The following is a 56,915-nucleotide window of genomic DNA, read 5'->3' as shown; positions in this document are numbered from 1 at the left end:
CCGAGGACACCCGCCGCAGCGGCCAGTTGCTGGCGCACTTCGGCATCGCCACGCCGATGCTGGCCCTGCACGAGCACAACGAGGACGCGCTGGCCCAGCGCATCGTCGCGCGCCTGCAGGCCGGCGAGTCGCTGGCGCTGGTCAGCGACGCCGGCACGCCGCTGGTCAGCGACCCGGGCTTCCGGCTGGTGCGCGCCGCGCGCGCGGCCGGGATCAGGGTCAGCCCGGTGCCGGGATCGAGCGCGGTGATCGCGGCGCTGAGCGTGGCCGGCCTGCCCAGCGATCGCTTCGCCTTCGAGGGCTTCCTGCCGGCCAGGCCGGCGGCGCGGCGCGAGGCGCTGGCCAGGCTGTCCGGCGAGACGCGCACGCTGGTGTTCTACGAATCCTCGCACCGCATCGCCGAATCGCTGGCCGACCTGCGCGCGGCCTTCGGCGACGATCGCCCGGCGGTGCTGGCGCGCGAGCTGACCAAGCTGTTCGAGACCGTGCTCGACGGCACGCTGGCCGAGCTGCATGCGCGGGTGGAAGCCGACGCCGATCAGCGCAAGGGCGAGTTCGTGCTGATGGTGCAGGGCGCCGGCGACGATGCCGCCGCGCAGCTGGCCGAGGGCCGCCGCGTCTACGCCCTGCTCAGCGCGCACCTGCCGCCCTCGACCGCGGCCAGGCTGGCGGCCGAGATCACCGGCGCGCCGCGCAAGGCGCTGTACGGGCAATGAGGGGAAGTGGCGGAGCCGGCCGATAAGCCGGGTTCTGTCGTGGACAGTCATTCCTCTAGGCGCAGCGTCGCCGCTGCGCTCGAGCAACCTACCCGGAGGCACTGCGGGCCGCAGCATCGCCTCCCTATTTGGTCTTGCTCCCGGTGGGGTTTGCCGTGCCGGTCCGTTGCCGGACTCGCGGTGCGCTCTTACCGCACCATTTCACCCTTGCCGTCCCGCTTGCGCGGTCTTGGGCGGTATCTTTCTGTTGCACTTTCCGTCGGCTCGCGCCGCCCAGGCGTTACCTGGCACCGTGCCCTGTGGAGCCCGGACTTTCCTCGGCATCCGCAAGGGATGACGCGACTGTCTGGCCGGCTCCGCCACGCGCATTGTCGCACGTCCGCCTCCCGCGCCGGCGCAGGCGGGCACCGCCCGTTCAGTGCGGGGCGGTCGCCAGCGTGGTCTCGCCCAGGAATGCGCCGCCGGGGCCGAAGCGGCGCTCGCGGATCCAGCCGCGTCCTCCATGATCGATGGCGATCAGGGTGCTGGCGCGGGTGCCGTAGCTTGCATCGCGGATGAAGACCGGCGAGAGCAGGCGTTCGCGCGCCAGGCCGATGCCGGTGGCGGGCAGGGCCGCATCCTCGGCGCGACGCTCGTCGGACAAGGCCGGCCACAGCGCATCGGGATCCTCGCCGCCACCGGCGATCCAGCCCTGCATCGCCCGCACCAGCCGCGCGGTCTTGGGCCAGGGCGCATGCAGGTCGTTGCCGTTGGACAGGCCGTGGATCCCGGGCGGCAGTGCCTGGTGGCGGGGATGCGGGTGGTTGCCGACGAACACGCAGTCGGCCGCATCGGCCAGCAGCAGGTTGAACGGCGCGTAGCCGGCCGCCTCGTCCAGCAGTTCCGCGGCCATCGCGGCGGCGGGAAGCCGGCGGCGCAGGAATCCGCTGACCAGCGTGCCGCGCGAGGACGCCCTTGTCCCGGCCTGCGCCGGGTCGCGCACGTTGGTGACCACCGCCATCCGGCCAAGGTCGTCGATCCCGACCCAGGTGCCGCCGGCCTGGAGGTCGCGACCGGCGAGCAGGCCCGGCGCCTCGGGCCAGCGCGCCAGCGGCGCGGTCGGCCGGGCGTGGAATTCGTCGCGGTTGCCGGCCAGCACCAGCCGCCAGCGGGGATGGGCCTGCCAGGCCAGGGCGAGTACGCACATGCCGGCATTGTCGCGCGAGGGCGCATCGAAAGGCGCCCACTCCTCTCCACCGGGGGGCAGCGATGTTAAGGCGCGGTCACGACCGTGAACCCAGCCCCAATCTCAAAATTTGAGACTAAACAGCAACTTGTGGATAAGGCTTGAACAAGTCTCTGAAGTTCGCCGCAACCCATTGATGGGACAAGTGATTTTTTCCTTTGTTGCCTGTTGACAACCCGACGGCCGGTGCTAATGTGGGCATTCGTGGGAAAACCGGGTTTTACGTGGTTTTTCGTGTTTCAATAATCCTTCACAAGCGGATTGCGGGGCAGCGGCGACGTGTTTCAGGGTGAGACCGCCATCACAGTGGACGACAAGGGCCGGCTGGCGGTGCCCACCGCCTACCGCGACCTCGTCGCGCGCGAGTGCGGCAACCGCCTGGTGCTGACCTACAACCCGTTCGAGTCCGGCTGCCTGTGGCTGTACGCGGAAAAGGAATGGCAGCGGGTCCGCGACGACGTGATGGCCCGGCCCAACACCCTGAAGGTGGTGCGCAGCCTGCAACTGAAGCTGGTCGGCGCGGCCACGCCGCTGGAACTGGACGGCAACGGCCGCATCGGCATCCCGGCCAGCCACCGCAACGCGGTCGGCATCGAGAAGAAGGCCGTGCTGCTGGGCATGGGCGACAAGTTCGAACTTTGGAGCGAGCAGGCGCATCGCGCGCAGATCCAGCAGACCATCGGCGATGCGGATCTGAGCGACCCCATGCTCGAGTTGCGGTTGTGAACCAGGGTGAGGGCGCGCGGCCCGCCGCGTCGGCCGCTCACCTCCCCCCGCTGCATTTGCCGGTGTTGTACGCGCAGGTCATGGACGGGCTGCAGGTGAGGGAGGACGGAACCTATCTCGATGGCACGTTCGGGCGTGGAGGGCACGCGCGCGGCGTGCTCAGCCAACTCGGCCCGGGAGGCCGCCTGCTGCTGATGGACAAGGATCCCGAAGCCATTGCGGTCGCCGAACGCGAGTTCGGCCCGGATGCGCGCGTGTCGATCTTCCGCGGCAGCTTCGCCAGCCTGGCCGACTGGGACGCCACCGCCGCCGGGCTGGACGGCGTGCTGCTGGACCTGGGCGTGTCCTCGCCGCAGCTGGACGTGGCCGAGCGCGGCTTCTCGTTCGGCAAGGACGGCCCGCTGGACATGCGCATGGATCCGGACGCCGGCCAGAGCGCCGCGCAGTGGCTGGCGCAGGCCGACGAGCGCGAGATCGCCGACGTGCTGTGGACCTACGGCGAGGAGAAGCAGAGCCGCCGCATCGCCCGCGCGATCGTCGCCCGCCGCGCGCAGGCGCCGCTGACCCGCACCGCGCAGCTGGCCGAGCTGATCGCCTCGGTGATGCCGCGCGGCAAGTCCGACATCCATCCGGCCACGCGCAGCTTCCAGGCCATCCGCATCCACATCAACCGCGAGCTGGCCGACCTGGAAACCGGCCTGGACGCGGCGCTGTCGCGGCTGAAGCCCGGCGGCCGGCTGGCGGTGATCAGCTTCCACTCGCTGGAAGACCGCATCGTCAAGCGCTTCATCAACCTGCACGCCAAGGCCCCGCCGGGCAACCGCCGGCTGCCCGTGCAGCAGGACTTCGTGCCGACCCTGCGCGCCATCGGCGATGCGCAGAAGGGCACGGCCGGGGAAATCGCCGCCAATCCGCGCGCGCGCAGCGCGGTGCTTCGGGTGGCGGAGAAGCTGGGAATGGGGAATAGGGAATCGGGAATGGGCCAGGGCTCTTCGCTATTCCCTATTCCCGATTCCCCATTCTCGGCACCTCCACACGGAGGCGCCCCATGACTCGCATCCTGCTGGCGGTGCTGGTCGTCTGCACGGTGGCCTCGGCGATCGCGGTGATCCATGCGCGCCATCGCCACCGACTGCTGTTCGTCGAGCTGTCGCGGCTGGAGCGCGCGCGCGACGAGCTGAACGTCGAGTTCGGCCGCCTGCAGCTGGAGCAGGCCACCGTGGCCGAGGCCAACCGCATCGATCACATCGCGCGCACCCGGCTGGGGATGAAGTTCCCCGCCACCGACGACATCGTGGTGGTGCGGCCATGAAGTGGTTCCGGCGCGACGACGCCCCGGCCCTGCCGCGCAACCGCAACCGCGCGCGCTTCAACCTGCGCAGCCGGCTGGCGCTGGTCACCGGCACGCTGGCGCTGTGCTCGTTCAGCCTGGTCGGGCGCGCGGCCTACGTGCAGCTGGTCAACAACGACTTCTACCAGCGCCAGGGCGACGCGCGCTTCCTGCGCGAGATCCCGATCCCGACCTCGCGCGGCATGATCACCGACCGCAACGGCGAGCCGGTGGCGGTGTCCTCGCCGGTGGAGTCGATCTGGGGCAACCCGCAGGAACTGCTCAAGGCCCCCGATCACCTGCCGGACCTGGCCGCCGCGCTCGGCGTGCCGCTGGACCACCTGACCAACCGGCTGTCGCAGCGCGCCGACAAGGAATTCGTCTACCTCAAGCGCCGGATCAACCCGGACGAGGCGCAGCGCATCCTCGCCCGCAGGATCCCGGGCGTGTTCTCGCAGCGCGAGTTCCGCCGCTTCTACCCGCAGGGCGAGGCGATGGCGCACGTGCTGGGCTTCACCAACGTCGACGACCACGGCCAGGAAGGGCTGGAGCTGGCCTTCGACGAATGGCTGCGCGGCACGCCCGGCGCGAAGAAGGTGATCCGCGACAACCGCGGCCGCATCGTCGAGAACGTGGACCTGGTGCGCTCGGCGCAGCCCGGCAAGAACCTGACCCTCAGCATCGATCGCCGCATCCAGTTCCTGGCCTATCGCGAACTGCGCAACGCGCTGATCGAGCACCGCGCCAGCAGCGGATCGATGGTGATCCTGGACGTGGCCACCGGCGAGGTGCTGGCGATGGTCAACCTGCCGACCTACAACCCCAACGCGGTCGACGGCGGCAAGCCCGACGCGCGCCGCAACCGCGCGGTGACCGACGTGATCGAGCCGGGCTCGACGATGAAGCCGCTGACCGTGTCGGCGGCGCTGAAGGCCGGCACGGTCAAGCCGACCACGCTGGTCGACACCTCGCCCGGCTACATGGCGCTGGGCCGCTACACGATCCGCGACGTGCCGCGCAACAACGGCGTGCTCAGCGTGACCGGCATCATCACCAAGAGCTCGAACATCGGCTCGGTCAAGCTGGCCGAGAAGCTGTCCAACGACTACTTCCACTCGGTCGTGCGCAGCTTCGGCTACGGCAGCGCGCCGGGCAGCGGCTTCCCCGGCGAGGCGGCCGGCATCCTGGCGCCGCCGGCGCGCTGGAACGGCCTGCAGAAGGCCACCATGTCCTATGGCTACGGCCTGTCGGTGACGCCGCTGCAGATCGCGCGCGCCTACGCCACGCTCGGCAACGGCGGCCTGCGGGTGACGCCGACCTTCGTCAAGGGCGAACGCCACGAGGCGCCGCAGGTGCTGGAGCCGGCGATCGCGCGCGAAGTGGTCGGCATGATGGAGACCGTGGTCAGCCAGGGCGGCGCCAGGCGCGCCGGCGTGCTCGGCTACCGCGTGGCCGGCAAGACCGGCACGGCGCGGCTGGCCTCCGGCGGCGGCTACGCGCGCGGGCGCTATGCCTCGCTGTTCGCCGGGCTGGTGCCGGCGAGCAACCCGCGCTTCGCCGCGGTGGTGGTGATCAGCGATTCGCAGGAGGGCGGCTACTACGGCGGCCTGGTCGCCGCGCCGGTGTTCCATAACGTGATGGACGGCGCGCTGCGGCTGATGGACGTGCCGCCGGACGACATCGAGACCTGGCTGGCGGTGCAGGCCAGGGGCGAGGCCAGGGCCGCCGGCCAGCGCCCGGCGCCCGCGGCGCACGACGAATCCGCGGTGGACACCACCGCCTTCCACGACATCGCGCCGCCCCCGGCCTTGCCCGCGGAAGGAGCGCCGCGATGAGGCGGATGATGACGCTGGCCGAACTGCTGCCCGACGTGGACGTGCCGCGCGGGATCGTGGTGCGCGGGCTGGTGCAGGACAGCCGCGCGATCGAGCCGGGCGACGCCTTCGTCGCCATCGCCGGCTTCGGCGCGCACGGATTGGGCTTCGTGGATCAGGCGCGCGCGCGCGGCGCCAGCGCGATCCTGTACGAACCGCCGGCGCCGGACGATCTGCCGGTGCCGCTCGACGCCATCGCCGTGCCCGGCCTGCGCGCGCGCATGGGCGCGCTGGCCGATCGCTTCCACGCCTATCCCTCGCGCGACATCGCGATGGTCGGCGTCACCGGCACCAACGGCAAGACCTCGACCGTGCAGCTGCTGGCGCAGGCCTGGCACATCCGCGGCGTGCGCTGCGGCAGCATCGGCACGCTCGGCGCCGGCATGTACGGCCAGGTCAAGCCGACCGGCTTCACCACCCCGCTGGTGCTGCAGATGCATGCGCTGCTGGCGCAGCTGCGCGACGCCGGCGCGCAGGCGGTGGCGATGGAGGTCAGCTCGCACGCGCTGGACCAGGGCCGGGTGGACGAGGTGCATTTCGACGTCGGCGTTTTCACCAACCTCACCCGCGACCACCTCGACTACCACGGCGACATGCGCGCCTACGGCGAGGCCAAGGCGCGCCTGCTGCGCTGGCCGGGGCTGAAGGCGGCGGTGATCAACCTCGACGACGACTACGGCCGCGAGCTGCACGCCACGCTGCCGGAAGGGCTGCGCCGCATCGGCCTGAGTTCGCGCGGCCACGCCGACGCCACGCTGCGCGCCGACGATCTGCGTCTGGACGCCGCCGGCATCGCCTTCGAGCTGCGCGCCGGCGAAGAATCGCATCCGGTGCAGTCGCGACTGCTCGGCCGCTTCAACGTCGACAACCTGCTGGCGGTGGCCGGCGCGCTGCATGCGCTGGGCGAGGCGCCGGCGGAGATCGCGCGCACGCTCTCGCGCCTGCAACCGATCCACGGCCGCATGAACCGCCTCGGCGGCGACGGCGGCCGCCCGCTGGTGGTGATCGACTACGCGCACACGCCGGACGCGCTGGCGCAGGCGCTGGACAGCCTGCGCGGCCACGTGCAGGGCCGGCTGATCTGCGTGTTCGGCTGCGGCGGCGAGCGCGACGCCGGCAAGCGCCCGCAGATGGGCGCCATCGCCCAGGCCGGCGCCGACGTGGTCATCGTCACCGACGACAACCCGCGCGGCGAGGACGGCGACCGCATCGTCGCCGACGTCCTCGCCGGCTTCACCGACCCCGACTCGGTCACCGTGCTGCGCGACCGCGCCGCCGCCATCGGCCATGCGATCGCGCAGGCCGGCGCCGACGACATCGTGCTGATCGCCGGCAAGGGACACGAGCCCTACCAGGAAATCAAAGGCGTGCGACATCCTTTCGACGACACCCAGGCGGCCCGCCAGGTCCTGGAGGCGCGCGCATGAAGCGGCTACCGCTCTCGCTGCTCGCGCACTGGGCCGGCGGCGAACTGCACGGCGACGACGTGGTCATCGGCACGATGACCCACGACACCCGCGCGCTGCTGCCCGGCAGCCTGTACGTGGCGCTGCGCGGCGAGCGCTTCGACGGCCACGACTTCGCCTACGACGCGGCCATGCGCGGCGCCAGCGCGGTGCTGGTCGAGCACCCGGTGAAGGTCGACGTGCCGCAGATCGTCGTGGCCGACAGCCAGCTGGCGCTGGCGCGCATCGCCGCCGGCATCCAGCGCGAGCACCGGCAGAAGGTGATCGCGCTGACCGGCAGCAACGGCAAGACCAGCGTCAAGGCGCTGGTCGTCTCCATCCTCGAGCGCGCCGGCGAGACCTACGCCAACCCCGGCAACCGCAACAACGAGATCGGCCTGCCGCTGGCGATCATCGACGCGCCCGAGGAAGCCGAGTACGCGGTCTACGAGATGGGCGCCGGCAAGCCCGGCGACATCGCCTACCTGACCGACATCGTCGCGCCGGACGTGGCGCTGGTGAACAACATCGCGCCGGCGCACCTGGAGCGGCTGGGCACGCTGCTGGGCGTGGCGCAGACCAAGGGCGCTATCTACGAGGCGCTGCCGGCCGACGGCGTGGCGGTGATCAACGCCGACGACGCCTTCGCCGGGTATTTCGCCGAACGCGCCGGCGCGCGCCGGATCATCCGCTTCGGCATCGACGCCAGCGCCGACGTCCAGGCGCGCGACATCCGCCTGCACATGGCCGGCTCGGCGTTCACCCTGATCACGCCGCAGGGCGAGGCCCGCGTGACGCTGGCGCTGGCGGGCCGCCACAACGTGCTCAACGCACTGGCCGCCGCCTCGCTGGCGCTGGCCTGCGAGGTGCCGCTGCCGCTGATCGCGCAGGGACTGGCCGCGGCGCGGCCGGTGGCCGGGCGCCAGGTCAGCCACCGGCTGCGCAGCGGCGCCGAGCTGATCGACGACAGCTACAACGCCAATCCCGGTTCGCTGGGCGCGGCCATCGACACGCTGGCCGCCGGCGGCGGCGAGACCTGGCTGGTGCTGGGCGACATGGGCGAACTCGGTCCCGGCGGCGAAGCGCTGCACGCCGACGCCGGCCGCCGCGCCAGGCAGGCCGGCATCGCCCGGCTGTTCACGCTGGGGCCGCTGAGCGCGGCGGCGGCGGCCGCCTTCGGCGATGGCGCGAGCCACCACCACACCCACGAGGCGCTGGTCGAGGCGCTGCACGGCCAGCTGCACGAAGGCGTGCGCGTGCTGGTCAAGGGATCGCGCGGCAGCGCGATGGATCGCGTCGTCGCCGCCTTGTTGTCCGCAGGGGAGGACACCACGCATGTTGCTTGAACTGAGCCGCTGGCTGCAGCAACTGGAGAGCCTGTTCGGGCTGTTCGGCTACCTGACCTTCCGCGGCATCCTGGCCGCGCTGACCGCGCTGTTCCTGTCGCTGTGGCTGGGACCGGCGGTGATCCGCCGGCTCGGCCAGCTCAAGGGCGGCCAGCCGATCCGCAAGGACGGCCCGCAGTCGCACTTCTCCAAGGCCGGCACGCCGACGATGGGCGGGGCGCTGATCCTCATCACCGTGCTGCTGTCGGTGCTGCTGTGGGGCGACCTGCGCAACAAGTACGTGTGGACGGTGCTGCTGGTGATGCTGGCGTTCGGCGCGATCGGCTGGTACGACGACTGGATCAAGATCGTCCGCCGCGATCCCAACGGGCTGAAGTCGCGCTGGAAGTACCTGCTGCAATCCATCTGCGGCCTGGCCGCCGGCCTGTACCTGTACCTGTACGCCGACGTGCCGGCGGCGACCACCTTCTACGTGCCGTTCTTCAAGTCGATCGCGCTGCCGCTGGCCGGCATCTCGTTCGTGGCCATCGCCTACTTCTGGATCGTCGGCTTCTCCAACGCGGTCAACCTGACCGACGGCCTGGACGGGCTGGCGATCATGCCCACCGTGCTGGTGGCCTGCGCGCTGGCGGTGTTCGCCTACGCCTCCGGCCACGCCGAATTCTCGCGCTACCTGCAGATCCCGGCGGTGCCCGGCGCCGGCGAGCTGGCGATCATCTGCGCGGCGATCGCCGGCGCGGGGCTGGGCTTCCTGTGGTTCAACACCTACCCGGCGATGGTGTTCATGGGCGACATCGGCGCGCTGGCGCTGGGCGCGGTGCTGGGCACCATCGCGGTGATCGTGCGCCAGGAACTGGTGCTGGTGATCATGGGCGGCATCTTCGTCATCGAGACGCTGTCGGTGATGATCCAGGTCGCCTCGTTCAAGCTGACCGGCAAGCGCGTGTTCCGGATGGCGCCGATCCACCACCACTTCGAGCTGAAGGGCTGGCCGGAGCCGCGCGTGATCGTCCGCTTCTGGATCATCTCGGTGATCCTGGTCCTCATCGGCCTGGCCACGCTGAAGGTGCGCTGATGGGCGAACCGCTGCGCCAGGCGACACGATACGAAGCCATCGAAGGCCGCTTCGACCCGTGGCTGGTCGGGGTGATGCTGGCGCTGGCGGCGCTGGGCGTGGTGATGGTGGCGTCCAGCTCGATCTCCCAGCACAGCAACCCGTTCCACTACCTGGTCCGCCACGTCATGTTCCTGGCCGCCGGCATCGGCCTGGCGCTGGCGGTGATGCGCTGCGAGCTCAAGACGGTGGAGAAGTACAACCAGCTGCTGCTGCTGGCCTGCGTCGGCCTGCTGCTGCTGGTGTTCGTGCCGGGCCTGGGCGTGAGCGTCAAGGGCGCGCACCGCTGGATCAACCTGGGCGTGTCCAACTTCCAGGTGGTGGAAGTGGTCAAGGTGTTCTTCATCGTCTGGCTGGCCAGCTACCTGGTGCGCTTCCGCGACGAGGTGCACGCGACCTGGCCGGCGATGCTCAAGCCGTTCGGCGTGGCGCTGACGCTGGTGGCGCTGCTGCTGCTGCAGCCGGACTTCGGCTCCTCGCTGCTGCTGCTGGCGATCACCGCCGGCATGCTGGTGCTGGGCGGGGTGAGCATCGTGCGCATCGTCATCCCCGGCATCGCGCTGGTGGCGATGCTGGCGATGCTGGCGGTGGCCGCGCCCTACCGCATGCGCCGCATCACCTCGTTCACCGATCCGTGGGAAGACCCGTTCGGCAGCGGCTACCAGCTCACCAACGCGCTGATGGCGATCGGGCGCGGCGAGTGGACCGGCATCGGCCTGGGCGGATCGGTGCTCAAGCTCAACTACCTGCCCGAGGTCCACACCGACTTCATCTTCTCGGTGATCGGCGAGGAACTGGGCTTTGCCGGCATCTGCCTGGTCATCGCGCTGTACGTGCTGCTGGTCGGGCGCGCGTTCTGGGTCGGCTACCGCTGCGTGGAGATGCGCCGCCATTTCGCCGGCTACGTCGCCTTCGGCGTGGCGCTGTGGATCGGCCTGCAGAGCTTCGTGTCGATGGGCGTGAACCTGGGCCTGCTGCCGACCAAGGGCCTGACCCTGCCGTTGATCTCGTCCGGCGGTTCCAGCGTGCTGATGACCTGCGTGGCGATGGGCCTGCTGCTGCGCGTGTCCTACGAACTGGAGCGCACCCAGCGCCAGGTCGCCCTGCGCGGCGATTTGATGCAGCAGGGCGCGACCGGCAGCGCGGAGGAAACTGCGCCCGTCCCGCCCGGGCCGGCGGCCCCGTCGCCGGTCCCCAGCCGGCTGCGCCCGCGCGTCGAGCCGACCTTCGGGAGGATCGCATGAGCGGCGCGCATGCCGGTTCCGCGCACGATGCGCCGGTCATGATCCTGGCCGGCGGCACCGGCGGGCACATCTTCCCGGCGCTGGCGGTGGCGCACGCGCTGCGCGCGCGCGGCGTGCCGGTGGTGTGGATGGGCGCCGAGGGCGCGATGGAGGCGCGGCTGGTGCCGCCGCACGACATCGAGCTGGACACGCTGGCGATCAGCGGCCTGCGCGGCAAGGGCGCGCTGGCGCTGCTGGGCGCGCCGGTGAAGATCCTGCGCGCTGTCCGCGCGGCCGGCCTGGTGCTGCGCCGCCGCCGGCCGCGCGCGGTGATCAGCTTCGGCGGTTTCGCGGCCGGCCCCGGCGGCGTCGCCGCGCGGCTGATGGGCTTGCCGCTGCTGGTGCACGAGCAGAACCGCGCGCCCGGCTTCACCAACCGCGTGCTGGCGCGGCTGGCGCGGCGCGTGCTGACCGGCTTCCCGGGCGCGTTCCCGCGACGCGAGGAACCGGTCGGCAACCCGGTGCGCGCGCAGATCGCCGCGCTGCCGCCGCCGCGCGAGCGGCTGGCCGGCCGCGAGGGACCGCTGCGGCTGCTGGTGCTCGGCGGCAGCCAGGGCGCGCGCGCGCTCAACGACGCGCTGCCCAGAGCGCTGGCGGCGCTGCGCCAGGCCGGCGTCGCCTTCGAGGTGATCCACCAGTGCGGCGAGAAGCTGCGCGACGAGGCGCAACGCGCCTATCGCGACGCGCAGATCGACGCGCGTGTGGAAGCCTTCATCGACGACATGCCGGCCGCCTACGCGGGCGCCGACCTGATCGTCTGCCGCGCCGGCGCCTCGACGCTGGCCGAGATCTGCGCGGTCGGCCTTGGCAGCGTGCTGGTGCCGTTCGCGCAGGCGGTCGACGACCACCAGACCCGCAACGCCGAGTACCTGGCCGAGCGCGACGCGGCGGTGCTGCTGAAGCAGGACGACAGCCTGGCCGCGCGGCTGCAGGAAACCCTGGCTGCGCTGGCCGCCGACCCGCAGCGCCGCCTGCGCATGGCCGAGGCCGCGCGCGCGCTGGCGCTGGCCGATGCGGCCGAGCGCATCGCGGACATCATTCTGGAAGAAGCACGATGAAGCTGGGAACAGGAAATGGGGAATGGGGAATGGAAGAAGCGATGCGCATTGCGTTAGGCGCGCGCGCGGGTAGGGGGGCGCTTGCGATTCCCCATTCCCGATTCCCCATTCCCGGCTCCGAAGGAGCGCGAGCATGATGGCCGCCGCCCGCGAGCGCCGCCTGCAGCACACCGGCAACCTGGCGCGCGAGTTCCGCCGGGTGCATTTCGTCGGCATCGGCGGCTCCGGCATGAGCGGCATCGCCGAGGTGCTGTGCACGCTGGGCTACGAGGTGTCCGGTTCTGACAACGCCGACAACGCGGCCACCCGCCGGCTGGCCTCGCTCGGCGCGCGCGTCATGCGCGGGCACAACGCGTCCAACGTGCTGGGCACCGACTGCGTGGTCGTCTCCAGCGCGATCCGGCACGACAACCCGGAACTGATGGAGGCGCGCAGCCAGCGCATCCCGATCGTGCCGCGCGCGGCGATGCTGGCCGAGCTGATGCGCTTCCGCCGCGGCATCGCGGTGGCCGGCACCCACGGCAAGACCACCACCACCAGCCTGACCGCGGCGGTGCTCAGCGAGGGCGGGCTGGATCCGACCTTCGTCATCGGCGGGCAACTGCTGGCCGCCGGCGCCAACGCCAAGCTCGGCGACGGCCAGTGGCTGGTCGCCGAGGCCGACGAGAGCGACGGCAGCTTCCTGCGCCTGAACCCGCTGATCTCCATCGTCACCAACATCGACGCCGATCACCTGGAGAACTACGGCAACGATTTCGAGCGGGTCAAGGCCGCCTTCGCCGAATTCCTGCAGCGCCTGCCGTTCTACGGGCTGGCGGTGCTGTGCATCGACGACGCCAACGTCGCCGCGCTGGCCGCCGACACCCCGCGCCACGTGATGACCTACGGCTTTGCCGACAACGCCGACGTGCGCGCCGAGGACGTGGTGCAGGAAGCCGGGCGCATGCGCTTCACCCTGCGCCTGCCCGAGGACGTCGGCGCGCCGGTGACGCTGGCGCTGCCCGGCCGCCACAACGTGCTCAACGCGCTGGCCGCCGCCGCGGTCGGCTGGCAGCTCGGCGTGTCGCCGGAGAACATCGCCCGCGCGCTGGAGAAGTTCGCCGGCATCGGCCGCCGCTTCAACGACCTGGGCCAGGTGCGCGTGCGCGACGATGCGTCCGTGCGCGTGGTCGACGACTATGGCCACCACCCGAAGGAACTGGCGGCGGTGTTCGCCGCCGCCCGCGGCGGCTGGCCGGACAAGCGGCTGGTGGTCGCCTTCCAGCCGCACCGCTACAGCCGCACGCGCGACCAGTTCGACGCGTTCGCGGCGGTGCTCTCGGAAGCCGATGCGCTGGTGCTCAGCGAGGTCTACCCGGCCGGCGAGGCGCCGATCGCCGGCGCCGACGCCAGGTCGCTGGCGCGCGCGATCCGCGCGCGCGGCCGCAACGAGCCGGTGGTGGTGAGCCAGGTCTCTGAACTGGCCTCGGTGCTGCCCGACGTCCTCCAGGATGGCGATCTGCTGCTGATGATGGGCGCCGGCGACATCGGCCACGTCGCCCAGCAGATCGCCGCGCACGGTTTCGAGGGAGGCGCGGGCGCATGAGCCGGTACGATCTGCCGCCGCTGCGCGTGAGCGACCCGGCCGGCTTCGGCCGCGTCGCCGTGCTGATGGGCGGCACCAGCGCCGAGCGCGAGGTCTCGCTGGATTCCGGCCGCAACGTGCTGGAGGCGTTGCGCGCGCGCGGCGTGGACGCGTTCGCCGTCGACGGCATCCCGGCGCTGATCGTGGCCATCGGCGACGGTCGCGTCGATCGCGTCTTCAACATCCTCCACGGCAACCGCGGCGGCGGCGAGGACGGCGTGCTGCAAGGCCTGCTGGAGGCGCTGGGCTTGCCGTACACCGGCCCCGGCGTGCTTGGCTCGGCGCTGACGATGGACAAGATCCGCACCAAGCAGGTGTGGATCGCCGCCGGCCTGCCGACGCCGCGCTTCGCGCGCATCGCGCCGGGCGCGGCCCCCGGGTCGAGCCCGGGGCAGGCGTTGCGCGAGGCGGCGCGGTCGCTGGGCCTGCCGGTGTTCGTCAAGCCATCCTGCGAGGGCTCCAGCGTCGGCGTGTTCCGCGTCCTGCAGGACGGCGATCTCGATGCGGCCATCGCCTTCGCATCCGGCTACGCCGGTGAACTGCTGATGGAGCAGATGGTCATCGGCGAGGAATACACCGTCGGCATCCTCGGCCGCGTCGCGCTGCCGTCGATCCGCATCGTGCCGGCGGGCGAGTGGTACGACTACCACGCCAAGTACGTCGCCGACGACACCCGGTACCTGTGCCCGGGACTGGAAGGAGAACAGGAGGAGGAAATCCGCGCGCTGGCGCTGGCCGCCTTCGATGCCGCCGGCTGCACCGGCTGGGGCCGCGTGGACGTGATGCGCGACCGCGAGCGCGGCCTGCAACTGATCGAGGTCAACACCGCCCCGGGCATGACCAGCCACTCGCTGGTCCCCAAGGCCGCCGCGCAGGTCGGCGTGGATTTCGGCGAGCTGTGCTGGCGGATCCTGGAGCAGACGCTGTGAAGCCGGGAATGGGGAATCGGGAATGGGGAATGGTCAACGGCGGCCGTGCGCGCGCTGTTGCCTTTGCCGTGCCCATTCTCCATTCCCGATTCCCCATTCTCGCCTCCGCAGGAGGCAACCCATGACCGCCATCCTCCGCATCCTCGCCTGGCTGCTGGCGCTGGCGCTGGTCGCGCTGCCGGTGGTGGCGGTGCTGAACGGCTGGATTGGCGCCGAGCGCTGGCCGCTGTCCAGGCTGCGCGTGCACGGGCAGTTCGAGCAGGTGGATCCGGCGCAGTTGCGCGCGGTGGTGCTGCCGCACGCGCAGCGCGGCTTCTTCGCCGTGCGCCTGCAGGACGTGCAGGACGCGATCGAGAAGATGGCCTGGGTCGAGCGCGCCGAGGTACGCAAGCGCTGGCCCGACGTGATGGAGATCGTCGTCGTCGAGCACCGGCCGTTCGCGCGCTGGGGCCAGGATCGCCTGCTGTCCGAACACGGCAAGCTGTTCCCGACACCGAAGGATCTCGACGTGCGCCGGCTGCCGCTGCTGGCGGGTCCGGACTCGCAGGTGCTGGAAGTGGTTGCGCTGTACAACGAATCGCGGCAGATGTTCGCGCCGGTCGGGCTGGAAGTGCGCAGCCTGGCGATGGATCGCCGCGGCAGCTGGTCGCTGGACCTGAGCAACGACGTGCAGGTGGTGGTCGGCCGCACCGACGCGCGCCCGCGGCTGGCCCGCTTCGTGCGCGTGCTGCCGCAGGTGCTGGCGCGCCAGCACGCGCCGCTGCTGCGCGCGGACCTGCGTTACACGAATGGCTTCGCCCTTGTCTGGGCGAAGCCGGGAATCGGGAGTCGGGAATCGGGAATGGGAGAAGCCACGGCCAGCGCCGGTGCCCTTCCCGCTTCGACGCACCCAACGGCCCGGGAACGTTCTTCCGCCTTTTCCATTCCCCATTCCCCATTCCCTATTCCCGGCTCCAACACATGAACCGCAAAGGCGACAAATCGCTGATCGTCGGCCTCGACATCGGCACTTCCAAGGTCACCGCCCTGGTCGGCGAGTATTCGCCGGGCAATCCGATCGAGGTGATCGGCATCGGCTCGCACGAGTCGCGCGGGCTCAAGCGCGGCGTGGTCGTCGACATCGAGTCGACCGTGCAGTCGATCCAGCGCGCGATCGAGGAGGCCGAGCTGATGGCCGGCTGCGAGATCCGTTCGGTCTACGCGTCGATCTCCGGCGCGCACGTGCAATGCAAGAACTCGCCCGGCATCGTGCCGATCCGCGACGGCGAGGTGACCTGGGCCGATCTCGACCGCGTGCTCGACGCGGCCAAGGCGGTGGCGATCCCCGCCGACCAGAAGATCCTGCACGCCATCCCGCGCGAGTACGTGCTCGACGATTCGCAGGAAGGCATCCGCAACCCGGTGGGCATGACCGGCGTGCGCCTGGAGGTGCACGCGCACCTGGTCGTGTGCGCGCAGTCGGCGGCGGCCAACATCAGCAAGTGCGTGCAGCGCTGCGGCCTGCAGATCGACGATCTTATTTTGTCCTCGCTGGCTTCCAGCGTCGCCGTGCTGACCAGCGACGAGCGCGAGCTGGGCGTGGTGCTGGTGGACATGGGCGCCGGCACCACCGACCTGGCGGTGTTCGTGCAGGGCGCGATCTGCCACACCGCCTCGCTGCCGATCGCCGGCGACCACGTCACCAGCGACATCGCGCACATGCTGCGCACGCCGACGCCGGAAGCCGAGCAGATCAAGGTGCGCTACGCCTGCGCGCTGGCGCAGCTGGCCACCGCCGAGGAAAGCATCCAGGTGCCCAGCGTCGGCGATCGCCCGCCGCGCCGGCTGCCGCGCCACTCGCTGGCGCAGGCGGTGCAGGGCCGCTACGAGGAGATCTTCGAGATGGTGCAGGCCGAACTGCGCCGCTCGGGCTTCGAGGAACTGGTGCGCGCCGGCATGGTGCTGACCGGCGGCGCCTCGAAGATGGAAGGCGTGGTCGAGCTGGCCGAGGAGATGCTGCAGATGCCGGTGCGCGTGGGCATCCCGCAGCACGTCACCGGCCTGGGCGAAGTGGTGGGCAACCCCGTGCACGCCACCGGCGTGGGCCTGCTGCTGATGGGCAGCCAGATCGAACACCCGCGCCGCCCCTCGCTGCCGACCGGACGCGCCGGCAGCTTCTTCAACAAGCTGAAGAACTGGTATCGGGGCGAGTTCTGAAGATCCGGGAATCGGGAATAGGGAATCGGGAATGGTTAACGGCAAGAGCGAAGGCAAAGGCAGAGAGCGGCAGGCAGGAAGAGGCGAGCGCTAGGTATCACGCAGTATCCACATAAAACACAACAACTCGGCCGGTTGAGGACGAGGGGAAGGATGAGGAAGACCTGCTCTTCCGATTCCCCATTCCCGACTCCCCATTCCCGGCACTCAAAGAGGACAAGGACATGGCACATTTCGAACTGGTTGAAAAAATGGCCCCGAACGCGGTGATCAAGGTCATCGGCGTGGGCGGCGGCGGCGGCAACGCGGTCGCGCACATGGTCAACGGCAGCGTCGACGGCGTGGAGTTCATCACCGCCAACACCGACGCGCAGGCGATCAAGAACTGCGGCGCCAAGCTGCAGCTGCAGCTCGGCGGCAACGTCACCAAGGGCCTGGGCGCCGGCGCCAACCCGGAGGTCGGCCGCCAGGCCGCGCTGGAGGATCGCGAGCGCATCATCGAGGCGCTGGACGGCGCCGACATGGTGTTCATCACCGCCGGCATGGGCGGCGGCACCGGCACCGGCGCCGCGCCGGTGGTCGCGCAGCTGGCCAAGGAGATGGGCATCCTGACCGTGGCGGTGGTGACCAAGCCGTTCCCGTTCGAGGGCCGCCGGCGCATGCAGGTCGCGCTGAAGGGCATCGAGGAACTGAGCCACCACTGCGACTCGCTGATCACCATCCCCAACGAGAAGCTGATCACCGTGCTGGGCCGCAACGCGACGATGATCCAGGCCTTCCGCGCCGCCAACGACGTGCTGCTCGGCGCCGTGCAGGGCATCGCCGATCTGATCGTGCGTCCCGGCCTCATCAACGTCGACTTCGCCGACGTGCGCACGGTGATGTCGGAAATGGGCCTGGCGATGATGGGCACCGGCAGCGCCCGCGGCGACGACCGCGCGCAGGCCGCCGCCGAGTCCGCCATCCAGAACCCGCTGCTGGACGACGTCAACCTGGCCGGCGCCAACGGCATCCTGGTCAACATCACCGCCGGCCCGGACTTCACGATGGCCGAGTTCGACGAAGTGGGCCGCACCATCGAGGGCTTCGCTTCCGAGGACGCCACCGTCGTGGTCGGCACCGTGCTGGATCCGGAGATGCAGGACGAGGTGCGCGTGACCGTGGTCGCCACCGGCCTGAACCGCAGCGTGGCGCGCCAGCCGGTGCGTACCGGCAACGACCTGGGCGGCAGCTTCCGCGAGCCGGTGCGCGCGCCGATCAAGCTGGTCCGCGACGCCACCACCGGCATGCCGATCCACGACGCCATCGGCAGCGCCGACCCGGTCGCCGATGCGGTCGGCTCGCTGGGGCTGCGCCGCAACGTCGGCGGCGCGGCGCCGTCGATGGGTGCCCCGGCGCCGGCGGCGGCCGAACTGCCCAACGACTACCTGGACATCCCGGCGTTCCTGCGCCGCCAGGCGGACTGAGGCGGAGATGCGACCCTCCCCCGCTTGCGGGGGAGGGCAGGGTGGGGGGCGAACGGAACCGGTCGGCTTCCCGGTAGCCCCAATCCCAACCCTCCCCCGTGAGCGGGGGAGGAAGCAGTACAACGCCATGTCCCTTGCTGCCGGGTCGCCTTCGGCCCGGCAGCCCTTTCCTCCCTCCAATGGGTCGGAAAGGCCCGCCACAGCATCGTTTCGGCGATGGGACAGTGCGGTTCTTCGGCCAAGATTCAGCGGCCTGCGTGGTATTCTCGCGGCCTTCACGAGCTTCCTGCTTCCGACTCCATCCCCGATGTCCCAGCAACGCACCCTCAAGAACGTGATCCGCGCCACCGGCGTGGGCCTGCACAGCGGCGAGAAGGTCTACATGACGCTGCGTCCGGCCCCGGTGGACACCGGCATCGTGTTCCGTCGCGTGGACCTGTCGCCGGTGGTGGAGATGCCGGCCAGCGCCGGGCTGGTCACCGAGACCACGCTGTGCACCGGCCTGAGCCGCGACGGCGCCAAGGTGCAGACGGTCGAGCACCTGATGTCCGCGCTGGCGGGCCTGGGCGTGGACAACCTCTATGTCGAACTGTCCTCGGCCGAGCTGCCGATCATGGACGGTTCGGCCGGGCCGTTCGTGTTCCTGCTGCAATCGGCGGGCATCGCCGAGCAGGACGCGCCCAAGCGCTTCATCCGCATCCTGCGCCCGGTCGAGGTCACCGACGGCGACAAGGTCGCGCGCTTCACCCCGTACGACGGCTTCCGCCTGGGCTTCACGGTCAAGTTCGATCACCCGATGATCCCGGCCTCGCAGTCGCGCGCGGAAGTGGAGTTCTCCACCGGCGCCTACATCAAGGAAGTCTCTCGCGCGCGCACCTTCGGCTTCATGCGCGACCTGGAATACATGCGCGAGCGCAACCTCGGCCTCGGCGGATCGATGGACAACGCCATCGTCCTGGACGAGTTCCGCGTGCTCAACGAGGACGGCCTGCGCTACGCCGACGAGTTCGTCCGCCACAAGATCCTCGACGCCATCGGCGACCTGTACCTGGCCGGCCGCCCCATCCTGGGCGCCTACGAGGGCTACAAGTCCGGTCATGCGCTCAACAACAAGCTGGTGCGCGCGCTGCTGGCCGAGACCTCGGCCTGGGAAGAGATCAGCTTCGGCAAGAGCGCGCCGTCGCCCATCGCCTACGGCCAGCCGTCCCTCGCGGCGGCCTGAACTTCACCCGCTCGTCGCGGCGGGGCCGGCAGACTGGCCCGCATGCCGGAAGTGTGACCGGAAGGTCTCACAATGGTTTCGTTTAACATAAAAATAACGAATGACTAACGAATAGAGCCGGTTCTGCCGGTACTATCCCCTGGCCGTCGCGCCGGGGCATCACCGTTTCCGCCCGCCGCGCCGGTCACCAGAAGCGCCTGCGGGATTCCTGGACACGGATTCCTCCAGCGTTGCCAAGGCCGCCGCCAGCGAACTGCGGGCGGTTTCGCTCAGCGGGCGCGTCGCGCCGGCGGCCGTGGCGGCAGGCGCGAACGGTGCGATCGCAGTCTTGATGGCCACTTCGGTGGCCGCCAGTCCGATGGAGCGGGCCACGTCGAGGATGTCCGGGGCAGCCAGCCGCAACCTGGCCCGCCAGATGGGCGAATCGACGATAAAAACGAGTCGTCCGCCTTCCGCCACATTCGCCAGACGGCAGTGGTCGGCCAGGGGAGGCGGCAGGCAGGGGCGAAGTTTCTGTTCCAGCGCGTCGAGCCACAGGGCGCGGCGCACCGGGTCGGTTGCGGCATCCGTCAGGGCCGCCTGCAAGGCAGGCAGCGGGGTTGCCGAACGGCGCGGGCTGGACTTCGGATCAGACATCGGAATCTATGAGCTTTCAGAACATCCTAAACAATCCGCGTGCCTGGCTGGCCTGGCAAGTGGCCTCCCACACCCGCAGGGCACGCGGAATCGTCGCCGCGCGCCCGCTCGCCAGCGCCGGCGTGCTGCTGGCGGCGGGGTTGCTGGCCGGCGTCGGCGCGCGCAGCGCCTACGGCACGGCCCAGGCCGCGATGTTGCAGGCCGGCGCCGAGCGCCACCAGGCCGAACTGGAACAGATGCGCCGCGGCGCCCAGCAGGAAGTCAACGCGATGGCCGCCCGCCTGGGCGAGTTGCAGGCGCAGGCCAACCGCCTCAACGCGCTGGGCGAGCGGCTGACCCGCGTCGGCCAGCTCGAGGACGGCGAGTTCGACTTCAACGAGCCGGTCGGCATCGGCGGCAGCGACGAGGCCACCTACGACATGAGCCCGGCCGAGCTGGAGGAGGGCGTGGACCGGCTGGGAAAGCAGTTCGCGGCGTCGGGCCAGCAGCTGTCGGTGCTGGAGGCGCTGCTGTTCAACCGTGAGCTGGACCGCAACGCCACCCCGGGCCGCATGCCGATCGCCAACAGCTACATCACCTCCGGCTTCGGCGGCCGCGCCGACCCGTTCGGCCGCGGCGCGCAGAACCACAAGGGCATCGACTTCAAGGCCAACGTCGGCGATCCGGTGCTGGCGGTGGCCGACGGCGTGGTCGCCTTCGCCGGCGTCAAGGGCGGCTACGGCAACGTCATCGACGTCGACCACGGCAACGGCTACATCACCCGCTACGCGCACAATTCGCGGCTGCTGGTGAAGGCCGGGGATCTGGTCCGCGTCGGTCAGGAAGTGGCCAAGGCCGGCTCCAGCGGGCGCTCGACCGGCGCGCACGTGCATTTCGAGGTGTGGCAGGACGGGCGCGTGCTCAACCCGCGCAAGTTCCTCGGCGAGGGCCCGACCCCGGTGGGGCGCGTCTCGCGCGGCTGACGCCGCGGCGCGGCGTCCGGCTTGCAAACGGCCGGACCCGCCCCAAGCTACAATGCGGTGTTGCCAGACAGGGCGCGGTGCGCCCTGTTTCGTTTCGGGCGTTGCGGCCGCGGCTTTCCGCGCCTGCCCGTGCTCCATTCCAACCCGGTCCCCTACATGATCAACAACCTGCTTACCCGTGTCTTCGGCAGCCGCAACGAACGCCTGCTGAAACAGCTCCAGCGTAGCGTCGGCAAAATCAATGCATTGGAACCGGAGCTGCAGAAGCTGTCGGACGAGCAGCTGAAGGCCAGGACCGAGGAGTTCAAGCAGCGGGTGGCCGGCGGCGAGCCGCTGGACAGGATCCTGCCGGAAGCCTTCGCGGTCTGCCGCGAGGCCTCGGTGCGCGTGCTGGGCCTGCGCCACTACGACGTGCAGCTGATCGGCGGCATGGTGCTGCACCTGGGCAAGATCGCCGAGATGCGCACCGGCGAGGGCAAGACCCTGGTCGCCACGCTGGCGGTGTATCTCAACGCGCTGGAAGGCAAGGGCGTGCACGTGGTCACCGTCAACGACTACCTGGCCCGCCGCGACGCCGCGCAGATGGGCAAGCTGTACAACTGGCTGGGCCTGTCGGTCGGCGTGGTCTACCCGGGCATGCCGCACGGCGACAAGCACGCCGCCTACGCCTGCGACATCACCTACGGCACCAACAACGAGTTCGGCTTCGACTACCTGCGCGACAACATGGCGATGTCGAAGGCCGACCGCTTCCAGCGCGGCCTGCACTACGCGATCGTCGACGAGGTCGACTCGATCCTGATCGACGAGGCGCGCACGCCGCTGATCATCTCCGGCCCGGCCGACGAGTCGCCGGAGCTGTACATCAAGGTCAACCGCATCGTGCCGTCGCTGACCCGCCAGGCCGACGAGACCGGCGAGGGCGATTTCTGGGTCGACGAGAAGGGCAAGCAGGTGCACCTGTCCGAGGCCGGCATGGAGCACGCCGAGGACCTGCTGCGCCAGGCCGGCATCCTCGGCGAGGACGACGTCCTCTACGGCGCCAACAACCTGTCGGTCGTGCACCACCTCAACGCCGCGCTGCGCGCGCACGCCATCTACCAGCGCGACGTGGACTACATCGTCCGCGACGGCGAGGTGGTGATCGTCGACGAGTTCACCGGCCGCACCCTGCCGGGCCGGCGCTGGTCCGACGGCCTGCACCAGGCGGTCGAGGCGAAGGAAGGCGTGCCGGTGCAGCGCGAGAACCAGACGCTGGCCAGCATCACCTTCCAGAACCTGTTCCGCATGTACGGCAAGCTGGCCGGCATGACCGGCACCGCCGACACCGAGGCCTACGAGTTCCAGAGCATCTACGGGCTGGAAGTCATCGTCATCCCGACCCACCGCCCGACCATCCGCAAGGACTCGCCGGACCAGGTGTTCCTCAACCGCGGCGGCAAGTTCAACGCGGTGCTGGCCGACATCAAGGACTGCCACTCGCGCGGCCAGCCGGTGCTGGTCGGCACCACCTCGATCGAGACCTCCGAGCTGCTGTCCGAGCACCTGCGCAAGGCCGGCGTGCATCACGAGGTGCTCAACGCCAAGCAGCACGAGCGCGAGGCGCAGATCGTCGCCCAGGCCGGCCGCCCAGGCGCGGTGACCATCGCCACCAACATGGCCGGCCGCGGCACCGACATCGTGCTGGGCGGTTCGCTGGACGCCGAGCTGGAGCAACTGCCCGAGGATGCCACCGACGCCGACCGCGCCCGTATCAAGGCCGAATGGCAGCAGCGCCACGATGCGGTCAAGGCCGCCGGCGGCCTGCACATCATCGGCACCGAGCGCCACGAATCGCGCCGCATCGACAACCAGCTGCGCGGCCGCTCCGGCCGCCAGGGCGACCCGGGTTCCTCGCGCTTCTACCTGTCGCTGGAAGACAACCTGATGCGCATCTTCGCCTCGGACTGGGTCCAGAAGGCGATGAAGCTGATCGGCATGAAGGAGGACGACGTCATCGAGGACCGGCTGGTCACCCGCCAGATCGAGAAGGCGCAGCGCAAGGTGGAGGCGCACAACTTCGACATCCGCAAGAACCTGCTCGACTTCGACGACGTCAACAACGACCAGCGCAAGGTCATCTACGCCCAGCGCGACGAACTGCTCGACGCCGAGAGCGTCAAGGAGAACATCGACGGCATCCGCGGCGACGTGGTCGCCGACATCGTCGCGCGCTACGTGCCGGCCGAGTCGGTGGACGAGCAGTGGGACCTGGCCGGCCTGGAGCGCGAACTGGCCGAGGAGGCCGCGCTGGACCTGGCGGTGACCCGCTGGCCGCAAGAGACCGAGGAACTGGACGCCGAGGCGATCGAGCAGCGCGTGCAGGAGGCGATGGCCGCGCATTTCGACACCAAGGAGCAGGCCATCGGCGCCGAGACGATGCGCGCGCTGGAAAAGCACATCATGCTCACCGTCGTCGACAAGAACTGGAAGGAGCACCTGGCGCGCATGGACTACCTGCGCCAGGGCATCCACCTGCGCGGCTACGCCCAGAAGCAGCCCAAGCAGGAGTACAAGAAGGAAGCCTTCGAACTGTTCTCCAGCATGCTGGAGAACGTCAAGCGCGAGGTGGTGACCCTGCTGGCGCGCGTGCGCATCCGCAGCGAGGAGGAAGTGGCCGCGCTGGAAGCGCAGGAACGCGCGCTGGCCGAGGCCAAGGCGCGCCAGCTGCAGTTCCAGCACGAGGACGCCGGCGGCTACGGCGCCGATGAAGAAGCCGACCAGGTCCGCGCCGCCGGTCTGCCGCAGGGCGGCTACGCCCAGTCGGGTCCGCAGACCGTCCACCGCGACGGCCCCAAGGTCGGCCGCAACGACCCGTGCCCGTGCGGCAGCGGCAAGAAGTACAAGCACTGCCACGGCCAACTGGGTTGAGCTGAAAACGCAAATGCTCACCTAACTCGTTCCCTTCCCCGCTTACGGGGGGTGAGGGCGGTTCGTCTGCGCGGCATGCTGCGCGAACCGACCGAACGCCCAGCGCGCTGCGCTGGGCCGGACAGGTGCCCGAAGGGCGGATGTGGGGGCAGGCCGCTTGCGGCTTGGCCGCAAGCGCGCAGGAAGGGCCGCTTGAATGGCCAGCTACCGCATCCTTCGTGTGGGAGCGACGTGAGTCGCGACTGCAGAATAAATATGAGCCCCGGCAGGCGAAGCGCCCAGCAGCCCCGTCGCGACTCACGTCGCTCCCACAGAAGAAAGCCTGCAGCGATGCCCCGCTCTCATTCCCTTTCCCCGCTCGCGGGGGAAGGTGCCCGAAGGGCGGATGGGGGCAGGGCCTCCTTGCGGCCAGACCGAAAGCGCACACGAAGGGCCGCATCGAGCGGCCAGCTGCTGCGCCCTTTGTGGGAGCGACGTGAGTCGCGACTGCAGAATAAATATGAGCCCCGGCAGGCGAAGCGCCCAGCCGCCCCGTCGCGACTCACGTCGCTCCCACAAAAGCAGCCTGCCTCACGTAAAGCGTATGCTCTCATGTGGCGCTGAGCGCCCTAGCGGCGGATGGGGCAACCGGAAGATCACCAGGCGAAGCAAGGCGAAAACGTTGCCTCCCTCGCCCAATGACGGCAAGCTGCCGCCATGTCCGCCGAAAAACCGCTCCGCTCCATCCATGTCGTCGCCGGGATCATCACCGACGCGCGCGGCCGCATCCTGCTGTCGCGTCGCACCGAAGGCAGGGATCTGGCCGGACGCTGGGAATTCCCGGGCGGCAAGCGCGAACCCGGCGAGACCCCGGAAGAAGCCCTGATCCGCGAGCTGCAGGAAGAACTCGGCATCACTCCCGAGGTCGGCGCGGCCTTCATCAACGTGCCGCAGCTGTACCCGGACAAGCGTTTGCGGCTGGACGTGCGCTTCGTCACCGGCTGGCAGGGCAACCCGCGCGGCCACGAGGGCCAGGCGCTGGCCTGGGTGGCGCCGGACAAGCTGCCGCGCTACGACATGCCCCCGGCCGACAAGCCGGTGGTGGCCGCGCTGCTGCAGCCGGACCGCTACCTGGTCACGCCCGAGCCCGGCCCCGACGCCGAGGGCTGGCTGGCCGCGCTGGAAACCGCGCTGGAGCAGGGCATCCGCCGCGTGCAGCTGCGCGCGCGCACGCTGGCCGGCCCGGCCTGGGAGGAACTGGCGCGCAAGGCGGTCGCCCGCTGCCGGCAGGTGGGCGTGGACGTGCTGATCAACGGCGACATCGCCTTGGCGCAGGCGCTGGAAACCGGCGTCCACCTGCGCGCGGCACAGTTGCCCGCACTGGCCGAGCGGCCCTTGCCTGCGGGCCTGCCGGTGGCCGCGTCCTGCCACGACGTGGACGAACTGCGCCAGGCGCAGGCGCTGGGCTGCGATTTCGCCCTGCTGGGCACGTTGAAGACCAGCGCCAGCCATCCCGGTCGCACGCCGCTGGGCTGGGAGGGCTTCGCCACGCTGCGCGAAGCCGTGTCCCTGCCCATCTATGCCATCGGCGGCCTGTCCCCGGACGACCTCGACCAAGCCCGCCAGCACGGCGCCCAGGGCGTTGCCGCAATCCGCGCGTTGTGGCCGGTGGAAGCGACGGTGACCTGAGCAGGCAAACCGCCGCCGCTCTCCGCACTCACGCGGTTCTTCCGGAAAAGCTGCTTATGGGCAATACCGCTCGTGGTGAGTTCCTCGCCAGGCTCGAGACAACATACCTGTCGAAGTCCGCTCGTGGTGAGCCTGTCGAACCACGCTCTTCTCCATGGCGCCCGTCATTCCCGCGCAGGCGGGAACCCAGCACCTTTGCTTTCGACCGCCTCAAATCACCGGATTCCCGCCTGCGCGGGAATGACGGAATCGAGGTTTTCCTGGCCTTTGGCCAACGCCAGCGCCCGGTAGCGCGCATCCAGCCCGGCCACCGCTTCGGCCAGGTGTTCCAGGTCACCATCGTTGACCAGGATGTCGTCGGCGATCGCCAGCCGCTGCACCCGCGTCGCCTGCGCGGCGATCATGCGCCCGGCCAGGGCCGCGTCGATGCCGTCGCGCCGCATCAGCCGCGCGTGCTGCGTGGCCTCGGGTACGTCGATGACCAGGATGCGGTCCAGCCACGGATAGGCCGCGCGGCCGCCTTCTCCGGCCTCGCTCCGCGCCTCGGCCAGCAGCGGCACCATCGCCACGGAATAGGGGCCGGGCGCGCTGCGGCAGGTGTCATGCAGGCGCCGGCGGATGACCGGGTGCAGCAGGCCCTCCAGCGCCCGCCGCTCGGCCTCGTCGGCAAACACCCGCGCACGCAGCGCGGCGCGGTCCAGCCGGCCGTCGGCCTGCAACACGCCGGGGCCGAAACGGGCGACCACCGCCTGCAACGCCGGCTGGCCCGGCTCGACCACCTCGCGCGCGATCAGGTCGGCATCGGCCACCACCACGCCCCGCGCCACGAAGGCCTTCTCGACCGCGCTCTTGCCCGAGGCGATGCCGCCTGTCAGTCCGATGATGTAGTGGGTCATGGATGAATCACGTTGCCTGCGGAAGGAATCCGTTGCTAGGTATCTGCCTGCCCGGCACGGCTGGCAAGCCATTCGGCGCGCACCAGCCGCTCGGTGCGCATGACATGCAGGATGTACACCTTGTGGCCGTCATGACGATAGAAGACACGGCAAGGCGGCTCGATGATCTGGCGGTAGCGCAAGTGCCCCAACTCCACCGGGATGCTGCCGCTTTCCGGATGTTCCGCCAATTGCCCGACGTGTCCGAAGATGCGCTCGACCAGCCCCGCGGCTGCGCCGGGATTCTCCAGGGCGATGTAATCGGCGATGGCGTCCAGGTCGTCCAGCGCCGGCTCGGTCCAGACTATTTCAGCCATCGCGCCAGGCGCGTCCGGGCCTGGGCGTGACTCATCACGCGTTCCTCGGCAAGCGCCTGCTCGCCGCGGGCAATGCCTTCAAGGACGGCCAGGCGCTGTTGCATGAGCCGGTAGGTCTCGACATCCACCAGATAGGCGCTGGGCAGGCCATGCTGGGTGATGAGGATGGGCTCCCTGTCCCGCTCGATGTCGGTGAGCAGTTCGGTCGCCTGGCGCTTGAGGGTGGTAACCCGTTCGGTACGCATGGAGTGACACTAAAGTATCACTCCTGGCCCTGCAAGCATCACGTCGATGTGCCGGTTACCCGCCCAACCCCGCATAGCGCAGGTAGGCATCGACCATCTGCTCACCCCAGAAGAACACGATCCAGCCGGCGATGGCCAGGTAGGGGCCGAACGGGATGGGCGTGGCCCGGTCGCGGCCCTTGGCCGCCAGCCAGATGGAGCCGATGATCGCCCCGACCAACGAGGAAATCAGGATGGTCGGCAGGATGCCCTTCAGCCCGACCCAGGCGCCGATGGCCGCCAGCAGCTTGAAGTCGCCGTGGCCCATGCCTTCCTTGCCGGTGATCTGCTTGAACAGCCACCACACCGACCACAGCGACAGGTAGCCGGCAATGGCGCCCAGCACGGCCGGCTTGACCGGCATGTAGAGGTTGTCGGTACTGGCGATCAGGCCCAGCCACAGCAGCGGCAGGGTCAACTGGTCTGGCAGCAGCCGCGTGCGCAGGTCGATGCCCGACAGCGCAATCAGGAAGCAGCTCAGCAGCGCCGCGCCGAAGCCCTGCCAACCGAAGCCGAAGTGCCAGACCGAGGCCAGCGCCGCCAGTGCGGTCAGCAGTTCCACCAGCGGGTACTGCGGCGAGATGGGCGCCTTGCAATCGCGGCACCTGCCGCGCAGCGCCAGCCAGCTGAACAGCGGAATGTTCTCGAACCAGGACAACTGGTGCTTGCAGTGCGGGCAGTGCGAGCGCTCCACCACGATGCCCGGCGGCGGCGGCTCGTAGATCTCGGGCAGCTCCAGGATCTCGCGCGCATCGCGCTTCCACTGCCACTCCAGCCGCCGCGGTAGCCGCAGGATCACCACATTGAGGAAACTGCCGACCAGCAGGCCGAGGGTGGCGACGAGCGGGTAGCCGAGGCCGGGGTTCTGATCCAGGAATGCCACGCAGTCTTACCCGACCACCATCGCCAGCTTGAAGATGGGCAGGTACATGCCGATGACCATGCCACCGACCAGCACACCGATGACGACCATGATCATCGGCTCGATCAGGCTTGCGAGCGCATCGACCGCGTTGTTGACCTCCTGCTCGTAGTACTCGGCCACCTTGAACAGCATCGCATCCAGTGCACCGGCTTCCTCGCCGATGGCGGTCATCTGCACGACCATGTGCGGAAACAACTGGGTCTGCTTCATTGCCATGTTGACTGGATAACCGACAGCCACATCATCACGGATGCGCAGCACCGCTTTTTCATAGACCGTGTTGCCGGTGGCACCAGCAATCGTGTCCAGTGCTTCGACCAGCGGCACACCCGCCTTGAAAGTTACTGCCAAAGTACGGGAAAAACGGGCGATGGCCGAGTTGTGCATGATCTGCCCGATCACCGGCACTTTGAGAATCATACGGTCAAGGAAATGCTGGAATTCCGGTGAGCGTTTCTTGAAGAATATGAAAGCAGAAATGGCACCTATTGTTATCGCGAGCAGCAGCCACCAGTAAGCAACCATGAATCTGGAAGCTGCGACGATGAGTTGAGTGAAGGCGGGCAGATCTGCCCCAAAATCCTTAAAGACCTCTTCGAATTGCGGAACCACGAAGATCAACAGCACGGCGCTGACAATGATCGCCACGGCTATGGTCATCGTGGGATAGAAAAGTGCCTTGCGTATCTTTCCCTTCAGGGCCTCGATGTTTTCCTTATAGCTGGCGATGGTCTCCAGCACGGTTTCCAGCACGCCAGCGCCTTCACCTGCAACTACAAGGCCACGGTATAGCTCGTCGAACTGAACCGGATGCTTGCTGATGGCTTCCGACAGTGATGAGCCGCCTTCGATATCGTTGCGGATCGTGTCCACAAGTTTCTTCATCCGGACGTTCTTCTGACCGCCCGCAATGATCTCCAGTGCAGCGATCATCGGAACACCGGATTTCATCATCGTCGCCATCTGGCGGCTGAAGAAGGCGATTTCCTTCGGTGAGATGGGCTTGCCAGCGGCGCCGAACAGCGGCTTGGGCTTGGGCTTGACGGTGCCCGGGGTGATGCCCTGCCGGCGCAACTCGGCGCGCAGCAGGTTGGCGTTGCGGGCCTCGCTTTCGCCCTTCATCTTGATGCCACGCTTGTCGATGCCTTCCCAGACGAACGGGACGAGCAGCTTGGTATCGCGCGCGGTCGGCGTGATGGTCCGGGTGGCTTTCTTGGCGGCGCTGCGGGTGACGGCCATCATGTTTCCCCTACCGGCTTCCCCAGCCGGATGTATCCGCTGCATGGTAGCCGTTTATGGCCGGAAGGGAACCATCCCACTGTGATGCAGGGCAGGGTTCCGACGTTGCCTCTGCCGAACTTCCCTCGTTTACGGGAGGGTTGGGGCGCGAAGAATTGTGTCTTGCCCCCATCCCGGCCTTCCTCCGCGAGCGGGGAAGGAGCAGGTCACATGTCGGAAAGGCGGAAAACGGCTCCCTCCCCCGTTTACGGGGGAGGGTTGGGGAGGGGCGTGGGGATTGCGGGTTGCCCCATCCCAACCTTCCCCCGGGACGGGGGAAGGAGCGGGTCATGCGTATCCCTCAATCCTTCGTCACCCGGTTGATCTCGGCCAAGCTGGTGATGCCATTCTTGACCTTCAGCAACGCCGACTGGCGCAGATCGCGGATGCCGGCCTTCCGGGCCACCTCGGCAATCTGCATGGCATTGCCGCCCTGCAGGACGATCTCGGCGATGGCATCGCTCATCGGCATCACCTGGTAGATACCGGTGCGGCCCTTGTAGCCATCGGTGCACTCGTCGCAGCCGACCGGCTCGTAGACCTTGAAGCCGGACCGGATCTCGTCCTCTGTGAAGCCCTCGGCCAGCAGCGTGTGCTGGGGCAGGTCCACCGGTCGCTTGCACTTGCCGCACAGTCGCCGCGCCAAGCGCTGGGCGATGATCAGCGTCACCGAACTGGTGATGTTGTAGGGCGCAATACCCATGTTCATCAGGCGCGCCACCGTCTGCGGCGCGTCGTTGGTATGCAGGGTGGACAGCACCATGTGGCCGGTCTGCGCCGCCTTGATGGCGATTTCGGCGGTTTCCAGATCGCGGATTTCGCCGACCATGATGACGTCCGGATCCTGGCGCAGGAAGCTGCGCAGCGCCGCGGCGAAGGTCATGCCGCGCTTGACGTTCTGCTGCACCTGGTTGACGCCGGGCAGGCGGATTTCCACCGGATCCTCGGCGGTGGAGATGTTGCGGGTCTCGTCGTTGAGGATGCCCAGCGCGGTATACAGCGACACCGTCTTGCCCGAACCGGTGGGGCCGGTGACCAGTACCATGCCGTAGGGCTTGTGGATGGCCTCTTCGAACAATTTTTGCTGGTCTGGTTCGTAGCCCAGCTTGTCTATGCCCAGCTTGGCCGCGCTGCCGTCCAGGATACGCAGCACGATCTTCTCGCCGAACAGCGTCGGCAGCGTGCTGACGCGGAAGTCGATCTGCTTGGTCTTGGACAGGTTCAGCTTGATGCGACCGTCCTGCGGTACGCGCTTCTCGGCGATATCCAACTGCGACATCACCTTCAGGCGTGCGGCGATGCGATCCCTGAGCTTGACCGGCGCCTTGGCCACCTGCTTCAGGATACCGTCGATGCGCAGGCGCACGCGGTAATCGGTCTCGTAGGGTTCGAAGTGGATATCCGAGGCGCCGCGCTTGATCGCATCCACCAGCACCTTGTTGACGAACTTGACTACCGGCGTGTCGTCACCCTTGGCGTCGACGCCGGATTCGTTGCCGGCATCGTCGTCGGTGCCGATCTCCAGGTTTTCCAGTCCTTCGTCATCGCCATCGCCGAAGGTGCTGCCGAGGTTGGAAGAAGCGTTGGCCCATTGGTCGATTGCGCGACGCAACGAATCCTCGTCCACCAGGATGGGTTCGACCACCAGGTTGGTATGGAACTTGATCTCGTCCAGTGCGTGGCTTTTGGTGGGATCTGATACGCCAACAAACAAACGCGTGCCGCGCTTGAACAACGGCAAGACTTGATGCTTCTGCAGCAACTCATCACTGACAAGCTTGATTGCACTATGTGAAGAGTCAAAGGCCGCCACATCCAACAGCGGCATGCCAAATTCGATGGCATTGGCTGCCGCCAGTTGAGCAGGGGTAACAAGTTTCTTCTCGGCGACCCATTGGGCCAAGGGCACTTTGGCTGCCGCGGCACCGTCCATGGCCACGCGGGCGCTGGCGTCATCCAATGCGCCATCGAGGACGAGTCGTCTTGCGATTCCCGTTATGCCCACAAGATTCGCAGATACTGAAACGTTCATAGATTCCTGATTCGGCTGCTGCAATGATAGTGACTTGCTAAGGGCTCAGTAAGTCACATGGGTCGCCGACATAACCGCTTCGGAGTGACGATTCGACTGCACAAGTCCATGCGATGCGGCCATCCGCCTGGGTTGGCGTGAACCGGACACGCGTGTTTGTCTGATAGATGCTGACGAACGAACCCGTTGATGAATTGCAGATAACATCGTTAGGGGATGAACCGGAAGCCACGCCTGCGCAAAGATCGGTTATTTCATTGTTTATGTTGTCGGCGACCTTGATCTTCTCGCCGGCAGCACTGGCAATGGCATCTGTTATGTGCGCTTTCGCCGTATAGTCCCTATACAACGGCAATGCAATCGCAGCTAGGATTCCAATGATGGCCACGACGATCATCAACTCGATGAGGGTGAAGCCGCGTTCGCGTGACGACATCTTATTCCCCGTGTTCATGAGTTTAATGACCAAGGTGATCGGCTGCACATATCGTGCCAGATGATTTGCCTGAAAAAAGAAACCCCGCAGTTGCGGGGTCTCTTTCTTGCATCAGTAGGGTATTACGAGGGATCCAGTTCGTCGCAATTGTCGCCGACGAAGCCTCCGCGGCTCGAAGCGGTAACCTCGCACGTCCATTCGATACGGCCGTTGGCTTCCGTCGGAGTCAGTTCGACAGTCGCATCGCGATAGGTGCTGGTCAGAACGCCGGCAGCGCAGCTGATTTCGCTCTCACCAGTGGCTCCCGACGCGACACCCGTGCAAAGGTCGGCAATTTCTGCGCCGATGTTCTCGCCGACCTTGACCTTCTCACCGGCGGAACTGCCGACCGCATTGGTGATCTGGGCCTTGGCGGTGTAATCGCGATAGAGCGGCAGAGCGATGGCGGCCAGGATACCGATGATGGCGACCACGATCATCAGTTCGATCAGGGTAAAGCCCTGCATGTTCTTCTTCATTACATTTCCCCTTTCAGGATGGCTTGATGGTGACGATGGGACACACAAGCCCGCGTGTCCCGTGGACCGTGGGCGCCGTGCGATGCACGTGCTGGAGGGATGGAGCAGTTTGCGTGCCAACTCCGGCGGTTCCTTCCCTGTTCTGCCAAGTGCAGCACAGGAAAGACCCCAAACGCTGAAGTCGGGGCGGACTATGGCACCAAATCCACGGGCTGGGTATCGGGGAAGCGGGGCTGCAAGCCTGAGCGGCGTCACGATTCCGACAGAATGTAGCGGGGCGCTGGCATCGGCTTTTTTTGCCTTGACGCCTCGCGTCATAAAGTGACGTAAGGCGTCAGTTTCGGCGTCAAAGGATTGGCAGAAGGAACCTGACCTATTCCATCCCCAGCTTCTTGAGCTTGTAGCGCAACGCCCGGAAGGTGATGCCGAGCTGGGCGGCGGCGCGGGTCTTGTTCCAGCGGTTGTCTTCCAAGGCCTTCTGGATGGCGGCGCGCTCCAGTTGCTCGATGTAGGAGGGCAGGGCGCCGCCGGCCGGGTCGATGTCGATGGCGCCGGGCGCGTCGGGCACGACCTCGCCGTTGCCGAAGTCGCCGCCGAACTTCCTGGCCTGCGGGTTGTGCTGGGGCAGGTAGAGGTCGTCGATCTCGATGCCGTGGCCTTCGGACATGGCCAGCGCGCGCTCCAGGATGTTCTCCAGTTCGCGCACGTTGCCGGGGAAGCCGTAGCGGCCCAGCGCGGCCATCGCGTCGGGCGAGACCGAGGGCGGGTTGCGGCCGTGCTGCTCGGCCAGCCGTTCGAGGATGGCGCTGGTCAGCTGCGGCAGGTCGCCGGTGCGCTCGCGCAGCGGCGGCACGCGCAACTCGATGACGTTGATGCGGTAGTACAGGTCGTGGCGGAAGCGGCCGTCGTTGGCCAGTTCGCCCAGATCCTTGTGGGTGGCCGAGAGGATGCGCACGTCCACCTGCACCTCGCCGGAGGCGCCGACCGGGCGCACGGCCTTCTCCTGGATGGCGCGCAGCAGCTTGACCTGCATGGTCAGCGGCAGTTCGGCGACCTCGTCCAGGAACAGGGTGCCGCCGTGGGCGGCCTGGAACAGGCCGGCCTTGTCGGCATGGGCGCCGGTGAAGCTGCCCTTCTTGTGGCCGAAGAACTCGCTTTCCATCAGCTCGGCCGGGATGGCGCCGCAGTTGACCGGCACGAACGGGCCGGAGGCGCGCGCGCCCTGCTCGTGGATGGTGCGGGCGACCAGTTCCTTGCCGGTGCCGGACTCGCCCATGATGTAGACCGGCGCCTGGCTGCGAGCGACCTTGGCGATGGTCTCGCGCAGGGCGATCATGGCCGGGCTGGTGCCGAGCAGGCGGCTGGCGTGCTCGGGCGGCGGGATGGCGGGCGGGCTGCGCTCGGTGTTGCTCAGTTCCAGGGCGTGCTTGACCAGCCCGCGCAGCACGGTCAGGTCCACCGGCTTGCTGACGAAGTCGAACGCGCCGGCCTTCAGCGCCTCGACCGCCAGCTCGATGTTGCCGAAGGCGGTGATCATCGCCACCGGGGTCTGCGGGTAGAGGCGGGCGATTTCCCCGACCAGGTCGATGCCGTTGCCGTCAGGCAGGCGCATGTCGGTGAAGCAGAGGTCGTAGCGGTTGCGCGACAGCAGCTCGCGGGCCTCGCCGAGGTTGGAGGCGGTGTCGATGCGCAGGCCCATGCGGCCCAGGGTCAGTGTCAGCAGTTCGCGGATGTCGCGCTCGTCGTCGACGATAAGGGCGCTGCGGTTTTGGCTCATGAATCCCCCTCAAGCCCCTGTGGCGCCAGTGTAAGGCTGAATGGGGAATACGACCAGCCTGGCCGGAAGGGTGCGGGGGATTTTCTTGCAGGCAGCCCGTTGCCGGGGCGGGGTATGGCGCAGCATCAGGGGGATTTGCCGTGGGGCGGTTTGGCGCCCACGGCAGGCTTGTCGGGGGCAAGCTTGAAGCAGCGGAGCAAGCTCCGCTCTACGAAAATGCGCGTAGAACCGAGCTTGCCCGGCTGCTTTTGCCGGAAGGCCTACTTCTTCTTGTTGATCAGGAAATCCTCGGGCTTCTTGTCCTTGGCGACCAGTTCGGCCATCCAGCGCGGCTGCTTGCCGCGGCCGGTCCAGGTTTCCTTGGCGTTGGCCGGGTTGCGGTATTTCGGCGGAACCTTGCCGAGCTTGCGGCCGGCCTTCGGGCCGGGCTTGGCCTTGCCGCGCGCGGACGTGCCGGCCACGCCGAACAGCTCCTCGATGGTGTAGCCCTCGGCCTTGGCGAACTTGGTAATCCGGCTGCGGATGCTGGCGATGGGCGTGCGCTTGGCCAGCTTGCTCTGCTGCTGCTTGGCCTTGTTGATCAGCGAGCCCAGCTCCTTGGCGGACAGTCCACTCAAATCAATCGACATCAATCTCTCCGTTTACGGGATTATCAGGGCGGAAACAAGGATGATAATCGACAAATAACCGGAACATGGCATCAAGCGCGCAAAAAGCCGGGAAACGTGAGGAAATTCACGCTTCGCGGTGGTCTTCGCGTTTCAGGCCTTGCCGATCAGGCGCGAAACCAGGGTTTCGCGGTCGAGATTCTCGGCATTTTCCGCCGCGCGTGCGCGATATTCGAACGTGCCGGCGGCCAGCCCGCGCTCGGACACGACCACGCGGTGCGGGATGCCGATCAGCTCGATGTCGGCGAACATCGCGCCCGGGCGCAGCCCGCGATCGTCGAGCACCGCATCGACGCCGGCCTGGCGCAGTTCGTCCAGCAATGTCTGCGCGGCGTCGGCGACGGCGGGGTCGTTCTTCGGGTTGATCATGCACACGGCCACCGTCCAAGGCGCCATCGCCTCGGGCCAGAGGATGCCGTTGGCGTCGTGGTTCTGCTCGATGGCGGCGGCGACGATGCGCGAGACGCCGATGCCGTAGCAGCCCATCGCCAGCACCGCCGACTTGCCGTTCTCGTCCAGCACGGTGGCGCCCAGTGCCTCGGCGTACTTGCGGCCGAGCTGGAAGATGTGGCCGACCTCGATGCCGCGGACGATGCGCAGCTGGCCGCCGTCGGCGGCGCGATCGCCGTCGACCACGTTGCGGATGTCGGCCACCGTCTCCGGCTCGGGCAGGTCGCGGCCCCAGTTGACCCCGGCCAGGTGGTAGCCGGCCTGGTTGGCGCCGACGACGAAGTCGGCCATCGCCCCGACCTCGCGGTCGGCGACCACGCGGATCTCTCGGCGCGGCTTGACCGGGCCGAGGAAGCCGGGTTCGCAGCCGAGGTATTCGGCGATTTCCGCCTCGCTGGCCAGGCGGTAGTCGGCCAGCCCGGCGACCTTGGCCAGCTTGATCTCGTTGACCGCGTGATCGCCGCGCACCAGCGCCAGCACGAAATGCTCGCCGGCCATCACCGCCACCGACTTGACCGTGCGATCCAGCGCGATGCCGAGCAGCGCGGCGACGTCCTCGCAGGTCTTCTGCGCAGGCGTGTCCACCTTGCGCATCGGCTCGGAAGGGAGCGGGCGCGGGCCGGGCTCGGCGGCCTGCGCGGTCTCGACGTTGGCCGCGTAGTCCGAGCCGGTGGAGAAGGCGATGGCGTCCTCGCCGGAATCGGCCAGCACGTGGAATTCCTGCGAGGCGTCGCCGCCGATGGCACCGGAGTCGGCCAGCACCGCGCGGAAATCCAGTCCCAGCCGGGTGAAGATGCGGCTATAGGCGGCGTGCATGTTGCGGTATTCGCGCACCAGATCCTCGTCGGTCAGGTGGAACGAATAGGCGTCCTTCATCAGGAATTCGCGCGCGCGCATCACGCCGAAGCGCGGGCGGATCTCGTCGCGGAACTTGGTCTGGATCTGGTAGAGGTTGAGCGGCAGCTGCCGATAGCTGCTGAGCTCGTTGCGGGCGAAGTCGGTGACCACTTCCTCGTGGGTGGGGCCGTAGCAGTAGTCGGCGTCCTTGCGGTCCTTGATCTTCAGCAGCTGGCCGCCGAACTTCTCCCAGCGCCCGGTTTCCTCCCACAGCTCGCGCGGCTGGATCGACGGCATCAGCAGTTCGATCGCACCGGCGCGGTTCATCTCCTCGCGCACCACGGCCTCGACCTTGCGCAGCACGCGCAGGCCCAGCGGCGCCCAGGTGTAGATGCCGGAGGCCAGCTTGCGGATCATGCCGGCGCGCAGCATCAGCTGGTGGCTGGCGATCTCGGCGTCGGCGGGGGTTTCCTTGGTGGTGCGCAGGGGAAATTGCGAAAGGCGCATGCGGTCGGGGTCGCGGGTCGAAAACGCGTAGTTTGCCAGCGTTGGGCGCTTTGTGCGGTGCGACAGGGCGGGAACCGTGTAAAAAACCGGGGAAGGCCCCCGCCGTTGCGCCGCATCGTCGTTCCTTTATCCCCAGCGGGATACGGGTGGTCAGGCCGTGGACTTCCAGTCGGAGCGGGTGGGCGCCAGGTCGAGCACGGTGGCGTTTCCCGTCGCCGGATCGCGGTCGTACAGGAGCACGACGGGATAGCCCTTCACCGGAACGAAATGGGTGCCGTCAGGAAGCCGCTGGTAGCTGGCGACGCCATCCAGGGAACCGGCCAGCGTGCCGATGGCATCGTCCTGCCTGTCGGCCGCCTGCGGATTCTTCGCGTCGAGTTCGCGGAACAGGCGTTCGCGTTCGTCGGCCGCCTGTTTCGACCACTCGACCGCCATCAGCCGCGTCCGGCCCGGAGCGCCTTCATCCTTTCATTCACCTGCTCGTCGGTGTAGCGGACCGGATCACGGCGGCCAGCCTCGGCACGTCCCTGCAGGAAGGCGAGATAGGCGGCGTCCTCGTGGGTTTGCCTGAGCGCCGCGGCGCGGTCGGGTCGGCGACGAGGGTTCGCCACATTCGGCGACAGGCCGCTGGCATCCACCTGGTAGCGGGCTATCCCGATGTCGCGCAGCACGCGCGCGGCGGCGTCGATGCCCGTGAACAGTCGCTGCGAGCCCTCCTTGGTGGCCAGCACGCGTTCGCCCGTGCCGACCTTGAAGCGCACGGTGTAGCCGCCGCATTGTCCGATGAGGAGGGTTTCACGGACGCTGCCGGCGGCGGCCAGTTCGCGGGCGGTGGCGAGTTTGACGGTCTGGGGCATGGGGTTCCCAAATATCTATTATCCGGGGATGAGATATTTGTACACCTGCGCCTGGTCAATTGTCCAATCGGGTCGTCGGCCTTGCCGCTGCGAGGATTCGCGCGCCAACTCGTCATCCCCCGCGCAGGGGGATGATGCCCCTTGTTCGGAGGTCCGCAGAAGGCGGGCCGGGGTGGATCAGTTCGTGCAGTAGGCCTTGACCGCGGCCTCGGCCAGGGTGCGCTGGTTGGCGCGCTGGGTCGCGTCCAGCGGCTGGCCGGTGCTCTTGCCGTCCTCGCCGGTCTGGTGGACCGGGGCGTCGCCCTGCAGCAATTCGAGGTTGCGGCGGGCAGTGGTGCACTGCGGGTTCTCGACCGACTTGCCGGCCGGGACGGCGGCCTGGGTGGTGCCGCCGCGGTTGTCGATGCGGCGATCCTGGTACTTCTCACCGGCAGGCGGCTTGTCCGAGTAATGGGTCACGCCGTTGGCGTCCTTCCACTGGTAGACGGTGCCGGCGAGGGCGGGCGCGCCCAGGCACAGCAGGCCGAGCAGGGCGCAGGCGGGCAGGAGGCGGGGCCGGGCGATGGCGTGCATGACAGGGTTCCGGGGCAGGTCGGGGGAATGCCCGGATTGCAGCACTCCGGCCGGGGGCTGGCAAGTCGGGGCCGACGGGCATTGGGCTAAACTGCGACGCATGGACCCGATCAAGCCGCCACCGCGCTCGCGCGGCATCTACCTGTTGCCCAACCTGTTCACCACGGCCGGCCTGTTCGCCGGCTTCTACGCGATCATCGCCGCGGCCAACGGGCAGTTCGAGCGGGCGGCGGTGGCGGTGTTCATCGCCGGCCTGATGGACGGCATCGACGGGCGGGTGGCGCGGTTGACCGGCACCAGCAGCGATTTCGGCGTGCAGTACGACTCGCTGGCCGACCTGGTCAGCTTCGGGCTGGCGCCGGCGCTGGTGATGTACCACTGGTCGCTGTCGGCGCTGAAGTTCGATGGCCAGATCCCGGGGCGCATCGGCTGGGTGGTGGCCTTCCTCTATGCGGCCTGCGCGGCGCTGCGGCTGGCGCGCTTCAACACCCAGGTCGGCACGGTCGACAAGCGCTGGTTCGTCGGCCTGGCCAGCCCGGCGGCGGCGGGTTTGATGATGTCCTTCGTCTGGGCCTTCGCCGACGGCACGCTGGGCCAGAGCGGCGAGGAACTGCGCTACGTCGCGCTGGCGGTGACGCTGGCGGCGGCGTTGCTGATGGTCAGCCGGATCCGCTTCTGGAGCTTCAAGGGCAGCGGCGAGGGCGGCGCGCGCGCCGACCGGGTGCCGTTCGTGGGATTGATCCTGGCGGCGGTGGTGCTGGCGGTGCTGTTCATCGACCTGCCGCGCACGCTGCTGGCCGTGGGCGTGCTGTACGCGCTGTCGGGACCGCTGCTGTGGCTGTTGCAGCGCACGCGGCGCGGCGGGACCGCGGAGTGAGCGCAGTGCGGCCCGCGCCGCAATCGCTGTGGTCCGCGCAGCAGCAGGCGTGGCTGTCGGCGCTGGGGCATACGATCTACCTGACCGGCGCACCGGTGGCGGCTGCGGAAGAAGTGCCGGCGCAGGAGGGGCATGCCGGTTCGACGCAGCCGGCGGCGCCCGGGGGCCGCCCGCCGCCGGCACAGGCACGGACGGCTCCGCGCGTGCCGCCGCGACCGGTGGATGTCGCGCCCTCGCGCCCGGCGCCACCGCCGCGGGCCGGTTCGCGCTTGCCGGATCGGCTGCACTTCGCCCTGATCCGGGCTTCCGGCTGCAATCCCAATGCGCCGGAGTCGGCGGCGATCATCGCCGGCTGGCCGCCGTCGTCCGAACTGCGCGGCAACCCGGCCGCCAAGCGCGCGCTGTGGCCGAGCCTGCGCGCGTTGCGCAGGCAGCAGGCAGGGTCGTGAACGCGGCCGGCGTCTACGCCAGCACCCATGCCATCGCGCTGCGGCCGCTGCGCGAGGCCGATCTCGACGACGTGATGGCGATCGAGCAGCGCGCCTATCCGTTCCCGTGGACGCGCGGCATCTTCCGCGACTGCCTGCGCGCCGGCTATCCGGCCTGGGCGATGACCGAGCATGGCTGCCTGATCGGCTACGGCATCGTCAGCCTGGCCGCCGGCGAGGCGCACGTGCTGAACATCTGCACCGCGCCGGAGCGGCAGGGACGCGGCCACGGCCGCCACCTGCTGCGCGCGCTGGTGCGGCTGGCGCGCGAGCAGGGCGCCGAGCGCGTGTTCCTGGAAGTGCGGCCCTCCAACCTGCCCGCCATCGCCCTGTACCACAGCGAGGGCTTCAACGAGATCGGCCGGCGCCCGCGCTACTACCCCACGCGCGACGGCCGCGAGGACGCGCTGGTGATGGCGAGGGAACTGGTGGTTGACGACAACATCAGCCGGATGCCGTCGTTGTAGCGTTGCGACTTGCGTCGCTCCCGCATCGGCAACGGATTGCTTTCCCGTCGTACCGCCAGACCCATACGATTTCCCACAACCTCAGGGCGGGATTGTGGGAGCGATGCAAGTCGCGGCATGGCGGCAGCGAAAGCGCCCTCATCCGGCCCTTCGGGCCACCTTCTCCCGCAGGCGGGAGAAGGGATGCATCGAGAATGCTAGCCTCTAGCCTCTGCTCCTGCCCCCTCAAACATCCTGATGGATGCCGCACTCGCGCTTGAGGCCGAAGAAGCGGGTGTCCTCCTCGCGCATGCCCGGTTCCCAGCGCGAGGTGGTGTGGAAGTCGCCGATGGACACGTAGCCTTCCTCCCACAGTGGGTGGTAGGGCAGGTCGTGGCGCTTGAGGTATTGCCAGACGTCGCGGTCGTTCCAGTCGGCGATCGGGTTGAACTTCCAGCGCCGCTCGCGCTGTTGCAGCACCTGGACGCCGGCGCGGGTGCTCGACTGGCCGCGGCGCAGGCCGGTGAACCAGGTGCCGACCTCCAGTTCGCCCAGCGCGCGCTTCATCGGCTCGACCTTGCGCAGATTGTTGTACTGCTCGATGCCGACCAGGCCCTGTTCCCACAGGCGGCCGTGGCGCGCTTCCATCCAGGCGCGGCTGACCAGCGGGCGGAACACCTGCAGGTTCAGCCGCAGGCGCTCGGTCAGTGCGTCGGCGAAGCGGTAGGTCTCCGGGAACAGGTAGCCGGTGTCGATCAGGATGACCGGGATGTCCGGCTTCTGCCGGGTGACCATGTGCAGCAGCACCGCCGCCTGCGCGCCGAAGCTGGACGACATGGCATGGCGGCCGGGGCCGTTCTCCAGCGCCCAGCGCACGCGCTCCTCGGCCGGCATGGCTTCCAGGCGCCGGTTCAGCGCATCGAAGTCGGGCGTCTGGCCATCGGATTGGGGAAGCGGGGAGGCGGCGCTCATGCTTGCAGTTCCAGTGCGATCCGGCGGTGGGTGGGATAGGGCGGCAGTTCGACGATGCCGGCGCGGTGCAGGAAGTCGCCGAAGCCCTCGCCGGCCTCGCGCTCGCCGGCATAGCGGCCGAACAGCGGGTCCAGCGTGTCGAGGATTTCGGATTCGCTGATGTTCTCGCGGTACAGCGTGTTGAGCCGCTGGCCGCGGTGGTCGGCGCCGAGCATCAGGTTGTAGCGGCCGGGCGCCTTGCCGACCAGGGCGATCTCGCCCAGGTAGGGGCGCGAGCAGCCGTTGGGGCAGCCGCTGATGCGCAGCAGGATCGGCGCCTCGCGCAGGCCGTGCCTGTCCAGCAGCGGTTCCAGCCGGGCGTTGAAGTCGGGCAGGTAGCGCTCGGCCTCGGCCATCGCCAGCGCGCAGGTGGGCAGGGCCACGCAGGCCATCGAGGCGCGCGCCAGCGCGGTCGGGGCGCGGTTCTCCTGGTCCAGCGCGTGCGCGCGGACCAGCGCGTCGATGCGCTCGCGATCGCCGGCCGGCACGCCGGCGATGACCAGGTTCTGGTTGGCGGTCAGGCGGAACTCGCCGCGGTGCACGCGGGCGATCTCGCGCAGGCCGGTCAGGTGCGGGGCGCCGGGGCGGTCGGCGATGCGGCCGGTCGGCAGCGACAGGGTCAGGTGCCACCGGCCGTCGTCGCCCTCGACCCAGCCGAAGCGATCGCCGTTGTGATCGAAATGCCAGGGCCGCGCCGGCTGCAGCCTGAAGCCGGCGCGCTCCTCCATCTGCGCGACGATGAAGTCCAGGCCGTGATCGTCGATGGTGTACTTGAAGCGGGCGTGCTTGCGCTCGACGCGATCGCCATGATCGCGCTGCACGGTCAGTGCGGCGGCGGCGATGGCCAGCGCCTGCTCCGGGGCGACGAAGCCGATCACGTTGGCCAGGCGCGGGTAGGTCCCGGGGTCGCCGTGGCTGGCGCCCATGCCGCCGCCGATGGCGACGTTGAAGCCGGCCAGGCCGCCGGCCTCATCGACGATGGCGATCAGGCCGAAGTCGTTGGCGAACACGTCCACGTCGTTGATCGGCGGCACCGCCACGGCCATCTTGAACTTGCGCGGCAGGTAGACCTTGCCGTAGACGGGATCCTCCTCCTGCCCGCTGTCGGCCAGCTTCTCCTGGTCCAGCCAGATCTCGTAGTAGGCGCGGGTCTTCGGCAGGAATTCGGCCGACAGCCGCTGCGCCCACGCGTACACCTGCGCATGCAGCCGCGACTGCAGCGGGTTGCTGCAGCCGAGCACGTTGCGGTTGACGTCGCCGCAGGCGGAGATGGTGTCCAGCGCGGCGGCGTTGATCGCCTGCATGGTCGCCTTCAGCTCGCGCTTGATCACGCCGTGGAACTGGAAGGTCTGGCGGGTGGTGACGCGCAGCGAGTGGTTGGCCCAGGTGGTGGCGATGGCGTCCAGCTTCAGCCACTGCGCCGGGGTGAACACGCCGCCCGGGGCGCGGACGCGGATCATAAACTGGTGCGCCGGCTCCAGCTTCTGCCGGCGGCGCTCGTCGCGCAGGTCGCGATCGTCCTGCTGGTAGCTGCCGTGGAACTTGACCAGCCGCTGATCCTCTTCCGACAGCGAGCCGGTGACCGGATCGGTCAGGCCTTCCAGCAGCGTGCCACGCAGGCCGCGGCTGTTGATCTTGATGTCTTCGACGGAAGGGTGGGTCATGGCGTTGGCGGGTGACGGTGTGTTTTTCTCCTTCCCCTTCAAGGGGAAGGCCGGGATGGGGATGGTTCTTCGATGGTTCGGGAGAAGGGGGGCTGAAAAGACACCATCCCCACCCAACCCTCCCCTTGAAGGGGAGGGCTAATACACGTCGCGCGCATAGCGGCCCTCGGCCTGCAGGCGGGTGAGGTATTCGGCGGCGGCCTCGGCGTCGCCGCCGTTGTGCGCGGCCACGATGTCGAGCAGCGCGGCATGCACGTCCTTGCCCATCGAGATGGCGCCGCATACGTACAGGTGGGCGCCGTTCTGCAGCCAGTCGTAGAGATCCCGGCCATGCTCGCGCAGGCGGTGCTGGACGTAGGTTTTACGCGGTTCCCCCGCAACGGCCCGCACATCCGTGTGCGGACTGTTCACAGGGTCGCGGGAGAAGGCCAGGTCGAGGCGGTGAAGCTCCTTTCGCCGCAGGGCGTCCTGCCACTCGACCTGATAGAGGAAATCGGTGTTGAAGTGACGGGCGCCGAAGAACAGCCAGTTGCGGCCGGCCGCGCCGGTTTCGGCGCGCTCCTGGACGAAGCCGCGGAACGGCGCCACGCCGGTGCCGGGGCCGATCATGACGATGTCGCGCGAGGCGTCGGCCGGGACCCGGAAGCGCTCGTTCGGCTCGATGTAGACCGGCACGCCGTCGCCCTCGCCCAGGGCGGCGAGGAAGCCGCTGGCGGCGCCGAGGTGGTCGTGGCCGTGGGCCTGGTAGCGCAGCACGTCCACGGTCAGGTGCGCTTCCTCGCCCACCCGCTTGCGGCTGGAGGCGATGGAATACAGGCGCTGGGCGGGCGGGCGCAGCGCGGCCAGCAGGCCGTCGGCGTCCCATTCGGCCGGCCAGCGGTGCAGCACGTCCACCAGTTGGTGATCGCCCAGCAGTGCGGCCAGGCCGGGATTGCCCGGTTCCAGCAACTGCCGCAGCTCCGCCGCGCCGGCGCGTTCGGCGTGCGCGGCCAGGAACGGGCGCGACAGCCGGGTCAGCTCGCGGCGGCTGGACAGCCATTCGTGCAGCGGCCGGGTCTCGCCGTTGGCGCTGGCCGCGGCGGCGCCGTCCAGCCGGGCCGCCCGCAGCACCGCCTCGACCAGCGCGTCGGGGTTGCGGTGGCGCACGCCCAGCGCGTCGCCCGGCTCGTAGGCCAGGCCGGAGCCTTCCAGCGACAGTTCGATGTGGCGCACGTCCTTGTCGACCGGGCCGTACTCGAGGAAGCCGACGTTGCGGAACTCGCGGCCGCTGAGGCGCTGGTTGAGCAGCAATTCGGCGGCGAAGGGCTTGTCGTGCGACCAGGCCGGCGTGGCGTGCGGGCGCAGCGGGGTGACCGTGGCCAGGTGCGCGGCCGGCGCGCTCTTGAGCAGCTCGCGGGCGTGCGCCAGCGCCTGCGCGCGCCAGGGCGCGGCGACGGTGTCGATGTCCAGGTCGGCCTCGCCCAGCGGCTGCACGCGGGTGGCGCCCAGTTCGGCCAGGCGGGCGTCGATGCGGCGGGCGATGCCGCAGAAGTCGGCGTAGCTGGTGTCGCCCAGGCCGAGCACGGCGTACTTCAGCTCGGGCAGCTTGGGCGTGCGCTTGCCGGCGAGGAACTCGACCAGGCCGATGGCGTCGTCCGGCGGGTCGCCCTCGCCCTGGGTGCTGATGACCACGTACAGCAGGCGCTCGCCGGCCAGTTCGCGCTGCGGGTAGGCGTCGGCGCGCAGCAGGCGCACCGCCAGGCCGGCTGCCTCGGCCTCCTGCGCCAGCGTCTCGGCGGCGCGGCGGGCGTTGCCGGTCTGGCTGCCGTAGACGATGGTCAGGCGCTGGCCGGCCTGGGCCGCGCCGCCGGGCAGCACCGCCAGCTGCGGCGCGCCGTGGCCCTGGGCCAGGCCGGCCGCGTAGCCGGACAGCCACCACAGCGAGGCGCCGTCCAGGCCCTCGACCACCCGCGCCAGCAGCGCCCTGCGCTCGTCGGGCAGCGGGCTGGGGGCCAACAGGGGCGGCGCAGCGGTCATCGGCCTGGGTCCACTCGTCTCGGGGAAAGGACACCGATGCTAGGGCGGGGACGATGGCGACAGAAAAGACGATTGGTTATGGGCTTATCGCCCGTGCTTATTTCAGAGGAGTGCAGGCGAAGGGGAATACTGCGCGCCCCGTCCGTCGCCGGATCCATCGCGCACGGCTGCTAATCTTCCCTTTTTGCCGTGCCTGCCCGTTGATGACCGCCGACCTGTCCCACCTCGACCGCTTGGAGGCCGAGAGCATCCACATCCTGCGCGAAGTCGCCGCCGAGTTCCGCAACCCGGTGCTGCTGTACTCGGTCGGCAAGGACAGCTCGGTGCTGCTGCACCTGCTGCTCAAGGCGTTCGCCCCGGCGGTCCCGCCGATCCCGCTGCTGCACGTGGACACGCGCTGGAAGTTCCGCGAGATGATCGCCTTCCGCGACCGCCGCGCCGCCGAGACCGGGGTGGACCTGCGCATCCACGTCAACCCGGACGGCATCGTCCAGGACATCGGCCCGATCAGCCATGGCGCCACCGTCCACACCGACGTGATGAAGACCCAGGGCCTGAAGCAGGCACTGGAGCAGTGGAAGTTCGACGCCGCCATCGGCGGGGCGCGCCGCGACGAGGAGAAGTCGCGCGCCAAGGAACGGGTGTTCTCGTTCCGCAACGAGCGCCACCGCTGGGATCCGAAGAACCAGCGCCCCGAGCTGTGGAACCTCTACAACGCGCGCATCCGCACCGGCGAGAGCGTGCGCGCCTTCCCGCTGTCCAACTGGACCGAGCTGGACGTGTGGCTGTACATCTACCGCGAGAACATCCCGGTGGTGCCGCTGTACTTCGCCGCCGAGCGGCCGGTGGTCGAGCGCGACGGCGCCCTGATCCTGGTCGACGACGAGCGCCTGCCGCTGCGCGAGGGCGAAACCCCGCAACTGCGCAAGGTGCGCTTCCGCACCCTCGGCTGCTACCCGCTGACCGGCGCGATCGAATCGGAAGCCGACACGCTGGAGAAGATCATCGCCGAGATGCTGGTGACCACCAGTTCCGAGCGGCAGGGACGCGTCATCGATCACGACCCGGGCGCTTCGATGGAGAAGAAGAAGTTGGAGGGGTATTTCTGATGAAGCCGGGAATCGGGAATGGGGAATCGGGAATGGAAAGAGCGGGTGTATCGCACCCGGATGGAGTAGAGCGGGCTGGCGCTTCTGCCATTCCCCATTCCCCATTCCCCATTCCCGGCGGCACCGAAATCGCCGCCTACCTCGCAAAACACGAAACCAAGCCGCTCCTGCGCTTCATCACCTGCGGCAGCGTCGACGATGGCAAGAGCACGCTGATCGGGCGGCTGCTGCACGACAGCAAGCGATTGTTCGACGACCAGCTGGCGGCGCTGGAAAAGGACAGCCGCCGCCACGGCACCCAGGGCGAGCGCATCGACTACGCGCTGCTGCTGGACGGGCTGGCCGCCGAGCGCGAACAGGGCATCACCATCGACGTGGCCTACCGCTACTTCGACACCGACAAGCGCAAGTTCATCGTCGCCGACTGCCCCGGCCACGAGCAGTACACCCGCAACATGGCCACCGGCGCGTCCACCGCCGACCTGGCGGTGGTGCTGGTCGATGCGCGCAAGGGCCTGCTGACCCAGACCCGCCGGCACAGCTACATCGTCTCGCTGCTGGGCATCCCGAAGGTGGTGCTGGCGGTCAACAAGATGGATCTGGTCGGCTACGAGCAGGCGGTGTTCGACGAAATCGCCGACGGCTACCGCGCGCTGGCCGCGCAGCTGGGCATCGCGCAGGTGCAGTGCATCCCGCTGTCGGCGCTGGAAGGCGACAACCTGGCCACGCGCTCGCCGAACACGCCCTGGTACGACGGCCCGGCGCTGCTGGAGCACTTGGAGACGGTGCCGGTCGATCCGTTCGACGCGGCCACTGGCCTGCGCCTGCCGGTGCAGTGGGTCAACCGGCCGCACCAGAACTTCCGCGGCTTCGCCGGCACCCTTGCCGCCGGCGAGGTCAGGCCGGGCGATCCGATCGTCGTGCTGCCCTCGGGCCGGCGCTCGACCGTGGCGCGCGTGCTCGACGCCAGCGGCGAGGCGTCGGTCGCCCGCGCCGGGCAGGCGGTCACGCTGACCCTGGCCGACGAGATCGACATCAGCCGCGGCGACGTCATCGCCGCCGCCGGCGACCCGCCGCAGGTGGCCGACCAGTTCGCCGCGCATGTGCTGTGGATGGACGATGCCGCGCTGCTGCCCGGCCGCCCGTACTGGCTCAAGATCGGCACGCGCACGGTCAGCGCCAGCGTCACCGAGATCAAGCACCGCATCGACGTCAACACGCAGGAGGCGCTGGCCGCCAAGCGCCTGCAGCTCAACGAGGTCGGCTACTGCAACCTGTCGCTGGACGAGCCGGTGGCGTTCGCGCCGTACGCGGAGAACCGCGCGCTCGGCGGCTTCATCCTGATCGATCGCCAGAGCAACGCGACGGTGGCCGCCGGCACGCTCGACTTCGCCCTGCGCCGCGCCGGCAACGTGCACTGGCAGCACCTGGACGTGGACAAGGCCGCGCGCGCGCGCATCAAGGGGCAGGTGCCGAAGGTGCTGTGGTTCACCGGCCTGTCCGGCGCCGGCAAGTCCACCATCGCCAACCTGGTCGACAAGCGCCTGCACGCGCTCGGCTACCACACCTTCATCCTCGACGGCGACAACGTGCGCCACGGGCTCAACCGCGATCTCGGCTTCACCGACGAGGACCGCGTCGAGAACATCCGCCGCGTCGCCGAGGTGGCGCGGCTGATGGCCGACGCCGGCCTGATCGTGCTGGTCAGCTTCATCTCGCCGTTCCGCGCCGAGCGGCGGATGGCGCGCGAGCGCTTCGAGCCGGGCGAGTTCCTCGAGATCCACGTCGACGTGCCGCTGGAAGTGGCCGAGGCGCGCGACGTCAAGGGCCTGTACCGCAAGGCGCGCGCCGGGCTGATTCCCAACTTCACCGGCATCGACTCGGCCTACGAGGTTCCCGAGCATCCGGAACTGCGCCTGGACGCCGGCGGCGATGCGCCCGAGGCACTGGCGCTGAAGGTGCTGGCGGCGCTGGGACTGGAGTGAACCCGACGCGCCGATGAGCGGTCGGCAAGGGTCATTGGTCATGCCCCGGTCAACCGCAAAGGCATCACCTGCGTTCACCACCGACCGGTAAACTGCCGGGCAACGAGAACACGGGATCCTGCATGTCCAGCCGAACCGGAATCCGCGCGGCCGTCGCCGTGGTGGCCGCCCTTGCGCTTGCCGCCTGTGGCGGCAAGGAGCCTCCCAGGGCGGCGTCCGGGCCGGCGGCGGTTCCGGTCATCACCCAGGTGGTCGGGCCGACGGCCTGGAGCGACACCCTGCAGGGCCTGGGCACGGCGCGCGCGCGCGAGTCGGTCACCCTGACCGCCAAGGTCAGCGAGATCGTCGATCAGGTGCATTTCGAAAGCGGCCAGCAGGTCGCCGCCGGGCAGAAGCTGGTGACCCTGCGCGGCGATGCCCAGCAGGCGGCGCTGGCGCAGGCGCAGGCGGCCTTCGTCGAGGCCGACCAGCTCTACCGCCGGCAGAACGAACTGGCCGCGCAGCAACTGATCGCGCGCTCGGCGCTGGACACCCAGCGCGCGCTGCGCGACGCCGCCGCCGCGCGGGTGGCGCAGATGCGCTCGGACATCGGCGACCGCAGCGTGCGCGCGCCGTTCGCCGGCCTGCTCGGCATCCGCCAGGTCAGCCCCGGCGCGTTGATCACCCCGTCCACGGTGATCGCCACCCTCGACGACGTCTCGCGCATGTACGTCGATTTCCAGGTGCCGGAGGCGGCACTGGCCTCGGTCGGCATCGGCCATGCGGTCAGCGCGACCAGCGCGGCCTGGCCGGGGCACAGTTTCGAGGGCAAGGTGCAGACCATCGATGCGCGCATCGATCCCGATACCCGCGCGGTCACCGTGCGCGCGGAGTTCCCCAACCCGGAGCTGCGACTGCGCCCGGGCATGCTGCTGGACGTGCGCCTGCACCGCCCCGAGCGGCAGGCGCTGGTGATCCCGGAGATCGCGGTGGTGCAGGTCGGCCGCGACTCGTTCGTCTGGCGGGTGGGCGAAGACGACGGCGTCGCCCAGGCGCCGGTGAGCACCGGCGTGCGCCGCGACGGCAAGGTCGAGATCGTCGAGGGCCTGGCCGCCGGCGATCGCATCGTCGTCGACGGCACCGGCAAGCTGCGCCCGGGCATGAAGGTGGCCGAGGCCAGGCCGTCGCCGCCGGCCAACGGCGCGCCGCCGAAGGCCGACGCGCCGGCGCCCGCGAAGGACTGACCGAATGAAGCTGTCCGACATCTCGATCAAGCGGCCGGTGCTGGCGGTGGTGATCAGCCTGCTGCTGATCGTGCTGGGCATCATGTCGTTCATGCGGCTGACCCTGCGCGAGCTGCCCAACATCGACCCGCCGATCGTGTCGGTGCAGGTCAGCTATCCCGGCGCGTCGGCGGCGGTGGCCGAAACGCGCGTGACGCAGATCCTCGAGGACGCGCTGGCCGGCATCGAGGGCATCAACACCATCCAGTCGCAGAGCCGCAACGGCCGCTCCGACATCACCATCGAGTTCCGCCTGACCCGCGACATCGAGGCCGCCGCCAACGACGTGCGCGACGCGGTCAGCCGGGTGATGGACCGCATGCCCGACGAGGCCGATCCGCCGGAAGTGGCCAAGGTCGAGGCCGACGCCGACGTGATCGTCTGGCTCAACATGCGTTCCACCGTGATGGACACGATGGAGCTGACCGACTACGCCGATCGCTACATCGTCGATCGGCTGTCGGCGATGGACGGCGTGGCGCGCGTGCAGCTCGGCGGCGGCCAGCGCTACGCGATGCGGATCTGGCTGGACCGCGACGCGATGGCCGCGCGCGGCATCACCGCCAGCGACGTCGAGGGCGCGCTGCGGCGCGAGAACGTCGAGCTGCCGGCCGGGCGCATCGAATCGGCCACGCGCGACTTCACCCTGCGGGTGGAGCGCGGCTACCGCGAGCCGGCGCAGTTCGCGCAGATCCCGCTGCGCAAGGGCGCCGACGGCTACGTGGTGCGGCTGGGCGACGTGGCGCAGGTGGAACTGGGGCCGGAGGAGCGCCGCTCCTACCTGCGCAGCAACTTCGTGCCCAACGTCGGCCTGGGCATCGTGCGCACCTCCACCGCCAACGCGCTGGACGTGGCCCGCGCCGCGCGCGCCGAGGCCGAGAAGATCCAGCAGACCCTGCCGGAAGGCACCGACATCTTCGTCGCCTACGACGGCACGGTGTTCATCGACGCCTCGATCAAGCGCGTGTACTGGACGCTGGGCGAGGCCATCGTGCTGGTGATCGGCGTGATCTGGCTGTTCCTGGGCAGCCTGCGCGCGGCGCTGATCCCGGCGGTGACGGTGCCGGTGTGCCTGGTCGCCGCGTTCATCGCGCTGTACGTGTTCGGCTATTCGATCAACCTGCTGACCCTGCTGGCGCTGGTGCTGTGCATCGGCCTGGTGGTGGACGACGCCATCGTGGTGCTGGAGAACGTGCAGCGCCGCGCCGACCTGGGCGAACCGGCGCTGGTCGCGGCGCGCCGCGGCACCGCGCAGGTGGCGTTCGCGGTGATCGCCACCACCGCGGTGCTGGTGGCGGTGTTCCTGCCGGTCGGCTTCATGGAGGGCAACACCGGGCGGCTGTTCCGCGAGCTGTCGGTGGCGCTGGCCGGCGCGGTGGCGCTGTCGGCGTTCGTCGCGCTGACGCTGACGCCGATGATGTGCTCCAAGCTGGTCCGCCCGCACGGCAAGGCCACCGGCTTCAACGCCTGGGTCAACCGCCAGCTCGGCCGCGTCAGCAGCGGCTACGGCCGCCGCATCGGCCGGCTGGTCGCGCTGCCGGGCCGGCGCATCCTGTGGATGATGCTGGCGGTGATGGGCGCGTGCGTGGCGCTGATCGCGCTGCTGATGTGGAAGGTGCCGAGCGAGCTGGCGCCAGCCGAGGACCGCGGCCGCTTCTTCGTGATGGTCGATGGCCCGGAAGGCGCCGGCTTCGACTACACCGTGCGGCAGCTGCAGCAGGTCGAGGGCGTGCTGGCCGAATACATCGGCGACGACAAGCCGATCCAGCGCGCCAACTCGCGCGCGCCGCGCGGCTGGGGCGGCGGCGAGGAGATGCACACCGCGCAGGTCATCGTGTTCCTGCAGGACTGGGACAAGCGCGACATGGCCACCGAGGAAGTGGTCGGCGAGCTGCGTTCCAAGTTCGCGCAGCTGCCGGGCGTGCAGGCGCGCGCCAACGTGCCCGGCGGCCTGATCGGCGGCCGCGGCCAGCGCTACCAGCTGGTGCTGGGCGGGCCGGACTACGCCGAGATCGCGCAGTGGCGCGACCGCATGCTGGCGCGCATGGCGCAGAACCCCGGGCTGGTCGACATCGACTCGGACTACAAGGAGACCCGCCCGCAGATGCGCGTGGAGATCGACCGCCAGCGCGCCGCCGACCTCGGCGTGTCGGTGCAGGAGATCGGCCGCACGCTGGAGACGATGATGGGCTCGCGCCGGGTCACTACCTTCGTCGACAACGGCGAGGAATACGAGGTGATGGTGCAGGCCGACCGCGACAAGCGCGCCTCGCCGGCCGACCTGGAGAACACCTACGTGCGCGGCGGCGGCGGCGCGCTGGTGCCGCTGTCCAACCTGGTGACGCTGAGCGAGATCGCCGAACCCGGCAGCTTCAACCGCTTCAACCGCCTGCGCGCTATCACCATCAGCGGCGGGCTGGCGCCCGGCTACACGATGGGCGAGGCGATCGCGTGGACGCAGCAGGCGGTGGCCGAGGAACTGCCGGACTACGCGCAGATCGACTGGAAGGGCGAGACGCGCGAGTACCAGGAGGCCGGCGGCGCGATCCTGCTGACCTTCGCGCTGGCGCTGCTGATCGTCTACCTGGTGCTGGCGGCGCAGTTCGAGAGCTTCATCCATCCGTTCGTGATCATGCTGACCGTGCCGCTGGCGGTGCTGGGCGCGCTGATCGGCCTGTGGCTGACCGGCGGCACGCTCAACCTGTTCAGCCAGATCGGCATCGTCATGCTGGTCGGCCTGGCGGCCAAGAACGGCATCCTCATCGTCGAGTTCGCCAACCAGCTGCGCGACGAGGGCCGCAGCGTCGCCGAGGCGATCGCCGAGTCCTCGGCGGTGCGCCTGCGCCCGATCCTGATGACCGCCGCGGCCACGGTGATGGGCGCGGTGCCGCTGGTGGCGGCCGGCGGGCCGGGTTCGGCCAGCCGCGCGACGATCGGCGTGGTGGTCATCGCCGGGGTGATGTTCTCGACCCTGCTGACATTGTTCGTGGTGCCGGCGTTCTACGCGCTGCTGGCGCCGTTCACGCGTTCGCCGGAGGCGGTGGCGCGTGACCTGGAAAAACTGGAGCAGGACACCCCGCCGGTCAGCGGGCATGGCTGAGGAAGCCGCGCCGGCGAAAGCCTCGGAGCAAGTTCCGCTCCACGACGGCCGCATGTAGAGCGGAGCTTGCTCCGCTGCTCTTGCTCGTATCAATGCGCTTTCCCGCAAGCGGGAAAGAGCCATGTCGTGCGTCGCCCCCCGGATACGGCGCCGGATGCCGGCTTGCATCGCCGGCCGGGCATCCTGCGGATGTCGGCACGCGGCCGCCCGGTGCGCGGCGGCGCGCATTGCGGTTATCTTGTGCCGATCCCGTGCGGGCAGCCGCCCGTGATTCCCTTTCCCTGACCCTGGCCGGAGACGTTGTCCCGTGGAAGCATTTTTCGCTTGGTTGAACAGCATCATCTGGAGCAATGCGCTGATCGCCCTGTGCCTGGGCGCCGGCCTGTGGTTCACCTTCCGTACCCGCGTCATGCAGGTGCGCGGTTTCGCCGAAATGTGCAGGCTGACGGTGACCGGGCAGAAGTCCGATGCCGGCGTGTCCTCGTTCCAGGCCCTGGCGATCTCGATGGCCGGGCGCATGGGCATCGGCAACATCGCCGGCGTCGCCACCGCCATCGCCTACGGTGGCCCGGGCGCGGTGTTCTGGATGTGGGTGATGGGCTTCCTCGGCGCCTCGACCTCGTACATCGAGAGCACGCTGGCGCAGATCTACAAGGAAAAGGATGCCGAGGGCCGCTACCGCGGCGGTCCGGCCTACTACATCGAGAAGGCGATGGGCCTGAAGTGGTACGCGATGGTGTTCGCCATCGCCACCATCGTCGCCACCGGGCTGCTGCTGCCGGGCGTGCAGGCCAATGCCATTGCCGACAGCGCGAGCAACGTGCTGTGCGGCGGCGGGACTGGCTGCGCCGCGGTGGGTGGCATGGGGGCGATGAAGCTGTGGATCGGGCTGGGGGTCGCGGCGCTGCTGGCCACGATCATCTTCGGCGGCATCAAGCGCATCGCCACGTTCGCCGAGATCGTGGTTCCGTTCATGGCGCTGGCGTTCATCCTGATGGCGGTGCTGGTGATGATCCTCAATGCCGACAAGGTGCCGGGGATGTTCGCCGACATCTTCTCCAGCGCGTTCGGCGCGCATGCGGCGTTCGGCGCGATCATCGGCCAGGCGATCGCCTGGGGCGTCAAGCGCGGCATCTACGCCAACGAGGCGGGACAGGGCACCGGGCCGCACGCCGCCGCCGCCGCCGAGGTCTCGCACCCGGCCAAGCAGGGCTACGTGCAGGCCTTCGCCATCTATTTCGACACCATGCTGGTGTGCACCTCGACCGCGTTCCTGCTGCTGTCCACCGGCATGTACAACACCTTCCAGGTGGTCAAGGAGTCCGGCAGGGACGCGCTGGTGCCGGTATTCACCGGCGTGCCGGGCCTGCAGCCCTCCGAGGGCGCGCAGTTCACCCAGGCGGCGGTGGAATCGGTGCTGCCCGGCTGGGGTGCGGGCTTCGTGGCGCTGGCGCTGTTCTTCTTCGCCTTCACCACGATCATGGCGTACTACTACATGGCCGAAACCAACATGACCTATGTCGCCGGCATTCGCCGCACCCACCCGCTGGCGACCCTGCTGCTGCGGCTGGGCATCGTCGGCATGGTCGTGTTCGGCGCCTACCACAATGCCGAGATGGCATGGACGCTGGGCGACATCGGCGTGGGCCTGATGGCTTGGCTCAACATCATCGCGATCCTGATCCTGCAAAGGCCGGCGCTGATCGCGCTGCGCGACTACGAGCGGCAGAAGAAGCTGGGCCTGGATCCGACCTTCGATCCGGACGCGCTGGGCATCCGCAACGCCGACTTCTGGCGCAAGGGGCGCTGAGGTGGGCCAGCGTCGCGATCGCGGAGCGGGCGGCGATCCCTGGGCCGCGCACCGGCGCGGCACGGGCGACGCGCGTCCCGCACCGCGGCCGCGCGCGCCCGAGATTACCCGCGCCGGCGCCGGCGAAGAGGTGCGCCTGTACGGCTTCAACGCCGTGCAGGCGGTGTTCGCGCGCCGGCCGGAGGCCATCCGCAAGCTGTACCTGGCCGAGGCGCGCATCCCGCAACTGCAACCGCTGCTGGCCTGGTGCGTCAGCCGCCGGGTCGGCTACCGGGTCGTACCCGAGGCGGATCTGGGCAAGCTGGCCGCCAGCGCCCACCACGAGGGCGTGGTGGCCGACGTGCTGAAGGAAGCGCCGCTGTCGCTGGCGGACTGGCTGCGCGCGTTGCCTGACGGTCCCGCGCTGGGCATCTGGCTCGACGGCGTCGGCAATCCGCACAACTTCGGCGCCATCCTGCGCTCGGCCGCGCACTTCGGCGCGGCCGCCATCCTGCAACCACAAGGCTCGACGCTGGCGCTGTCAGGCGCGGCCGCGCGGGTCGCCGAAGGCGGCGCGGAAAGCGTGCCGCGCGTGCGGATGGGACACGCCGGCGAAGCCATCGCGCAACTGCGCGACGCAGGCTTCCGGCTGGCCGCGACCGTCGTGCGCGATGGCGCGGATCTGTTCGCAACGCCGCTGCCGGCACGGCTGGTCTACGTGATGGGCGCGGAAGGCGAGGGCATGGATGCGCAGTTGGCGGCTGCCTGCGATTTGCGTCTTTCCATCCCGGGTACCGGCGCGGTCGAAAGCCTCAACGTGGCGGCAGCAACGGCGGTGTTCCTGGCGCAGTGGCGGCAACAACGTCATGAAAACCCACCTGTGGGAGCGACGTGAGTCGCGACGGATCGATTTTCCGGTCGCGACCCACGTCGCTCCCACAAGTTGGAGTTCCGGTCCGGGCCTCGAAAGGCTGTACCTGTCACTCCTGCGGTAGAAACAGCCTTCACTTACCGGCGCCCGCTTCCTTCGGCCTGCTGCCGAAATCCCCCTCGGCCTCCGCCGCCAGGTAGGCGAACACCGTATAGGCCGCCACGTTCTGCGCCAGCGCCTGCGGATCGATCTTGTCCAGCGTGTCGTCGGCGGTGTGGTGCAGGTCGAAGTAGTCGCTGCCGTCCTGCGCCAGCCAGGCCCAGGCGCCGCCCTTGGCGGCGATCGGACCGATGTCCGGGCCGGGGCCGCCCTGGGTGGGCGCGTATTCGATGCCCAGCGGCGCCAGCGCCCCGGCGATCTGCCGGGTCGCCTCGCGCGAGCCTTCCGGCGCCGGCGAGCCGGTGTTGAAGGCGTAGATGCGGCCGGCGCCGAAATCGCTCTCGGCGGCGATCTGGTGCAGCTTCAGGTCGTCGCCGTATTTGTCCGCGTAGGCGCGGCCGCCGTACAGGCCCTGCTCCTCGTTGGCGAAGGCGACCACGCGGATGCTGCGCTTCGGCGCCCGCTTCAGTTTGCCGATCAGGTGGCCGGCCGCCATCGTGATGCCGACGCCGGCGGCGTCGTCCACCGCGCCGGTGCCCAGGTCCCACGAATCCAGGTGTCCGCCGATCACCACCACCTCTTTCGGCAGGCTGCGCCCGGTGATCTCGCCGATCACGTTGTGCGAGGTGTATTCGCCGTCCCAGCCGCAATCGAGCGCCAGGCGGATGCGCACCGGGCCGCGCGCGACCAGCCGCGCGAGCTGGTTGGCGTCGGGCACCGACAACGCCGCCGACGGCACCGGGGTCAGGCCCTCGTCATAGCGGGTGATGCCGGTGTGCGGCACGCGGTGCGAATCGGTGCCGGCCGAGCGCATCACGAAACCGATGGCGCCCTTGCGGATGGCCTCGGACGGGCCGCGGCTGCGCACCGCGCCGCCGGGGCCGTAGCCGCGTCCGTCGCGCGCGGCGATCATCTGGTAGTCGACGAAGGCGATCTTGCCGGCCAGCGATCCCGCCGGCGCGGCCTGCAACGCGGCCAGGTCGGCAAAGCGCACCACCTCGGCCTCGACTGTGCCGCCGGGGCTGCCGCCCAGCGCGGTGATCGCCAGCGGCTGCGCATGCGTGCCCAGCACCTCGGCCTTCTCGCTGCGCCGCTCCCATTTGGGGAACGACACCGGCTCGGTCCATACCCGGTCGAATCCGAGTTCCCTGAATTTGGCCTGCGCCCAGGCCACCGCGCGCGCATCGGCCTCGCTGCCGGCAATGCGCGGGCCGATCTCGGTGGTCAGCGACTCGACCACTTTCCAGCCGGTGTCGTCGGCCAGCGCCTGCTCGCGCAGCACGGCCGCGGTGCGCAGCGCATCATCGGGGATGCGGGTCGGCGCGGGCGCGGCGAAGGCGGTGTGCGCGGCCAGGGCCAGGACCAGCAGGGAAAGACGACGCATGCGACGGCTCCACGAGGACGGAAGCGCCGAGCTTAGCAGCCCGCGCCGCCGCTTCCCCAGTGCAGGAATGCACGGCATGCGCGCGAAAAGAACCGCCTCCGTCCCGCGTCTGCACGCGCCCTGCGCTTCCCTTCTCGCGCTTGCGGGAGAAGGTGGCGCGAAGCGCCGGATGAGGGCGCCTTGCGCGGCACCGCGTACCGGAATCCGGATAGCCCCTATTTCTGCAGCGAATCCCGGATCTCGCGCAGCAGCAGCACTTCCTCGCTGGGCGCGGCCGGTGCTTCCGGTGCGGGCGGCTGCTTGCGGGCAAGGCGATTGACCGCCTTGATCAGCAGGAAGATGGCGAAGGCGACGATGACGAACTGGATGACCGTGTTGAGGAACTCGCCGTAGCCGATCACCACCGCGGGAATCTCGGTGCCGTCCGCCTCCACGCGCGCCGGCGCCAGCGTCCACGCCAGTTGCGAGAAGTCGACGTTGCCGATCAGCCAGCCGATCGGCGGCATGATGATCTTGTCCACCAGCGCGGTGACGATCTTGCCGAACGCCGCGCCGATCACCACGCCGACCGCCAGGTCGAGCACGTTGCCGCGCATGGCGAATTCCTTGAACTCGCTGATCATTCCCATC

General features: G+C 69.2%; 48 protein-coding genes, 1 other RNA gene and 1 pseudogene (1 of these 50 running past the window's edge). 28 read left to right on the top strand and 22 right to left on the bottom strand.

What is annotated here, in order from left to right; all coding sequences use genetic code 11:
- Positions 1-716: the 3' portion of a 16S rRNA (cytidine(1402)-2'-O)-methyltransferase gene (gene rsmI, locus AAG688_RS14940; RefSeq protein ID WP_411832980.1), read on the top strand. Its footprint begins 100 nt before the window's first position; 716 of the gene's 816 nt are visible here — the last part of the coding sequence; its start codon lies off the left edge, out of view; it ends in the stop codon at positions 714-716.
- 7 nt (positions 717-723) lie between these two features.
- On the opposite strand, the gene rnpB is transcribed toward rsmI, so the two are convergent.
- Together rnpB and AAG688_RS14930 are read right to left on the bottom strand one after the other, a co-directional pair.
- An RNA gene (gene rnpB, locus AAG688_RS14935) (RNase P RNA component class A) lies at positions 724-1,074 on the bottom strand.
- Between the two features lie 57 nt (positions 1,075-1,131).
- Positions 1,132-1,902, bottom strand: coding sequence for an NRDE family protein (locus AAG688_RS14930; RefSeq protein WP_411832979.1), 771 nt, complete (start codon positions 1,900-1,902; stop codon positions 1,132-1,134).
- A 318-nt stretch (positions 1,903-2,220) separates the two neighbouring features.
- On the opposite strand from AAG688_RS14930, the gene mraZ reads away from it, so the two are divergent.
- From mraZ to lpxC, 15 genes are all read left to right on the top strand, one after another.
- Positions 2,221-2,667, top strand: a complete 447-nt coding sequence (gene mraZ, locus AAG688_RS14925; RefSeq protein ID WP_411832978.1) for a division/cell wall cluster transcriptional repressor MraZ — start codon at positions 2,221-2,223, stop codon at positions 2,665-2,667.
- The gene (rsmH, locus tag AAG688_RS14920) at positions 2,664-3,719 is read left to right on the top strand and encodes a 16S rRNA (cytosine(1402)-N(4))-methyltransferase RsmH (RefSeq protein WP_411832977.1); all 1,056 of its coding nucleotides are present in this window, start codon (positions 2,664-2,666) and stop codon (positions 3,717-3,719) included. Before mraZ ends, rsmH begins: the two co-directional genes overlap by 4 nt.
- Positions 3,716-3,979, top strand: a complete 264-nt coding sequence (gene ftsL / locus AAG688_RS14915; protein WP_411832976.1) for a cell division protein FtsL — start codon at positions 3,716-3,718, stop codon at positions 3,977-3,979. Before rsmH ends, ftsL begins: the two co-directional genes overlap by 4 nt.
- Positions 3,976-5,832 (top strand): peptidoglycan D,D-transpeptidase FtsI family protein, encoded by a 1,857-nt coding sequence (locus AAG688_RS14910; RefSeq protein WP_411832975.1) that lies wholly within the window; start codon positions 3,976-3,978, stop codon positions 5,830-5,832. The genes ftsL and AAG688_RS14910 overlap by 4 nt, the downstream gene beginning before the upstream one ends.
- On the top strand, positions 5,829-7,298 hold the full coding sequence (locus AAG688_RS14905) for a UDP-N-acetylmuramoyl-L-alanyl-D-glutamate--2,6-diaminopimelate ligase (protein WP_411832974.1): 1,470 nt from the start codon (positions 5,829-5,831) through the stop codon (positions 7,296-7,298). The genes AAG688_RS14910 and AAG688_RS14905 overlap by 4 nt, the downstream gene beginning before the upstream one ends.
- Complete coding sequence (locus tag AAG688_RS14900; protein ID WP_411832973.1) at positions 7,295-8,662, top strand: UDP-N-acetylmuramoyl-tripeptide--D-alanyl-D-alanine ligase; 1,368 nt, start codon at positions 7,295-7,297, stop codon at positions 8,660-8,662. Before AAG688_RS14905 ends, AAG688_RS14900 begins: the two co-directional genes overlap by 4 nt.
- On the top strand, positions 8,652-9,737 hold the full coding sequence (mraY, locus tag AAG688_RS14895) for a phospho-N-acetylmuramoyl-pentapeptide-transferase (RefSeq protein ID WP_411832972.1): 1,086 nt from the start codon (positions 8,652-8,654) through the stop codon (positions 9,735-9,737). Before AAG688_RS14900 ends, mraY begins: the two co-directional genes overlap by 11 nt.
- Entirely contained in the window at positions 9,737-11,020 is a 1,284-nt protein-coding gene (gene ftsW, locus AAG688_RS14890; protein WP_411832970.1) for a putative lipid II flippase FtsW, read from the top strand. Before mraY ends, ftsW begins: the two co-directional genes overlap by 1 nt.
- A gap of 38 nt (positions 11,021-11,058) precedes the next feature.
- Positions 11,059-12,117, top strand: coding sequence for an undecaprenyldiphospho-muramoylpentapeptide beta-N-acetylglucosaminyltransferase (gene murG, locus AAG688_RS14885; protein ID WP_411835029.1), 1,059 nt, complete (start codon positions 11,059-11,061; stop codon positions 12,115-12,117).
- Positions 12,118-12,250: 133 nt separating this feature from the next.
- The gene (murC, locus tag AAG688_RS14880) at positions 12,251-13,702 is read left to right on the top strand and encodes a UDP-N-acetylmuramate--L-alanine ligase (RefSeq protein WP_411832969.1); all 1,452 of its coding nucleotides are present in this window, start codon (positions 12,251-12,253) and stop codon (positions 13,700-13,702) included.
- Complete coding sequence (locus tag AAG688_RS14875; RefSeq protein WP_411832968.1) at positions 13,699-14,670, top strand: D-alanine--D-alanine ligase; 972 nt, start codon at positions 13,699-13,701, stop codon at positions 14,668-14,670. The genes murC and AAG688_RS14875 overlap by 4 nt, the downstream gene beginning before the upstream one ends.
- 121 nt (positions 14,671-14,791) lie before the next feature.
- Positions 14,792-15,634: a cell division protein FtsQ/DivIB gene (locus AAG688_RS14870; protein WP_411832967.1), complete on the top strand. Its 843-nt coding sequence runs from the start codon at positions 14,792-14,794 to the stop codon at positions 15,632-15,634.
- Positions 15,631-16,866 (top strand): cell division protein FtsA, encoded by a 1,236-nt coding sequence (gene ftsA, locus AAG688_RS14865; RefSeq protein WP_411832966.1) that lies wholly within the window; start codon positions 15,631-15,633, stop codon positions 16,864-16,866. The genes AAG688_RS14870 and ftsA overlap by 4 nt, the downstream gene beginning before the upstream one ends.
- Before the next feature lie 224 nt (positions 16,867-17,090).
- Positions 17,091-18,332, top strand: coding sequence for a cell division protein FtsZ (gene ftsZ, locus AAG688_RS14860; RefSeq protein WP_411832965.1), 1,242 nt, complete (start codon positions 17,091-17,093; stop codon positions 18,330-18,332).
- A 307-nt stretch (positions 18,333-18,639) separates the two neighbouring features.
- Positions 18,640-19,554 (top strand): UDP-3-O-acyl-N-acetylglucosamine deacetylase, encoded by a 915-nt coding sequence (gene lpxC / locus AAG688_RS14855; protein ID WP_411832964.1) that lies wholly within the window; start codon positions 18,640-18,642, stop codon positions 19,552-19,554.
- A 159-nt stretch (positions 19,555-19,713) separates the two neighbouring features.
- On the opposite strand, the gene AAG688_RS14850 is transcribed toward lpxC, so the two are convergent.
- On the bottom strand, positions 19,714-20,190 hold the full coding sequence (locus AAG688_RS14850; protein ID WP_411832963.1) for a DciA family protein: 477 nt from the start codon (positions 20,188-20,190) through the stop codon (positions 19,714-19,716).
- Positions 20,191-20,198: 8 nt separating this feature from the next.
- Between AAG688_RS14850 and AAG688_RS14845 the strand changes: the two genes are divergently transcribed.
- From AAG688_RS14845 to AAG688_RS14835, 3 genes are all read left to right on the top strand, one after another.
- Positions 20,199-21,152 (top strand): peptidoglycan DD-metalloendopeptidase family protein, encoded by a 954-nt coding sequence (locus AAG688_RS14845; RefSeq protein ID WP_411832962.1) that lies wholly within the window; start codon positions 20,199-20,201, stop codon positions 21,150-21,152.
- A 156-nt stretch (positions 21,153-21,308) separates the two neighbouring features.
- Positions 21,309-24,062 carry a preprotein translocase subunit SecA gene (gene secA / locus AAG688_RS14840; RefSeq protein WP_411832961.1) on the top strand — a complete coding sequence of 918 codons (2,754 nt, stop codon included), beginning with the start codon at positions 21,309-21,311 and terminating at the stop codon, positions 24,060-24,062.
- Positions 24,063-24,758: 696 nt separating this feature from the next.
- Positions 24,759-25,730 (top strand): Nudix family hydrolase, encoded by a 972-nt coding sequence (locus AAG688_RS14835; protein WP_411832960.1) that lies wholly within the window; start codon positions 24,759-24,761, stop codon positions 25,728-25,730.
- 215 nt (positions 25,731-25,945) lie between these two features.
- Here the strand turns inward: AAG688_RS14835 and coaE are convergent, their stop codons facing one another.
- From coaE to AAG688_RS14765, 14 genes and pseudogenes are all read right to left on the bottom strand, one after another.
- Positions 25,946-26,626, bottom strand: coding sequence for a dephospho-CoA kinase (gene coaE, locus AAG688_RS14830; protein ID WP_411832959.1), 681 nt, complete (start codon positions 26,624-26,626; stop codon positions 25,946-25,948).
- Between the two features lie 35 nt (positions 26,627-26,661).
- Positions 26,662-26,982, bottom strand: coding sequence for a type II toxin-antitoxin system RelE/ParE family toxin (locus AAG688_RS14825; RefSeq protein ID WP_411832958.1), 321 nt, complete (start codon positions 26,980-26,982; stop codon positions 26,662-26,664).
- Positions 26,970-27,227 (bottom strand): type II toxin-antitoxin system Phd/YefM family antitoxin, encoded by a 258-nt coding sequence (locus AAG688_RS14820; RefSeq protein WP_411832957.1) that lies wholly within the window; start codon positions 27,225-27,227, stop codon positions 26,970-26,972. Before AAG688_RS14820 ends, AAG688_RS14825 begins: the two co-directional genes overlap by 13 nt.
- Positions 27,228-27,282: 55 nt before the next feature.
- Complete coding sequence (locus tag AAG688_RS14815; RefSeq protein ID WP_411832956.1) at positions 27,283-28,149, bottom strand: prepilin peptidase; 867 nt, start codon at positions 28,147-28,149, stop codon at positions 27,283-27,285.
- Positions 28,150-28,155: 6 nt separating this feature from the next.
- Positions 28,156-29,430 (bottom strand): type II secretion system F family protein, encoded by a 1,275-nt coding sequence (locus AAG688_RS14810; protein WP_411832955.1) that lies wholly within the window; start codon positions 29,428-29,430, stop codon positions 28,156-28,158.
- Between the two features lie 340 nt (positions 29,431-29,770).
- Complete coding sequence (pilB, locus tag AAG688_RS14805; RefSeq protein WP_411832954.1) at positions 29,771-31,501, bottom strand: type IV-A pilus assembly ATPase PilB; 1,731 nt, start codon at positions 31,499-31,501, stop codon at positions 29,771-29,773.
- 37 nt (positions 31,502-31,538) lie between these two features.
- Positions 31,539-31,985: a pilin gene (locus AAG688_RS14800; RefSeq protein ID WP_411832953.1), complete on the bottom strand. Its 447-nt coding sequence runs from the start codon at positions 31,983-31,985 to the stop codon at positions 31,539-31,541.
- A 74-nt stretch (positions 31,986-32,059) separates the two neighbouring features.
- A complete protein-coding gene (locus AAG688_RS14795; RefSeq protein WP_411832952.1) occupies positions 32,060-32,455 on the bottom strand; it encodes a pilin in 396 nt (131 codons plus the stop codon).
- Between the two features lie 373 nt (positions 32,456-32,828).
- Positions 32,829-34,232, bottom strand: a complete 1,404-nt coding sequence (locus tag AAG688_RS14790) for a sigma-54-dependent transcriptional regulator (RefSeq protein WP_411832951.1) — start codon at positions 34,230-34,232, stop codon at positions 32,829-32,831.
- A 269-nt stretch (positions 34,233-34,501) separates the two neighbouring features.
- Positions 34,502-34,861: pseudogene (locus tag AAG688_RS14785) on the bottom strand (H-NS family nucleoid-associated regulatory protein); the annotation flags it as partial.
- A gap of 132 nt (positions 34,862-34,993) precedes the next feature.
- Complete coding sequence (locus tag AAG688_RS14780) at positions 34,994-36,694, bottom strand: proline--tRNA ligase (RefSeq protein WP_411832950.1); 1,701 nt, start codon at positions 36,692-36,694, stop codon at positions 34,994-34,996.
- Between the two features lie 150 nt (positions 36,695-36,844).
- Positions 36,845-37,129, bottom strand: a complete 285-nt coding sequence (locus tag AAG688_RS14775) for a type II toxin-antitoxin system RelE/ParE family toxin (RefSeq protein ID WP_411832949.1) — start codon at positions 37,127-37,129, stop codon at positions 36,845-36,847.
- Positions 37,129-37,551: a hypothetical protein gene (locus tag AAG688_RS14770; protein ID WP_411832948.1), complete on the bottom strand. Its 423-nt coding sequence runs from the start codon at positions 37,549-37,551 to the stop codon at positions 37,129-37,131. Before AAG688_RS14770 ends, AAG688_RS14775 begins: the two co-directional genes overlap by 1 nt.
- Positions 37,552-37,728: 177 nt before the next feature.
- Positions 37,729-38,124 (bottom strand): DUF4124 domain-containing protein, encoded by a 396-nt coding sequence (locus AAG688_RS14765; RefSeq protein WP_411832947.1) that lies wholly within the window; start codon positions 38,122-38,124, stop codon positions 37,729-37,731.
- 100 nt (positions 38,125-38,224) lie between these two features.
- Here AAG688_RS14765 and pssA point away from each other — a divergent pair, with 100 nt between their 5' ends.
- The 3 genes from pssA (at position 38,225) to rimI (ending at position 39,956) form a co-directional block, all read left to right on the top strand.
- Entirely contained in the window at positions 38,225-39,001 is a 777-nt protein-coding gene (gene pssA, locus AAG688_RS14760) for a CDP-diacylglycerol--serine O-phosphatidyltransferase (RefSeq protein WP_411832946.1), read from the top strand.
- Positions 38,998-39,450 (top strand): alanine acetyltransferase, encoded by a 453-nt coding sequence (locus AAG688_RS14755; RefSeq protein WP_411832945.1) that lies wholly within the window; start codon positions 38,998-39,000, stop codon positions 39,448-39,450. The genes pssA and AAG688_RS14755 overlap by 4 nt, the downstream gene beginning before the upstream one ends.
- A gap of 74 nt (positions 39,451-39,524) precedes the next feature.
- Entirely contained in the window at positions 39,525-39,956 is a 432-nt protein-coding gene (gene rimI / locus AAG688_RS14750) for a ribosomal protein S18-alanine N-acetyltransferase (RefSeq protein WP_411835028.1), read from the top strand.
- A 225-nt stretch (positions 39,957-40,181) separates the two neighbouring features.
- Here the strand turns inward: rimI and AAG688_RS14745 are convergent, their stop codons facing one another.
- The 3 genes from AAG688_RS14745 to AAG688_RS14735 form a co-directional block, all read right to left on the bottom strand.
- Positions 40,182-40,907 (bottom strand): phosphoadenylyl-sulfate reductase, encoded by a 726-nt coding sequence (locus AAG688_RS14745; RefSeq protein WP_411832944.1) that lies wholly within the window; start codon positions 40,905-40,907, stop codon positions 40,182-40,184.
- Positions 40,904-42,610: an assimilatory sulfite reductase (NADPH) hemoprotein subunit gene (gene cysI, locus AAG688_RS14740; RefSeq protein ID WP_411832943.1), complete on the bottom strand. Its 1,707-nt coding sequence runs from the start codon at positions 42,608-42,610 to the stop codon at positions 40,904-40,906. Before cysI ends, AAG688_RS14745 begins: the two co-directional genes overlap by 4 nt.
- A gap of 138 nt (positions 42,611-42,748) precedes the next feature.
- On the bottom strand, positions 42,749-44,626 hold the full coding sequence (locus tag AAG688_RS14735) for an assimilatory sulfite reductase (NADPH) flavoprotein subunit (protein WP_411832942.1): 1,878 nt from the start codon (positions 44,624-44,626) through the stop codon (positions 42,749-42,751).
- Positions 44,627-44,829: 203 nt separating this feature from the next.
- On the opposite strand from AAG688_RS14735, the gene cysD reads away from it, so the two are divergent.
- From cysD to AAG688_RS14705, 6 genes are all read left to right on the top strand, one after another.
- Positions 44,830-45,735 (top strand): sulfate adenylyltransferase subunit CysD, encoded by a 906-nt coding sequence (cysD, locus tag AAG688_RS14730; RefSeq protein WP_411832941.1) that lies wholly within the window; start codon positions 44,830-44,832, stop codon positions 45,733-45,735.
- A 32-nt stretch (positions 45,736-45,767) separates the two neighbouring features.
- The gene (gene cysN, locus AAG688_RS14725) at positions 45,768-47,720 is read left to right on the top strand and encodes a sulfate adenylyltransferase subunit CysN (protein WP_411832940.1); all 1,953 of its coding nucleotides are present in this window, start codon (positions 45,768-45,770) and stop codon (positions 47,718-47,720) included.
- 122 nt (positions 47,721-47,842) lie between these two features.
- Positions 47,843-48,943, top strand: coding sequence for an efflux RND transporter periplasmic adaptor subunit (locus AAG688_RS14720; RefSeq protein ID WP_411832939.1), 1,101 nt, complete (start codon positions 47,843-47,845; stop codon positions 48,941-48,943).
- A 4-nt stretch (positions 48,944-48,947) separates the two neighbouring features.
- Positions 48,948-52,082: an efflux RND transporter permease subunit gene (locus AAG688_RS14715; RefSeq protein WP_411832938.1), complete on the top strand. Its 3,135-nt coding sequence runs from the start codon at positions 48,948-48,950 to the stop codon at positions 52,080-52,082.
- 307 nt (positions 52,083-52,389) lie between these two features.
- Positions 52,390-53,892: an alanine/glycine:cation symporter family protein gene (locus AAG688_RS14710; RefSeq protein WP_411832937.1), complete on the top strand. Its 1,503-nt coding sequence runs from the start codon at positions 52,390-52,392 to the stop codon at positions 53,890-53,892.
- Between the two features lies 1 nt (position 53,893).
- A complete protein-coding gene (locus tag AAG688_RS14705; RefSeq protein WP_411832936.1) occupies positions 53,894-54,766 on the top strand; it encodes a TrmH family RNA methyltransferase in 873 nt (290 codons plus the stop codon).
- 109 nt (positions 54,767-54,875) lie between these two features.
- Here the strand turns inward: AAG688_RS14705 and AAG688_RS14700 are convergent, their stop codons facing one another.
- Both AAG688_RS14700 and mscL read right to left on the bottom strand, forming a co-directional pair.
- Positions 54,876-56,285: a M28 family peptidase gene (locus AAG688_RS14700; protein WP_411832935.1), complete on the bottom strand. Its 1,410-nt coding sequence runs from the start codon at positions 56,283-56,285 to the stop codon at positions 54,876-54,878.
- Positions 56,286-56,500: 215 nt separating this feature from the next.
- The gene (gene mscL / locus AAG688_RS14695; RefSeq protein ID WP_411835027.1) at positions 56,501-56,914 is read right to left on the bottom strand and encodes a large-conductance mechanosensitive channel protein MscL; all 414 of its coding nucleotides are present in this window, start codon (positions 56,912-56,914) and stop codon (positions 56,501-56,503) included.
- Position 56,915: the final 1 nt, after the last annotated feature.

Source organism: Pseudoxanthomonas mexicana (assembly GCF_046736355.1).
Taxonomy (GTDB): Bacteria; Pseudomonadota; Gammaproteobacteria; order Xanthomonadales; family Xanthomonadaceae; genus Pseudoxanthomonas_A; species Pseudoxanthomonas_A mexicana_B.
Note: the sequence above shows the minus strand (reverse complement) of the source record. Positions and strands in the feature narration are given on the sequence as shown.

What these genes read in the sequence shown, in the direction of transcription:
- coaE (WP_411832959.1), bottom strand. Translation starts at nt 26,626, where the DNA reads ATGACCCACTACATCATCGGACTGACAGGCGGCATCGCCTCGGGCAAG.
- AAG688_RS14715 (WP_411832938.1), top strand. Translation starts at nt 48,948, where the DNA reads ATGAAGCTGTCCGACATCTCGATCAAGCGGCCGGTGCTGGCGGTGGTG.
- AAG688_RS14765 (WP_411832947.1), bottom strand. Translation starts at nt 38,124, where the DNA reads ATGCACGCCATCGCCCGGCCCCGCCTCCTGCCCGCCTGCGCCCTGCTC.
- rimI (WP_411835028.1), top strand. Translation starts at nt 39,525, where the DNA reads ATGGCGATCGAGCAGCGCGCCTATCCGTTCCCGTGGACGCGCGGCATC.
- pssA (WP_411832946.1), top strand. Translation starts at nt 38,225, where the DNA reads ATGGACCCGATCAAGCCGCCACCGCGCTCGCGCGGCATCTACCTGTTG.
- AAG688_RS14845 (WP_411832962.1), top strand. Translation starts at nt 20,199, where the DNA reads ATGAGCTTTCAGAACATCCTAAACAATCCGCGTGCCTGGCTGGCCTGG.
- ftsL (WP_411832976.1), top strand. Translation starts at nt 3,716, where the DNA reads ATGACTCGCATCCTGCTGGCGGTGCTGGTCGTCTGCACGGTGGCCTCG.
- AAG688_RS14780 (WP_411832950.1), bottom strand. Translation starts at nt 36,694, where the DNA reads ATGCGCCTTTCGCAATTTCCCCTGCGCACCACCAAGGAAACCCCCGCC.
- secA (WP_411832961.1), top strand. Translation starts at nt 21,309, where the DNA reads ATGATCAACAACCTGCTTACCCGTGTCTTCGGCAGCCGCAACGAACGC.
- cysN (WP_411832940.1), top strand. Translation starts at nt 45,768, where the DNA reads ATGGAAAGAGCGGGTGTATCGCACCCGGATGGAGTAGAGCGGGCTGGC.
- cysI (WP_411832943.1), bottom strand. Translation starts at nt 42,610, where the DNA reads ATGACCCACCCTTCCGTCGAAGACATCAAGATCAACAGCCGCGGCCTG.
- cysD (WP_411832941.1), top strand. Translation starts at nt 44,830, where the DNA reads ATGACCGCCGACCTGTCCCACCTCGACCGCTTGGAGGCCGAGAGCATC.
- AAG688_RS14905 (WP_411832974.1), top strand. Translation starts at nt 5,829, where the DNA reads ATGAGGCGGATGATGACGCTGGCCGAACTGCTGCCCGACGTGGACGTG.
- murG (WP_411835029.1), top strand. Translation starts at nt 11,059, where the DNA reads ATGATCCTGGCCGGCGGCACCGGCGGGCACATCTTCCCGGCGCTGGCG.
- AAG688_RS14790 (WP_411832951.1), bottom strand. Translation starts at nt 34,232, where the DNA reads ATGAGCCAAAACCGCAGCGCCCTTATCGTCGACGACGAGCGCGACATC.
- AAG688_RS14900 (WP_411832973.1), top strand. Translation starts at nt 7,295, where the DNA reads ATGAAGCGGCTACCGCTCTCGCTGCTCGCGCACTGGGCCGGCGGCGAA.
- AAG688_RS14825 (WP_411832958.1), bottom strand. Translation starts at nt 26,982, where the DNA reads ATGGCTGAAATAGTCTGGACCGAGCCGGCGCTGGACGACCTGGACGCC.
- AAG688_RS14775 (WP_411832949.1), bottom strand. Translation starts at nt 37,129, where the DNA reads ATGGCGGTCGAGTGGTCGAAACAGGCGGCCGACGAACGCGAACGCCTG.
- mraY (WP_411832972.1), top strand. Translation starts at nt 8,652, where the DNA reads ATGTTGCTTGAACTGAGCCGCTGGCTGCAGCAACTGGAGAGCCTGTTC.
- AAG688_RS14820 (WP_411832957.1), bottom strand. Translation starts at nt 27,227, where the DNA reads ATGCGTACCGAACGGGTTACCACCCTCAAGCGCCAGGCGACCGAACTG.
- AAG688_RS14835 (WP_411832960.1), top strand. Translation starts at nt 24,759, where the DNA reads ATGTCCGCCGAAAAACCGCTCCGCTCCATCCATGTCGTCGCCGGGATC.
- mscL (WP_411835027.1), bottom strand. Translation starts at nt 56,914, where the DNA reads ATGGGAATGATCAGCGAGTTCAAGGAATTCGCCATGCGCGGCAACGTG.
- murC (WP_411832969.1), top strand. Translation starts at nt 12,251, where the DNA reads ATGATGGCCGCCGCCCGCGAGCGCCGCCTGCAGCACACCGGCAACCTG.
- ftsW (WP_411832970.1), top strand. Translation starts at nt 9,737, where the DNA reads ATGGGCGAACCGCTGCGCCAGGCGACACGATACGAAGCCATCGAAGGC.
- AAG688_RS14795 (WP_411832952.1), bottom strand. Translation starts at nt 32,455, where the DNA reads ATGAAGAAGAACATGCAGGGCTTTACCCTGATCGAACTGATGATCGTG.
- AAG688_RS14720 (WP_411832939.1), top strand. Translation starts at nt 47,843, where the DNA reads ATGTCCAGCCGAACCGGAATCCGCGCGGCCGTCGCCGTGGTGGCCGCC.
- AAG688_RS14745 (WP_411832944.1), bottom strand. Translation starts at nt 40,907, where the DNA reads ATGAGCGCCGCCTCCCCGCTTCCCCAATCCGATGGCCAGACGCCCGAC.
- ftsA (WP_411832966.1), top strand. Translation starts at nt 15,631, where the DNA reads ATGAACCGCAAAGGCGACAAATCGCTGATCGTCGGCCTCGACATCGGC.
- AAG688_RS14910 (WP_411832975.1), top strand. Translation starts at nt 3,976, where the DNA reads ATGAAGTGGTTCCGGCGCGACGACGCCCCGGCCCTGCCGCGCAACCGC.
- lpxC (WP_411832964.1), top strand. Translation starts at nt 18,640, where the DNA reads ATGTCCCAGCAACGCACCCTCAAGAACGTGATCCGCGCCACCGGCGTG.
- pilB (WP_411832954.1), bottom strand. Translation starts at nt 31,501, where the DNA reads ATGAACGTTTCAGTATCTGCGAATCTTGTGGGCATAACGGGAATCGCA.
- AAG688_RS14735 (WP_411832942.1), bottom strand. Translation starts at nt 44,626, where the DNA reads ATGACCGCTGCGCCGCCCCTGTTGGCCCCCAGCCCGCTGCCCGACGAG.
- AAG688_RS14850 (WP_411832963.1), bottom strand. Translation starts at nt 20,190, where the DNA reads ATGTCTGATCCGAAGTCCAGCCCGCGCCGTTCGGCAACCCCGCTGCCT.
- ftsZ (WP_411832965.1), top strand. Translation starts at nt 17,091, where the DNA reads ATGGCACATTTCGAACTGGTTGAAAAAATGGCCCCGAACGCGGTGATC.
- AAG688_RS14810 (WP_411832955.1), bottom strand. Translation starts at nt 29,430, where the DNA reads ATGGCCGTCACCCGCAGCGCCGCCAAGAAAGCCACCCGGACCATCACG.
- AAG688_RS14875 (WP_411832968.1), top strand. Translation starts at nt 13,699, where the DNA reads ATGAGCCGGTACGATCTGCCGCCGCTGCGCGTGAGCGACCCGGCCGGC.
- AAG688_RS14770 (WP_411832948.1), bottom strand. Translation starts at nt 37,551, where the DNA reads ATGCCCCAGACCGTCAAACTCGCCACCGCCCGCGAACTGGCCGCCGCC.
- AAG688_RS14930 (WP_411832979.1), bottom strand. Translation starts at nt 1,902, where the DNA reads ATGTGCGTACTCGCCCTGGCCTGGCAGGCCCATCCCCGCTGGCGGCTG.
- AAG688_RS14700 (WP_411832935.1), bottom strand. Translation starts at nt 56,285, where the DNA reads ATGCGTCGTCTTTCCCTGCTGGTCCTGGCCCTGGCCGCGCACACCGCC.
- AAG688_RS14870 (WP_411832967.1), top strand. Translation starts at nt 14,792, where the DNA reads ATGACCGCCATCCTCCGCATCCTCGCCTGGCTGCTGGCGCTGGCGCTG.